The following is a 55825-nucleotide window of genomic DNA, read 5'->3' on the forward strand; positions in this document are numbered from 1 at the left end:
CTTCTGCACGCTGAAGCCGAGCACGCCGAGCCCCTTCTTCGCGGCCATGGCGTACGACGGCGGCGACCCGGCCGCGTACCACATCGCCGGGTGGGAGCCGCCGTACGGCTTCGGCAGGATCTTCCTCGGTGGCAGCGACCAGTGCTTGCCCTGGAAGCCGACGTACTCGTCCTGGAGCCACATCTTGGGGAACTCGGCGATGGTCTCTTCCCAGATCTCCTTGGTGTGGTTCATGTCGGTCACGCCCGGCATGAACCCCAGGATCTCGTGCGAGCCGGCACCCCGCCCGCTGCCGAACTCGAAGCGTCCCTCGCTGAGGTGGTCGAGCATGGCGACCTTCTCGGCGACCTTCACGGGGTGGTTGACCGGGGCGAGCGGGTTGAAGATGCCCGAGCCCAGGTGGATCCGTTCCGTGGCGTGTGCCAGGTACCCGAGGAAGACGTCGTTGGCGGACAGGTGCGAGTACTCCTCCAGGAAGTGGTGTTCGGAGGCCCAGGCGTACTTGAAGCCCGACTTGTCGGCCTGGATGACGTACTCGGTCTCCTCCATCAGCGCCTTGTGTTCGGCGAGCGGGTCGGTCTCGGCCCGTTTGCCCACGTATCCCTGTACGAAGACCCCGAATTCCAAGGAGATTCACCGCCCCACGCGTCGGTTCTGACGGACCGTCAGATGCATGGCTCCGACTGTTCCACCGCTCCCCGGGAGCGTCAATAGCTGACGGGCCGTCAGGCCACTGCCGACGGATCAGATGACACTCACTCCCGCCAGCCAGCCCCCGTCGATCACGAACGGCTGCCCGGTGATGTAGGAGGAGTCCTCGCACGACAGGAACAGGGCGAGCCGCGCCACCTCCTCCGGCCGCCCGACCCGCCCCAGCGGCACGAGCTTGCGGTACAGCCGGTCGAGCCCCCTGGCCGTCTCCTCCGCGTCGGCGGCCGGGTCCAGCCGGGCCGGGTTGGACATCGCGGTGTCGATCGCGCCCGGGCAGACGGCGTTGACGCGTATCCCCCGCCCGGCCAGCTCCAGCGCGGCGACCCGGGTCAGCCCGACCACGGCGTGCTTGCTCGCCGCGTACGCGCCCACCGCCGCCATGCCCGTCAGACCGGTGTACGAGGCGGTGTTGACGATCGTGCCCCCGTCGGCCATGCCGGGCGCGACGGCCCTGATGCCGAGGAAGCAGCCCACCTGGTTGACCTGGACGACCCGCATGAACTCGTCGAGGGGTGTGTCGAGGAGGGAGTTGAAGCGGAGGATGCCGGCGTTGTTGACCAGCCCGTCGACCCGGCCGTACGCCTCCTCGGCGGCGGTGACGGCCGCCCGCCAGTCGTCCTCCCGGCCGACGTCGAGATGGACGTACCGGGCGCCGATCTCCTTCGCGAGGGCCTCGCCCCGGTCGTCGAGGACGTCCGCGACGACCACCCGGGCACCCTCGGCGGCGAACAACCGGGCCTCCTGCTCGCCCTGGCCGCGCGCCGCTCCGGTGATGATGACGACCCGTCCGTCGAGCTTGCCCATGGCAGCCCCCTTCGCGCGGTGGACACGGTGGACTGGGCATCGTACCGACATACCTGACGAGGCGTCAGATGCAAGACCTGGCCGTTGCTGAGGCGAATCTCACGTAACCCGCAAGTAGGGATGTTTGACCCTGTCGGGGCCGGTCGGGACCTTCCAGGATCGGGCCCATGGCCAAGAGAAGACTGAAGAACAGGAAGATCAGGATCGTCGCGATCGGATCGGCTCTCGTGACCGGTGGCGCCGTGGCCACGGTGCTGCTGCCGTCGGCGAACGCCGCCGACGAGAAGACACCCGAGCAGATCATGACGATGTGCGAGCGGGCCGAGGTGCTCAACGGAAGGCAGCAGTCCATCTCCGATTTCGGCGGCCACCCCATCGCCGGACCGAGTTTCGCCTCCGACAACTGCGATTTCGTCGAGACGAAGTTCGAGACCTTCGACGGACCGGCCGAAAAGGCCTCCATCGACTTCCCGAACTGCGAACCCGGCGCCACCGAACCGGCGAAGGTGTCGGTCACCTGGCAGGCGACGACCGCGCAGGGCCAGGGCAAGTACACCTCCACCCAGCAGGGCGGCGCCGGAGGGCTCTTCGGGGCACTGAGCGGGTCCTGGGTCAAGCACAAGGGCACCCTCGACATGACCGTCAGGTCGGCGACCGCCGGTGACACGGAACAGCGGGAAGTCCCCGTCGGCAAGGTCCTCCACATGGAGTTCACGCCGAAGATGCAGCGCATGACGGGCGAATGGCGGGTGCGGATCGACGCGCGTGAGGCGACGACCGTCACCAATCCCACTCCGGAACAGAACTTCGTGGCACCGGAGGTCGTCGAGGGCCCGGTCGTGCTGCCGGGGGCGGCCGGTGCCCCGGGTGTCGTGGACGGCACCTCCAAGGCCGTACTGACCGACTGCTGAGCGACCGCCGACCGACCGCAGCCCTCCTTCCCCCACAACCGCAGCCTTCCTTCCCCCACAGGAGAACCCCATGACACGCACCGGCCGCTCGAGAAGCCACCGGAGCAAGAAGAAGCGCATCACCCTCGCCCTGGCCCCGGTCGCGGCCGTCGCGGTGGCGGTGCCGCTGATGAATCCCGCGGGTGCCGCCACCCCCTCCGAAGTGACCTCCGACTGCGCGGCGGACTCCGACAAGCTGGAGAACTGCGAGTTCGTCGACGTCCAGTTCAAGCGGAACAACCTCGGTCCCAACCAGCGCGTCTCCGCGGTGACCGACAACTGCGGATCGACGAGCACCGCCTCGAAGACCTTCAACGTGAGCACGTCCGTCACCAGGACCACTCAGCTGGAGGACGGATTCACCGCGGGCGCCGACACGAAACTCGGCAATTCCTTCTTCGAGATCGGCGCGAAGTTCAGCACGTCCGAGATCAACATCACGCGTGACGACAAGACGACCACCTTGCAGTTCAGCAGGACGGACACCGTGCAGCCCGACAGCGTCGGGTTCTTCATGTGGTCCGCGAAGCGCACCGACGTGAGCGGCTACCTCAAGGCCACGTACAAGGAGGCGCAGGACGGCGGCACGGTCTTCTTCTCCCCGAGCGAGGGCGCCACGAGCGTGCACGTCTTCTATCCGCAGGTCCTGAAGAACGGCACCCCCGACGGGCGGCTGTGGCTGCGCAACGTCAAGTGCGGAACGCCCGAGGCGTCGGGCCTGAAGAATTCCACACGCGCCCTGCGGTCCGAACCGGGATTCGGTGAGGCCGGCCAGAACGTCACCGACGTCGAGATCCCGCTGTCGGACATTCCGGCAGGGTAGAAGAACCGCTTCCCGAGGTTCTCAGATGCGAAGCACGGGCGCGGCTCCCAGCCACCTCAGGACCGCGTCCGTGCTGCCGCGTGCGTCCAGCTTGGCGTAGATGTTGCTGAGGTTGTTGCGGACGGTCTTCTCGCTCAGCCGTAACCGCAGCCCGATCTCCTGCGCGCCCAGCCCCGTCGACAGCAGCTCCATGATCTGCCGCTCGCGCGGGGAGAGCCGCCCGCGCAGCCGCTCCAGCGCCGTGTCCTGCGTGGACGCCCGCCGGGCCCCCTCGCGCAGGGCCGCGCAGGCCGCCGGGGAGAGGTAGGTGTGCCCGATGGTGGCCCCGACGACGGCCGAGGAGAGCATGCAGGTGCAGTAGTCGCCCTCGACCAGGTACCCGGCGCCGCCCCGGAACACCTCGACGATGGTCTCGGCGTCCCGGTCCGGCCCGATCACGATCACCGGCACGCCGTCGGCCCGCAACTGCCGCAGTCCGTCGACCGGTTCGGCGCAGCGCAGGACGACGACGTCGACGCCGCCCGGGACACGGAAGGGCGGGGGCGGGCGCAGGCTCACCGCGCGTTCGACGTACGGGTCGTCCGGGGCCGGCCAGTCGGGATGCGGCCAGGGGCCCTCCGGGCAGGCGAGGGCGACGGAGAGTTTCCGGGAAGTGCGCACGTCATTGTGTCCTTCCGCCGAAGCCGTACGAGTCCGTACGTGTCCGTACGTCCGTACATACGGAGATCGGCGTGGACATGTTCAAGCTTTCAAGGAACGCGCTTACGGCAGCAGCGGCGCGACCTCCTCCCCGAACTGCTCGATCTGCTCGACGAGTTCGGCCCGGCTCCGGCTGCGGAACCGCACCTGCACCTGGTCCACTCCCATCGCGCGGTAGGCCCGCAGCGACTCGGCGACCGCTTCGGCGGGCCCGCCGACCGTCCGCCGCCCGACGTCCCAGCCCGCCGCCCCGACGTACAGGGGCTCGGCGATGGCCCCGACCGTGAACGGCCCCTCGATCCCGGCCTCTTCCCTGAGCCGCCGTATCCGCGCGATCCGGTCCGGCAGCACGTCCCTCGGGTCGCCCTGCGGCAGCCAGCCGTCGCCCTTGAGCGCCGCCCGTCGCAGGGCGGCCGGCGAGGACCCGCCGACCCAGACCGGGACCCGGTCCTGCGCCGGGCGGGGCCGCTGCCCGAGCCCCTCGAAGTCGTAGAACTTGCCGTGGTGTCCGGGGAACTCCTCCGGCCCGAGGGCGGCACGCAGGGCGTCGATCGACTCGTCCAGCACGGCACCGCGCCGCTCGAAGTCGGCCCCCAGCGCCTCGAACTCCTCCCGCACGTGCCCCGCCCCGACCCCGAGGATCAGCCGCCCGCCGGACAGGTGGTCGAGGGTGGCGTACTGCTTGGCGCTGAGCAGCGGATGCCGCAGCCCCACCACGGCGACGTGACTGAGCAGCCGGGTCCGCTCGGTGGCCGCCGCGAGGAAGGCGAGGGTGGCGACCGGGTCGTACCAGACCGTGCTCATCGCGGACGCGAGCCGGCGCGGGATGGCGACGTGGTCGCAGCACGCCAGGTAGGCGAAGCCGGCCCGGTCGGCGGCGCGGGCCACGGCGAGCAGGTCCTCGGGCCCGGCGGCGGCTTCCCAGGGCTCGGCGTAGATCGTGCTCTGGGACTGGACCGGGAGCTGGATCCCGTAGGCCAGGCTCACCGCGCCCCGTCCCAGAGTCCGTCGTCGGTCAGTCCCAGCAGCTCGATCGCGTTCCGCCGCACGATCCGCTCCACCACCTCCGGCTCCAGGTGCCCCATCTGCGCCTCACCGACCTCGCGGGACTTGGGCCAGGTGGAGTCGGAGTGGGGATAGTCGGTCTCGTAGAGCACGTTGTTCAGGCCGATCGCGTCCAGGTTGCGCAGCCCGAAGGCGTCGTCGAAGAAACAGCCGTAGACGTGGTCGGCGAACAGCTCGGACGGCGGCCGGTGCACCTTGTCGGCGACGCCGCCCCAGCCGCGGTTCTCCTCCCACACGACGTCGGCCCGCTCCAGGATGTAGGGGATCCAGCCGATCTGCCCCTCGGCGTACATGACCTTGAGGTTCGGGAACTGCTCGAACTTGCCGCTCATCAGCCAGTCGACCATCGAGAAGCAGCAGTTGGCGAAGGTGATGGTGGAGCCGACGGCGGGCGGGGCGTCGGCGGAGGTGGAGGGCATCCGGCTGCTGCTGCCGATGTGCATGGCGACGACCGTGCCGGTCTCGTCGCACGCGGCGAGGAACGGGTCCCAGTCGTCGGTGTGGACGGAGGGCAGCCCGAGGTACGGCGGGATCTCGGAGAAGGCGACGGCACGGACCCCGCGTGCGGCGTTGCGCCGGACCTCCTCGGCGGCCAGCTCGGGGTCCCAGAGCGGGATCAGGGTGAGCGGGATGAGCCGCCCGTGCGCCTCGGGGCCGCACCACTCCTCCACCATCCAGTCGTTGTAGGCACGGACGCAGAGCAGCCCCAGCTCATGGTCCTTCGCCTCGGTGAAGGTCTGGCCGCAGAAACGCGGGAACGTCGGGAAGCACACGGCGGACTGCACGTGGTTGACGTCCATGTCGGCGAGCCGGGCCGGGACGTCGTAGGAGCCCGGCCGCATCTGCTCGTAGGTGATGACCTCCAGGCGTATCTCGTCCCTGTCGTACCCGACGGCGGTGTCCAGGCGGGTCAGGGGCCTGCGGAGGTCCTCGTAGACCCACCAGTCACCGACGGGACCGTCGTCCCCGGGCGCACCCATGACGGGCTTGAAGCGCCCGCCGAGGAACGTCATCTCCTTCACGGGCGCACGGACGATCCGGGGTCCGGTGCCCCGGTACTTCTCCGGGAGCCGGTCCTGCCAGACGGTCGCGGGCTCCACGGTGTGGTCGTCCACGGAGATGATCAGCGGAAACGTGCTCTCGTGGGTGTCCATGAGGCCACGGTAGCGCCGATCTGACGGTCCGTCAGCTACGGGTACCGGAGCGTTTGGCTGCCTCGAGGCGCCAAGGTCATCTCGGACACACCTCGGCCGCGACGGCTCCCCCTCCGCGCCGCCGCGGCCGAACCCCGTGTCGAGATGGCTTACTTCGTCGGCTTGAACGGCTCCGACGTGGCGTGCAGGTCCTTGGTCTCCAGCGGCTCGTCGGTGGCGTGCAGGTCCTGCTTCTTCACGGCCCCCTCTTCCGTGGCGTGCAGGTCCTCCGTCGAGGCCTCGCCGTCCGTGCCGCCCGTGGCGTGCAGGTCCTGCGGCTTGAGCTCGTCGCCCATATCGTCAACTCCCCTTGGCATGGATCAAGCAGTGAGGTCGGCGGGCCCGCCCGGTCACTCCCCCGAGGGTGGCCGTGCGGGCCCGCCCGGGCCGCTCACCCTGATTCCGTGGTGGCAGGCCCTGCGCAGTGACCCGTCTGCCCCCCGACGCGACGGATCGACTGCCTCAAGCATGGCGGGGAGCGATAAACGAATGATGAACGCGTGCCCCGGGCCTCAGGCCGCCCGCACCGGCGACAGCAGCGCGCGCACCTCGGCGGCCTCGGGCGAGCCCAGCTCCTCGTAGATCGCCGCCGCCTCCTGCCAGCACACCTGGGCCCGGCCGGTCTGCCCTATCCCGCTGAGCGCGCGGCCGAGGACGGTGAGGACGTTGCCCCGCCGCCACTCCCCGCCGATGCCGCGCAGCACGGTCAGTGCCATCTCGGCGTTGGCGGCGGCCTGCGCGGGGCGCCGGGCGGCGAGGTCCACCTCGGCCAGCCGGAACAGGCTCATGCCCTCCCAGAGGCGCTGCCTGCTGTCCCGGAACACCTCCAGCGCCTCCTGGAGCCGGCCGGCCGCGTCGCCCAGCTCACCGCTCTGGGTGAGGGCGAGGCCGAGGGCGTAGCGGGCGTTCGCCCCGCGCATGGAGTTGCCCATGGCGTCGTAGATGTCGATGCCCTCCTGGGCCAGCGCGACCGCGCTCTGGGTCCGCCCGGTCGCGAGGTGGATCCGGGAGAGGTTGCACAGCGCGGCGGCCTCGCCGGGGCGGTCGCCCAGGGCCCGGAAGTGCTCGATGGCCCGGGAGAGGTGTTCCTCGCCGTCCTCGTGCCGGTTCTGGTAGAGCGCGATGATGCCGCGTGCGTTGGTCGCCCAGCAGACGGGAAGCAGGTCACCGGCCTGCTGCGCGAGGACGATGGCCCGTTCCGCCTCCTGGTCCGCCCGCTCGAAGCGGCCGCCGACGTGGTGGACGTTGACGAGCGTCATGAGCGCCCGGGCCTCCGCCCGCGCGAGGCCGAACTGCCGCGCCGCGTCCAGGAGCGCCTCGGCCGTCGCCTCGTACTCCCGGGAGTTGGCGCCCGACTCGGACAGGTCGTGCGCGGCCCACAACAGGTCGATCGCCCGGGGGAGGGTGTCCGGCAGCCCCGCGGACTGCCGTACGCACGCGAGGAGGCAGATGGCCTCCGCGTACAGCCAGTCCTGCGCCGCGTGCCGGCTGTCGAACCGCAGCCCCGGATACGAGGCCGGCTCGAGACGGTCCACCAGCCCGTCGCCCGGCCGCTCGATCGCGTACACCCCGGCCGCGGACGCCAGATAGAAATCCAGCAGCCGCGACAGCGCCGCCCCCCGCTCGCTCGGCGGCTGCTCGTCCCTTTCCGCACAGGCACGCGCGTAGAGCCGCACCAGATCGTGGAAGCGGTAGCGGCCGGGAGCGGCCGACTCCAGCAGTGAGGTGTCCACCAGGGACTCCAGAAGGTCCTCCGTGTCCTCGAACGGAAGGTCGAGGACCGCCGCTGCCGCCGGGAGGGAGATGTCGGGGCCGTCGGCCAGGCCCAGCAGGCGGAAGGCGCGGGCCTGGGCGGGCTCCAGCTGGCCGTAGCCCAGCTCGAAGGTGGCCTTCACCGCCAGGTCGCCGGCCTGGAGTTCATCCAGGCGGCGGCGTTCGTCGGCGAGCTTCGCCGCGAGGACCGACACGGTCCAGGTCCGGCGGGCCGCCAGGCGGGAGGCCGCGATACGGATCGCCAGCGGCAGGAAGCCGCACGCCGCCACCACGTCCAGGGCGGCCTCCCGCTCGGACGCCACCCGCTCCTCGCCCACGATCTTCGTGAACAGGGCCAGGGCCTCGTCCGGCGACATCACGTCCAGGTCGATGAGGTGAGCGCCCGCCAGGTCCACCATCCGCACCCGGGAGGTGACCAGCGCGGCGCAGCCGTCCGTGCCGGGCAGCAGCGGTCGTACCTGGGCGGCGTCGCGGGCGTTGTCCAGCAGGACCAGGACGCGGCGGCCGGCCAGCACCGAGCGGTACAGCGCCGCCCGCTCCTCCAGGGAGTCGGGGATCGCCGTGTCGGCCGTGCCGAGGGCGCGCAGGAAGGAGCCCAGGACCGTCTCCGGATCCGCCGCCCGGGCGCCCGCGCCCTGGAGGTCGACGTACAACTGCCCGTCCGGGAACGCCCCGCGCGCCTGGTGGGCCACGTGCACGGCGAGGGTCGTCTTGCCCACGCCGCCGATGCCGGCCAGGGCCGAGACCGCCATGACCCGGTTCTCGGCCGAGGCCAGGATGTCGCCGAGCTCGCGCACGAAACCGGAGCGGCCGGTGAAGTCCGGCACCGTCGCGGGCAGCTGCGCCGGACGGACCGGGACGGCGGCCGGCTCGGGGGCCGGGGAGGAGGGCTCCGCGAGACCCGGGTCCGCCTGGAGGATCCGCTGTTGCAGTTCGCTCAGGCCGGGGCGCGGGTCCACGCCCAGTTCGTCGGCGAGCAGGCGGCGGGTGTCGGCGTACACCGCGAGGGCCTCGGCCTGGCGGCCGCTGCGGTACAGCGCCAGCATCAGCAGCTCGCGGAGCCGTTCGCGCAGCGGGTGGGCCGCGGTGAGGGCGGTGAGCTCCGAGACGGCCTCCGCGTGGCAGCCCTGCTCCAGGTCCATGTCCAGCCGGGACTCGACGAGCTGGAGCCGCCACTCCTCCAGGCGGACGCGCTGCGCCTGCGCGTAGGGGCCCGGTACTCCGGCCAGGGTCTCCCCGTCCCACAGGGCGAGCGCCTGCCGCAGCACCTCGCGGGCATGGCAGAGGTCGCCGGCCGACCGGGCCTTCTCCGCCTCGGTCGCCAGGTCCTGGGCGACGGTCAGGTCCAGGGCGCCGTCGCCGAGGTCCCGTACCGCGTACCCGCCGGATTCGCTGACCAGGACGTCGGGGTCCAGCACCTTGCGCAGCCGGGAGGCGTACGTGCGCAGCGCCGCCAGGGCCTGCGAGGGCGGTTCCTCGCCCCACAGGGCGTCGATCAGCTCGGCGGCCGTGGCCGTACGGCCCTCGCGCAGCAGCAGGGCGGCGAGCAGGGCGCGCTGCTGGGGGGAACCGGTGGCGAGCGGCTCGTCGCCCCGCCAGGCGCGCACCGGTCCGAGCACGCCGAAGCGCAGCGCCGCCCACCCCGTCGATCCCCCCGACTCCACCGACTCCGGCGACTTCGGCGGCTTTGCCGAGGAGTCGGAACGCCGCTGCTCCGGTACGCGCGGTACACCGTCCGGTACACCGTCCATGCAGTCCCCCTAGACATCCTGAGCAACCACGCCAGTTTGCCTTGTGCACGGCGGATACGTCAGCCGTGGGAGACACCGATCACAGGGCGACGCACGGGAGTCCACAAGGTCCGCACACTCTCTCCGCTTCCAGGGGACTTCACTCCGCACCGGCACCCGGAGGGGGTTGGAGCGATTGGGTCACAGGGCAGGTGGGTTTCCCAGGTGACGGGGGCCGCAAGGCGCCCATACGCTCCAGTTTCCCGTGTTGGCGGGGGTGAGTGGGGGTGGGGGGCGGCATAGTGGTCCGGCAGATCGGGAGTCGGACCGAGGGTGAGGTGGCGGGGTATGCCCGGGGAGCAGCCGCAGACGTACGAGACCCTTGACGAGCGGTTCCGGACCGGTCGTTGTCAGGCCGGGGACTCGCGGCTGGAGACGCTTTTCGAGGGGTGCCGGTGGGCCGAGGGGCCGGTGTACGTGCCGGCCGGGCGGTATCTGCTGTGGAGTGACATCCCGAACGACCGGCTGCTGCGCTGGGACGAGACCACCGGGTCCGTCGGGGTGTTCCGCTCGCCCGCCGGGTACCCCAACGGCAACACCCTGGACGGGCAGGGGCGGCTCATCACCTGCGAGCAGGGCAACCGGCGGGTGACCCGGACCGAGCACGACGGGTCGGTCACGGTGATCGCCGAGCGGTTCCGGGGGAAGCGGCTCAACAGCCCGAACGACGCCGTGGTGCGGTCCGACGGGTCGGTGTGGTTCTCCGACCCGGAGTTCGGGATCGCGACCGACTACGAGGGGCACCGCGGGGAGAGCGAGATCGGGGCCCGGAACGTCTACCGCGTGGACCCGGGCAGCGGCGAGGTGCGCGTGGCCGCCGAGGGCTTCCAGGGCCCGAACGGGCTGGTGTTCTCCCCCGACGAGCGCAAGCTGTACGTGTCGGACAGCCTGGCCAATCACATCCGCGTCTTCGACGTCCGGCCGGACGCCACCCTGACCGGCGGTGACGTCTTCGCCGAGTGCCGCGACGGCAACTTCGACAACATCCGGTTCGACGACGAGGGACGGCTCTGGGCCGCCGCCCTGCACGGCGGTGTGCACTGCTACGACCCCGACGGCACGCTCCTCGGCCGCGTCCTGGTGCCCGGCACGGTGGCCAACATCCGGTTCGGCGGCCCCCGGCGCAACCGGCTGTTCATCGCCGCCGACACCACCCTGTACTCCCTCGTCATGTCCGTCACCGGGACCCCGGCCCTGCCGTCGGCCGGCCGCTGAGCAGGCCGTCCCGCAGCGTGCCCTTCACGACCTTTCCGCTCGCGTTGCGGGGCAGCTCCGCCACGAACTCCACCGTTCTCGGGACCTTGTAGTTGGCCATCCCCCTGCGGGACCAGGCGATCAGGTCGTCGGCGGTCAGCAGTGCGCCCGGCCGCCGTACGACGTACGCCTTGCCGACCTCGCCCAGCCGGGCGTCGGGGACGCCGATCACCGCGACGTCCGCCACGTCCGGGTGGAGGCTCAGGAATTGCTCTATCTCGGCGGGGTAGGCGTTGAAGCCGCCGACGATGAACATGTCCTTGAGGCGGTCGGTGATGCGCAGGTTGCCCGCGGCGTCCAGGACGCCCACGTCCCCGGTGCGCAGCCAGCCGTCCTCCGAGAGCACCTCGGCGGTGGCCGCCGGGTCCTCGTAGTAGCCGGCCATGACGTTGAAGCCCCGGACCAGGACCTCGCCCGGCGCGCCGGGTTCCAGGGGCTCGCCCCGCCCGTCCACGACCCGTACCTCCGTGCCGGGGATCGCGCGGCCCGAGGTCGACGCGATCACCGTCGGGTCGTCGCCGCGCCGGCACATCGTGACGACGCCGCCGGCCTCGGAGAGCCCGTAGGCCGTCAGGACCGTGCCGACGCCGAGTTCCCCGCGCAGCCGCTCGACGAGCCTCAGCGGCACCACCGCCGCTCCCGTCACCACGAGGCGCAGTGCCGACAGGTCGTGCGCGTCCCGCGCCGGATGGTCGAGGAGGGACTGCAGGAGCGTGGGAGGGCCGGGGAGTACGGAGATCCGTTCGGCCGCGATGTTGGCGAGGACCGTGTCCACGTTGAACACCGGCTGGGGGATCATCGTCGCGCCCCGCATCAGACAGGCGATCACCCCGGCCTTGTAACCGAAGGTGTGGAAGAACGGGTTGACGATGAGGTAGCGGTCGCCCCGGGTCAGGCCCGCCAGGTCGCTCCAGATGTCGTACGCCCGCAGCGTCTGGGCGTGGGTGATGACCGCCCCCTTCGGGCGGCCCGTCGTGCCCGAGGTGAAGACGATGTCCGAGGGCCGGGAACCGTCGACCGCGTCCGCCCTCGCCCGCACCTGTGCCGTCCCGACGGCCTCGCCGCTCGCGAGGAAGTCCTTCCAGGTGAGGAAGTCGGCCGGGGCGTCCTCCGAGAGGACCACCACGTGCTGCAGGTCCGGCAGGCCGGGCAGTGGTCCGGTGCCCGGGCCCTGCCCCGCCGCCCGGCGCAGCGACGCCACGTACGAGGTGCCGAGGAACGTGCCCGTCACGAACAGCAGCCGGGCCCCGCTGCGGCGCAGTACGTCCGCCGCCTCCGTGCCCTTGAAGCGGGTGTTCAGCGGCACGAGCACCGCGCCCGCCGAGACCGCGCCCAGGGCGCCGGCGATCCAGTCGAGCGTGTTCGGGGCCCAGATGCCGACCCGGTCGCCCGGCCGGATGCCGTGCGCCAGGCAGGCCGCCGCCGCGCGCTCCACGCGGGCGCCCAGCTCCGCGTAAGTGATGCGGGTGCGGCCCTCGACGACCGCCTCGACGTCCGCGTACCGCTCGGCCGCCGTACGCACCAGGCCCGGGATGCTTCCCCACTCCGTCTCCGCTCGCACCGCAAGCCTCCCCAGCAGTAGCCGGCACAGGAGCTGACTGTCCGTCAGATTAGCTGTAATCTGACGGTCTGTCAGCGAACCGTCGAACCGTTCGGCCCGGAGGTGCGCGCAGCATGGCAGCAGGATCGGGCGGCTTCAAGGACGCCACCGCCATCGTCGGCATAGGCCAGACGCCCTTCGCCAAGCGGCTCCCCGAGGACGAGCGCACCCTCGCCTGCCGTGCCGTCCTGGCCGCCCTCGACGACGCCGGGATCGCGCCCGGCGAGGTCGACGCCCTCGCCTCCTACACCATGGAGGAGACGGACGAGGTGGAGCTGGCGAAGGCCTGCGGCTTCGGCGACCTCACCTTCTTCAGCAAGGTCGGCTTCGGGGGCGGGGGTTCGTGCGCCACCGTCGCCCATCTCGCCGCCGCCGTCGCCACCGGGCAGGCGAGCGTCGGGGTCGCCTGGCGGTCGCGCAAGCGGGGCAGCGGCCCCCGGCCGTGGACCAGCACGGCCGTCCAGCTGCCGACCCCGGCCCAGTGGACCCGCCCGTTCGGGCTGCTCAGGCCGGTCGACGAGATCGCCATGCTGGCCCGTCGCTACATGCACGAGTACGGCGCCACCCGGGACCACCTGTTCAACGTCGCCCTGGCCTGCCGCAACCGCGCCAACCAGAACCCCGCCGCGATCATGTACGACCGGCCCCTGACCCGCGAGATGTACATGACGTCCCGGTGGATCAGCGAGCCGCTCTGCCTCTTCGACAACTGTCTGGAGACGGACGGGGCGCTGGCCTGTGTCGTGGTCTCCGCCGAGCGCGCCCGGGACTGCCGCCGCAAGCCCGTCTACGTCCACTCCGCCGCCCAGTCGCTCCCCGCCCAGCACCACGGCATGGTCAACTACTGGAACGACGACCCCCTCACGGGCCCGGCCTGGGCCGCCGCCCGGCATCTGTGGAAACACTCCGACCTGACACCGCAGGACGTGGACGTCGCCCAGATCTACGACGCCTTCACGCCCCTGGTCCTGCTGTCCCTGGAGGGTTACGGCTTCTGCGGGCGGGGCGAGGGCGGGGCGTTCACCGAGGGCGGGGCGCTGGAGACCGGCGGGCTGCTGCCCGTGAACACCGGCGGGGGCGGGCTCTCCGAGGCCTACGTCCACGGCTTCAACCTGATCAACGAAGGGGTGAAGCAGTTGCGCGGGACCAGTACCGCGCAGGTGCCGGGCGCCTCGGTCTGTCTGGTCACCGCGGGCGAGGGCGTCCCGACCTCCGCCGTGCTGCTGAGGAGTTGACATGCTGCGTCCCGTCACCGACACCGACGGCGCCCCCTTCTGGGAGTACGCCGCCCGGGGCGAGCTGCGGGTCCAGGCCTGCGCCGGCTGCGGTGAGCTCCGCTTCCCGCCCCGGCCCTGCTGCCCGCACTGCCAGTCCTTCCAGACCGAGTGGCGCCGCATGTCCGGCCGGGGCCGCGTCTGGTCGTACGTCGTTCCGCATCCGCCGCTGCTGCCCGGCTACGCCGACCTGGCGCCGTACAACGTGGTCGTCGTCGAACTCGACGAGGCGCCGCGCATCCGGCTCGTCGGCAACCTCGTCGCCGGGCCAGGTGAGCCGATCAACTCCCCAGCCGCGGACCGGCTCCGGATCGGCGCCCGGGTGCGGGCCGTCTTCGACGACGGGCTTCCGCGGTGGGTGCCGGAGCGGTCATGAGCAGTGTGCTGGTGAGTGCCGACGAGGACAGCGGGGTCGCGGTCGTCACCCTGAACCGGCCGGACCGGCTCAACGCCGTCGATCTGGAGATGGCCGCTGATCTCGGGCGGGTCTGGCGGGAGTTGCGGTTCGACGACTCCGTGCGGGCCGTGGTCCTCACGGGGGCCGGTGAGCGGGCCTTCTGTACGGGCATCGACCGGGACGCCGTCGTGCCGCAGCCGAACTCGCCCTACTCCCAGGACGATCCGCTGCTCGGCATCGGGCCGAAGGCGAACGACCTGTGGAAGCCGGTCGTCGCCGCCGTGCGCGGGATGGCCTGCGGGGGCGCCTTCTACCTGCTCGGGGAGGCGGAGTTCCTGGTCGCCGACCCCACCGCCGCGTTCTTCGACCCGCACACCACCTACGGCATGGTCAGCGCCTACGAGTCCGTCCTGATGGCGCAGCGCATGCCGTACGGGGAGGTCGCGCGGATGGCGTTGATGGGGACGGCGGAGCGGATCTCCGCGCGGCGGGCGTACGAGGTCGGACTGGTGTCGGAACTCGTCGCCGAGGGCGAGGCGTTGGAGGCGGCGCGGGCGTGCGCCGCCGTCCTCGCCGGGTATCCGGCCGAGGCCGTGCAGGGGACCGTGCGGGCGCTGTGGGCCGCGAGCGAGGCGGGGCGCTCCCGGGGCGTCGCACAGGCGCCACACCTGATCGCGCTCGGGAACGCGACGGGTGAGGAGCAGGCCCGGCTGTTCGCGGGGCGGCGGCGGGAGCACCGGTTGCGGTAACTGCTCACCGATTGCGCCCAGGACCGGTTGCGCCAGGGAATCGTTTACCCCTACACGCGTATGCTCGACGGGTGGTTGAGCATCGGATGATCGACGTGAACGGCATACGGCTGCACATCGCGGAGCAGGGCGAGGGCCCGCTCGTGGTGCTGCTGCACGGGTTCCCGGAGTCCTGGCACTCCTGGCGGCACCAGTTCGCTCCGCTGGCCGAGGCCGGTTTCCGGGTGGCCGCGCCCGACCAGCGCGGATACGGGCGCAGCGATCACCCCGAGGACGTGGCGGCGTACAGCATCCTGCACCTGGTGGGCGACGTGGTCGGGCTGGTCCACGCGCTGGGCGAGGAGCGGGCGTTCGTCGTCGGGCACGACTGGGGAGCACCGGTGGCCTGGCACACCGCGCTGCTGCGGCCGGACGTGGTGCGCGGGGTGGCGGGGCTGAGCGTGCCGCCGCCGTTCCGTGGCGCACAGCCGCCTCTGAAGACCATGCGGGAGCGGTTCGGCGGGCACTTCTACTGGAACTACTTCGAGCAGCCGGGCGTCGCCGAAGCCGAGTTCGAGGCCGACACCCGCACCGCCCTGCGCAAGCTGCTGTACTCCGCCTCCGGTGACGCGCCCGATGCCGGGCGTCCCGAGCAGGCCCTGGTCGAAGACCTGGACCGCGGCTGGCTCGCGGACGCGCCCGACCCCGAGGTGCTGCCCGGGTGGCTGACCGAGGAGGACCTCGACTCCCTCACCGACAGCTACGCGCGGGGCTTCACCGGCGCCCTCAACTGGTACCGCAACCTGGACCGCAACTGGGAGCTGACCGCCCCCTGGCAGGGAGCGGTCGTGTCCCCGCCCGCGCTGTACGTGTACGGCGACCGGGACCTGGTCCCGGCCTTCCCGGGCACGCCCGAACTGATCGAGAAGCTGCCCGAGTTGATGCCGAACCTGCGCCGGAAGCCGCTCGTGCTGCCGGGCTGCGGCCACTGGACGCAGCAGGAGCGGCCCGCCGAGGTGAACGAGGCGCTGCTGGACTTCCTGACGGAACTGCGGGACTGACGCCCTAGGTGATCAGTCCCTAGCTCGTGCGTGCCGTGCCCGTGCCCTTCTCCGCGTCCAGCGCGTACACGCAGCGGTCCTTGCTGCACGCGTACACCACTCCGTCCCGGACGACCGGGGAGCCGGTGATCTCGCCGCCGGTGGCGAGCTTCCAGCGGAGCCGGCCGTCGTCGGCCTTCAGGGTGTAGAGCAGGTGGTCGGTGGAGCCGAAGTGGATACGGCCCTCGGCCACCGAGGGCGCGCCCACGATGTCGCCGCCCGCCTGGAAGCGCCACTTGGGTGTGCCGGTGACCGCGTCGAGGGTGTAGAGGCCCTTGCCGCTGCCCACGTGGACATGGCCGGCGGCGACCAGGACGGGGTCGACGGACGCCCGGGACTCGGTGGCGATGCGCCAGCGGTCCCGGCCGTCGGTGGCGTCGAGGGCGTAGACCGTGCCGAGGTAGTCGGCGAGGTAGATGCCACCGCCGGTGACGGCCGGGCCGGGGACGAACGTGGGCGGGGAGAGGAAGACGGCCGGGGCCTCGAAGTGCCACTTCACGTGCCCGGCGGCCACGTCGAGGGCGAGGACGCGGGTGCCGGCGCAGACGTAGACGTAGCCGTCGGTCGCCTGGGCGATCCGGACCGGGACGCCGCCGCAGGAGGCCGCGTCGCCGATGGGGTACGACCAGCGCTCGTCGCCGGTGCGGGCGTCCAGGGCACGCAGCCGGGCGTCCTGCCACACGTAGACCGTGCCGTCGTGCAGGGCGGGCCCGGCCTCGGGCGATTCGAAGTCGCTCTGGCAGCCGGTGACCTCCCAGAGCTTCTGCCCGTTCGAGGCCTCCCAGCCCTGGACGCCGCCGCCCCGGGTGCCGGTGACGACCGTGCCGCGTTCGGCCTTGAGCGAGTAGACCCAGGCGTCCGTCTGGAGGCGCCACAGGTCGGCGCCCTCGCGGGCGTCGAGGGCGAACAGCGTTGGCCCGTCGGAGGCGTGGATACGGCCGTCCGCGACCGCCATGGACCAGGCGACGTCCCGGGTCTTGAAGCGGCGGCGGCCGGTGGCCACGTCCAGCGCGTGCACCTCGAAGGAGGTGACGTAGACGAGGTCGCCGTCGACGGAGGGGGTGCCCCAGACGTCGTTCGACATGCGGAAGCGCCAGGGCCGCCAGCCGCTCGCCTGCTCGGGCGGCGCGGCCGGGGCCGGAGGCGCGGCGACGGCGGGGCCCACGGCGGGGTCGGTGCCGTTGACGCCGGGGCGGGGCTTGGACCAGGAGGCGGCGAGGGCGGCCTCGGGCGGGGGCGCCTTGACGGCGGCGGCACGGACGTCGGCGACGCGCGGGCCCGGGCCGATGGGGACCTGGGCGCCGGCCAGCCGGACCGGGCCGGTGTCGGGGCCGCCGACCGGGGCGGGCACGGGCGCGGGCGCCGGGACGACGGGGTCGTGCGAGGGCGGGGGCGGGATGGGGGCGGGCCCCGGGGCGGGGCGTCCGCCGCCGCTGCGTCCGGCGCCGGGCGCGGGCTTGCCGGCCGGGCGGCCGTTGCGGCGGGTCTCGATCAGGCTCACCGCCCGCTCGGGCAGCCACGCGGAGGCCGTGCCGCTGTCGTCGGAGCCGGAGCCGAAGAGGTGGGGGGCGAGCTGGGCCTGGAGGTCGGCCGGGTTGGGGCGGGCCGTCGGGTCCATCTGCATGCAGGACTCGATGAGCGGCCGCAGCTCGTCCGGGAGGCCCTCCAGGTCCGGGCCCTCGCGCAGCAGCATGAAGACGGTCTCGACCGGGTTGGCGCCGTGGAAGGGCGGGTGTCCGGTGGCGGCGAAGACCAGCATGGAGCCGAGGGAGAAGACGTCGCTCGCGCCCGTGACGCTGCGGGAGTCCTTGGCCTGTTCGGGGGACATGTAGGCGGGCGTGCCCACGGCGACGTTCGTCATCGTCAGACGTGTGTTCGAAACGCCCGACGCGATACCGAAGTCGATCACCCGGGGGCCGTCCTCGACGACGAGGACGTTCGACGGCTTGAGGTCCCGGTGCACCAGCCCCGCCCCGTGGATGGACTGGAGCGCCTCGGCCACGCCCGCCGCCAGCCAGCGCACCGCCTGGGCCGGGAGCGGCCCGCAGTCGTTCACTATCTCTTCGAGGGAGGGCGCGGGAACGTACGCGGTGGCCAGCCACGGCACGGCGGCGCGCGGGTCGGCGTCCACCACCGCGGCCGTGTAGAAGCCGGAGACGGCGCGGGCCGCCTCCACCTCACGCGTGAAGCGGACCCGGAACAGCTGGTCCTCGGCGAGCTCCGTGCGGACGGTCTTGATCGCCACGCGCCGGCCGGACGCCGAGCGCGCGAGATAGACCAGCCCCATGCCGCCGGCACCCAGCCGTCCCAGCACCTCGAACGGCCCGATCCGCCGCGGATCGTGCTGCGTCAGCTGATCCACCACTCTGCCTGCCACCTCCCCGTACGAGCCGCGCCAAGCCACATGTTCCACGCGACCCCGTGCAGCGTCTCACCACCGCACCGCCATGGCGGCACGCACCCCGATTCTTCCTGGCCGGAGCCCTGGTTGCGAACCCGGTGACAATTGGGATGTCTCGGTACACAGACGAGCAAACGATGACCAAACACTGCCCGATCCGCCCTGCTCAGCGGTGCAGCAGCGCGAAGGACGCCCCCTGATCGTCCGTGACGACGGCGACCGTGCCGTACGAGGTGTCGAAAGGCGGGGCCTGGATCCGGCCGCCGAGACGGGTGACGTCCTCCAGCGCGGCCGGTACGTCCTCGACGGCGAAGTGGACGAGGAAGTGGGGCGGCATCTCGGCCGGGAACACGTCGGTGACCGGGGCGCGGCCGACATCGGGCTCGGCGTCCGGCCCGAACAGGGCCTCCTGGAAGAGATCGCCGTAGAAGGCGTTGGCCGCCTCGGTGTCCCGGGCGTACAGCTCGGCCCAGGCGAAGGTGCCCGGCTCGTGCCGCCGGCCGAAGCCGGGGTGCCGGTCCGGCTGCCACAGGGCGAAGACGGCGCCCTCCGGGTCGGTGACCAGGGCGGTGACGCCGAGCTCTCCGGCCGGCACCGGCGAGGAGACGACCTGCCCGCCGGCCGCCCGGATACGCCGGGCCAGGGCCGCCGCGTGCGGGGTCGCGAAGTACACCGTCCACACGGTGGGCAGCCGGCCGTCCATCTTGCGGACCAGCGCGGCCACGGGTTCACCGTCCTTCAGCGCCTGCGCGAAGGGGCCGAACCAGTCCTCGAAGGTCCACCCGAAAAGTTCACCGTAGAACCGCTTGCCCGCCTCGACGTCGGGAAGCTGCGCGTCCACCCAGCAGGGAACGCCCTCTGCGTACACCGATGCCCTGTTTTCGGCCATGCCGACAACGTAACCGCGTCGACCGCACCCCGCAGACCAGGCACACCAGCCCCCGCACTCCCTTACACCCCATTTGCAGTCGGCCGAATCGCGCCCCGATCACGCCTCGGTAAGCTGACGGCATGACAGGACAAGTGCGTACCGTCGACGGCCGCGTGGCCGGTAGGCGTGGGCAAGCGACCCGGCAGAAGCTGCTCGACTGCCTCAGCGAGATGCTCAGCTCCTCCCCGTACCGGGACGTCAAAGTCATCGATGTCGCCCGGAAGGCGGGCACTTCGCCCGCGACCTTCTACCAGTACTTCCCGGACGTCGAGGGCGCCGTCCTGGAGATCGCCGAGCAAATGGCGACCGAGGGCGCCGCGTTGACGGAACTCCTCCAGGGGCGTTCCTGGGCCGGCAAGGCCGGCTGGCAGACGGCGCAGGAACTCGTCGACGGGTTCCTGGAGTTCTGGCGCAAGAACGACGCCATCCTCCGGGTCGTCGATCTCGGCGCCGCCGAGGGCGACAAGCGCTTCTACAAACTCCGGATGAAGATCCTCAACTCGGTGAACAACTCCCTCGCGGACTCCGTCGCCGAGCTCCAGGCCAAGGGCCGGGTCGACAAGGACGTGAACCCGGCGGCGATCGCCGGTTCGCTGGTCGCGATGCTCGCGGCCGTCGCCTCCCACCAGAAGGGCTTCTCCTCCTGGGGCGTGAAGCAGGCCGAACTGAAGCCGAACCTCGCCCTGTTGGTCCACCTGGGCGTCACGGGCAGGAAGCCGACGAAGTAACCCGGCCCGGCGCCACCGGCCCCTTTTTCCCGCACCCAAGTCCTGTCTGGCAGGCGGCGGTCCACCCGAGTGGACCGCCGCCTGTCGCGCTTTCTACCGTCGTACGACCCTGAACAGCCGGATCTCCCGCTCCACCCGCGCCTGATACGCCGCGTACGGCGGCCAGAACGCCAGCACGGCCTGCCAGGCCTCCGCCCGCTCCGCCCCCTCCAGCAGCCGGGCCGTGACGGGGATGTCCTGGCCCTTCCAGCTGATGCCGGCGTCGGGATGCGCGAGCAGGTTGTGGCTCCAGGCGGGGTGCCCCGGCCGCCCGAAGTTCGACCCGACCACAAGCCAGCTGCGTCCGCCGTCCTCCGGCACACATGCCAGGGGTGTACGACGGGGCAGGCCGCTCTTCGCGCCGGTCGAGGTCAGCACCACTCCCGGCAGAAGCTGCGCGCTGAGCAGCACCTTTCCGCGGGTGAGCCGGTGCACGGCCCGGTCCAGGGCCGGGACGACGTGCGGTGCCACGCGCGCGAACCCCCGGGTCGAGGACACCTTCTGCACGAACCGCACGCCTCTCATCGGCCGGCCTCCTCGAAGACATGCGCCGCGTCGGCGGCGTGCGCCCGCAGCCGGTGCACCGGCCCGAACAGCAGCTCGTCGCCCGCGGCACGCTTGAAGTACAGGTGAACCTCGTGCTCCCAGGTGAAACCGAGGCCGCCGTGCAGCTGGATCCCCTCGGCGGCGGACGAGCGCAGCGCCTGGAGCGCCTGGGCGAGCGCGAGGCCGCCGACGGTCTCCTGATGGGCGGCGGCCCAGGCCGCGTAGTACGCCGCCGAGCGGGCCGCCTGCACCTGGACGTACACATCGGCCAGCCGGTGCTTGACCGCCTGGAAGGAGCCGACCGGCCGCCCGAACTGCTCGCGCTGCCCGACGTACTCGACGGTCCGCTCCAGCACCCGGTCGGCGGCTCCGACGGCCTCGGCGGCGAGACAGGCGGCCACGGTGTCGCCGAGCCGGGCGAGGGCGGGGAGGGCGTCGGTGTCCGCGCTGCCCAGCAAGTCGGCGGTCACGTCGCGTAGTTGAATACGGCCCTGCGGACGGGTCGCGTCCAGTGCGGTCTGCCGTACGCGGGTGAGACCGGCCGCGTCACCGCGCACGAGGAAGAGCAGGACACGGGAGCGGGCGAAGCCGCCGGTGTGCGCGGCCACCACGAGCAGCCCGGCACTGTGCCCGTCGAGGACCTGGTCGACCTGCCCGTACAGCCGCCAGCCGCCGTCGGCCCCCCGGGCCTGCACACCCCCGGCCCGCCCGCCGCCGGCCCACGCTCCGCGCGGGTCGTGGCCGGTGAGTCCGAGGGCGGTGGCGAGAGCGGGGCCCGGTATCGCGAGGGCCGCGGTGAGGGCCCCGGAGGCGATCCGCGGGAGGAGGGCGGCCCGCTGGGCGTCGGTGCCGAGGGCGAGCAGCAGCGGGGCGGTGAGGACGGCCGTCGCGAGCAGCGGGGAGGGGGGGAGGGCCCGGCCCGTCTCCTCGCAGGCCAGGGCCAGCTCGGTGACCGAGCAGCCGACGCCGCCGTAGGGCTCGGGCAGGGCCAGTCCGGGCAGGCCGAGCTGTTCGGCGAGGGCGGTCCACAGGGCCGGGTCGTGTCCGGCCGGGGTGCCGGTGGCGGCCCGCAGCTCCTCGGGGCCGCACCGCTTGTGGAGCAGTTCGCGCAGGGTGCGGCGGATCTCGTCCTGTTCGGGGGTGAAGCGGGCGTCCATGGGGGTAGCACCTCCGCATCTGACAGTCCGTCATATTAGGGCGCCCGGGCGGGGATGCCCAGAGCCTGGCGGCCTTGCACCGCGGCTTACCTGATGTACCGTCAGATTCATGGTTGCCCGGAGGAAAGTGGCCGTCGTGGGCGTGGCCCTCTCGGACTGCGGCCGCGTGGACGACGCGACCCCGTACGCCCTGCACGCCCAGGCGGCCCGACGCGCCCTGGCCGACGCGGGCCTGGACCGTTCCCTGGTCGACGGCTTCGCCTCGGCGGGCCTGGGCACCCTGGCCCCGGTCGAGGTCGCCGAGTACCTGGGCCTGCGGCCGACCTGGGTCGACTCCACCTCCGTCGGCGGCTCCACCTGGGAGGTCATGGCGGCCCACGCGGCGGACGCGATCGCGGCCGGGCACGCGCGCGTGGTGCTGCTCGCCTACGGCTCGACGGCCCGCGCGGACGTACGGGCGGGCCGCCGCACCGGAACACTGTCCTTCGGCACCCGCGGCCCCCTGCAGTTCGAAGTCCCCTACGGCCACACCCTGATCGCCAAGTACGCCATGGCGGCCCGCCGCCACATGATCGAGTACGGCACGACGATCGAGCAGTTGGCTCAGGTGGCGGTCCAGGCCCGGGCCAACGCGGCCCTGAACCCGGAGGCGATGTTCCGCACTCCCGTCACGGTGGACGAAGTCCTGGCCGGCCCGATGATCGCCGACCCCTTCACCAAGCTGCACTGCTGCGTGCGTTCCGACGGCGGGGCGGCGGTACTGCTGGCGGCGGAGGAGTGCGTACGGGACTGCCGTACGCCGCCGGTGTGGGTGCTGGGCAGCGGGGAGTACGTCTCGCACGCGGCGATGTCCGAGTGGCCGGACTTCACGGTGTCCCCGGCGGCGGTGAGCGGACGGCTGGCCTTCGAGCGGGCGGGCGTACGGCCGGACGAGATGGACTTCGCGGAGATCTACGACGCGTTCACCTACATGACCCTGGTGACGCTGGAGGACCTCGGCTTCTGCGGGAAGGGCGAGGGCGGGGCGTTCGTGGAGAAGGGCCGGCTGCGGGTCGGGGGCGGGGGCCTCCCGGTGAACACCGACGGGGGCGGACTGTCGGCGCAGCATCCGGGGATGCGGGGGTTGTTCCTGCTGGTGGAGGCGGTACGGCAGTTGAGGGGGGAAGCCGGGGCGCGGCAGGTGCGGCAGGTGCGGCGGGGCGCCGACGGGGCGCTGCCGCGGCTGGGGGTGGCGTCGGGGACGGGTGGGTGGTTCTGCTCGTCGGGGACGGTGGTCCTGGGGGCGGGGTGACCGGCCTGTCGGGCCCCCCGGGGAACCCCACGCACCCCACACGGCGTCTTGACCTCCACCGCTTCCGGGCCGCATGGAGGTCACGCCAGGTCATGGCACACCAGGGAAACCAGCCGGTCGGCAGTCTCGGTGGGGCGCTCGACGTCGTCAGGCGCCACCCCCGCGCGCTGTACGGCTTCACCCTCCGCGTATCCGCCCTGACGGCCGTGCTCGGCTGCGCGATCGTGGCCGGCGGGTTCTGGGAGACGTGGGACACCTTCGAGGCCGTCCGGGACTACGCGGACGCCAACATCGCCAACGAGGACTCCTACGTGGCCTACGCCGACGGCGGCATGCCCCCGCTGGTACGGGCAGGTGCCGTGGTGTCGCTGCTGCTGCTCCTCCTGGCCCTCGTCGTCCTCTCCGTCCTGCACAGCGCCTACGCCGTCGGTGACGCGCACGCCAGGCGCGACGGCGGACCGCTGACCGTCCGGGAGTTGTGGCGGCGCACTCGCGGACGCCTCCCCGCGGCCCTGGTGGTCAACGCGCTGACCGCACTGGCGGTGGGCGTCATGGCGCTGGCGTCCCTGATGTGGTGGGACCTCGTCGAGCGCGGCAAGGTGCCCGGTGTCGAGCCCACGCCCCTGCACGGAACCGCGACCCCGCAGTACACGCTGGTGGGCTGGGTGCTGCCGATCGCCGTCGGGTGCCTCGGCCCGCTGCTGTACTTCCGCCTGTCCCTCGCCACGGCCGAGACGGTGCTGGAGGGCCGTTCCCCGTTCGCGGCGTTGTACCGCTCCTGGGTGCTGACCCGCCGCGCACGCCGGCGCGTCCTCGCTCTGGGCACGCTGGTCACCGCCGCCGCGGTGCTCGTCTTCGGGCTGGCCCGGTACGCGGCCGCTCCCCTGGCCCACTTCGCCGGCCTCGGCATGCTGTGGCTCAGCGACGACAACGTGTGGATCACCGGCGTCCTGGTGCTGATCCTGCCCACGGCCGTGGCGCTCCTCCTGCTGCCCCCGCTGGTCATGCCGCTGGTGTGCGCGCCGTTCGCCCGTCTCCACGGGGAGCTGCGTGCGGGTGAGGAGGCGGGGAGGCTCACCGGCTGATGGCGTGGTCGATCGCGGAGGCGACGTCGTCGGCGACATGAGTGGGCCGGTAGGAGTCCTCGGTCCAGACACGTCCGTCCGACACCCACACACTCCGAAGACCGAGCGCGTCGGCGCCCGCGATGTCGGCGTGCGGTGAGTCGCCGATGACCCACGCGCCCGGCAGGGGGAGGCCGACGAGGGCGACTGCCGCCTGGAAGATCTCCGGTGCCGGCTTCTTGTGGCCGACGCCTTCGGAGACGACCCAGCCCTGGACGAGCTGATCGAGTCCGGCGTTCCGGATCTTCATTTCCTGCTGGGCGGTGCGCCCGTTGGTGACGATGACGCAAGTCCAGCCGTCCGCCCGCGCCCTGCCCAGCGCATCGCGCGCGGTCTGCGCCAGGACGACGCGATCGGCGGCGCCGGTGTCGAGCAGAGCACGGACGGCGGCGGTGGGCACCGCGTCGCCGTACCGGTCGGTCAGGGCTGCGGCGACGTCGTGCCGTGCGGTGTAGCCGCTGGCGTCGGTGGCCATCACCCAGGAGAGGTCGGAGGCGGGCAGCCCGTGCTCGGCGAGGAAGTCGGCGACGGCGGCGCGGAAGGCCGCGTCACGGTCGACGAGGGTGTTGTCCAGGTCCAGCAGCAACAACATGGAGGCATCGTCGCATGAGGTGCCCGCACGTACAGGGGCTGATCACCTCCCTACGGGAAGGGTCTCCGGGCCTGTCGCCCACACCGGAACTGACGTACCGTCAGTTACCGGAACCGGGCGGCGGCGACGCGGGAGCATGGGCATGGACACGATCTGGCTCAGCGGAGCGGAATGGCTGGCCGTGCTGCGGATCGGGCTCGGGCTGTGGTGGCTGGAGAGCTGGCGGCACAAGGACCGCAAGGCCTGGCTCGCACGCGGCACCGGCATCACGTGGGCGGCCGGGATAGCGGCCGAGCACCGCTGGGGCACCGTACGGTCGGGCTTCGACAGAGTCGTCGCACCCCACCCGCGCGCGATGGCGTACGTCGTCGTCTACGCGGAACTCGCCCTCGGACTGGGCCTGATCACCGGCCTCCTCACCCCGATCGCCCTGGCCGGCGGGCTCCTCCTCAACGCCCTCTACTTCACCCTCATGATCCACGAAGTGGCCGAGCAGGGGCAGAACTCGATGATGGCGCTGATGTCGGTGGTCGGCCTGTTCGGGATGTCCTGGCAGACCTGGTCGCTCGACAGCGCGCTGGGGCTGTTCTGATGGCCGGGCGGTTCGACCTGCCCGAGCCGGACGCCTTCACCCGGACGTACTGGGACGCGGCCGCCGAGGGCCGGCTGCTGATCCGCCGCTGCCGGGCCTGCGGCCGGGCCCACCACTATCCGCGCGAGTTCTGCCCCCACTGCTGGAGCGAGGACGTCGCCTGGGAGCCCGCGAGCGGCCGCGCCACCCTCTACACCTGGTCCGTCGTCCACCGCAACGACCTGCCGCCCTTCGCGGAACGCACCCCGTACGTCGCCGCCGTGGTCGATCTCGCCGAGGGGCCGCGGATGATGACGGAGGTCGTGGGGGCGGGGGAACCGCTGACGGCAGAACAGCCGACGGCGGAACCACCGACGGGAGAACCGCCGGCCGGAGCGCTGTGCGCCGGGGCGGAACTGGAGGTCGCGTTCCGGGACGGGATCCCCGTGTTCCGGGTCGTGCCGGGCCCGGCCGACGGGTGAACGGCGACGCCTCACGCGCTTGAATGGCCCCATGGCCCCCATACGCGACCGGTCCCTGACCGGCCCCCTCCCGGAAATCCACGGCCGCGGCCTCCATCTCCGCCCCTGGGACCCCACGTCCGGCGCCGACGTCGAGACCTGGCTGCGCGGTATGCGGGACCCGGAGTTCCAGCGCTGGAACACCCCGCTGAGGCTGGTCACGGACCGGACGAGCGCCCGGGAGTCGCTGCTCGCGCGCGCCCAGAGCGCGACCGAGGGCACGTCCCTGTCGTTCCGGATCGCGGACGCCCGCAGCGGCACCGCCCTGGGTCACATCGGCGTCAACGAGATCAAGTACCACCTGAAGGTCGCCCGCGTCGGCTACTGGGTGCTCCCCGAGGCCCGCGGGCAGGGCGTCGCCACCCGGGCCCTGCTGCTCGCCGCCCACTGGGCCCTCACCGAACTCGGCCTGCACCGGCTGGAACTGGACCACGCCGTCGGCCACGACGCCTCCTGCCGGATCGCCGAGCGGTGCGGGTTCGCGTACGAGGGGACCCTGCGCGGGGCGATCTTCGAGGAGGGCCGGCAGGACGCGTTCCGGGACGCCCACCTGCACGCACGGCTGGCGACGGATCCCGAACCGGACGCGGAACCGGGTGCGCGCCGCGGGCCCGGCGAGTAATTCGCGGGCATGAGCCGGGGCGCGGGCGGCACCATGAGACATGCGCACCGACGACTGGCACCTCACCCAGGACCTCGACGCCTTCCTGACCCGGGCCGACGCCTTCCTGCGCTCCCGACCCGGTCTGCACACCCTCCCGTTGACCGTCACGGAGAACCTGCGCACGCGCGGCCCGCACGTCTACGGCGACGGAGTGCCGGAGTTCGGCATGCTGGAACGGGACGGCGCGGTCCGGGCGACGTTCTTCCGCACACCACCGCACCGGCTGAACCTCACCGTCCTGACGGCCGAGGAGGGCGATGCGCTGGCCGCACGGCTGGCCGCCCTCGGGCAACGCCTGCCCGGCGTGCACGCCGACCGCGACACCGCCACCGCCTTCGCCGAGGCCTGGCAGCGGCACACGGGCGCCACGGCCACCCTCCGGGAGCGCAACCGGCTCTACCGGCTCGGCACCCTGACCGTGCCCCGTCCCCTGCCGCCCGGCGGTCCCCGCATCGCCGGTCAGGCGGACCGGGAGCACCTCATCCGCTGGCACGAGGAGTTCGTCGCAGCCGTCGGCTCGGGCGTCTTCCGGGACGCCGGCGAGTGGGCGGACGCCCGCATCAGGGAGGGCGGCATCACGTTCTGGGAGACGCCCGACGGCACCCCGGCCGCCATGGCCGGAAGGACCCCACAGGTCGCCGGCCAGGTCCGCGTCGCCTCGGTCTACACCCCGGCCCACCTGCGCGGCCGCGGCTACGCGGGCGCCGCCACGGCCGAGGTCAGCCGCGCCGCCCTGGCCGCCGGAGCCCAGGAGGTGCTCCTCTTCACGGACCTGTCGAACCCGACCAGCAACGGCCTGTACCAGCGCATCGGGTACCGGCCGGTGGCGGACTTCGCGGTGTACGACTTCACGTAGCCCCCGGCCGGGGGGGGAGCGGATCCCTTGATCCACGAGGTCCGCGCCCGCTTGACCTTGCCACGGTGACAAGGCCTTCACTGTGGCGAGGAGGTGGTCCCGATGAGAGGTCTTCAGGACCTGCAGGACCTGCAGGACAGCAGCGCGTCCGTGCGGCTGCGGGCGGCGCTGGCGATCGGCACGGCCCCCGATCCGCGGTTCGTCGGCAAGCTCGTCGAACGATGCGCGGTCGAGCCGGAGTTCTCCGTCCGCGACATGCTCACCTGGGCCCTCACCCGCCACCCGGCGTCGACGACGGTCCCCGAGCTGCTCGAGGAACTCCGCTCGGAGCGTGCGCAGGCGCGGAGCCAGGCGTTGCACACGCTGTCGAAGATCGGGGACCGGCAGGCGTGGCCGGCGATCACGCGGGCCCTGCTGACCGATGCCGACGACGAGGTGGCGCGGAGTGCCTGGCGAGCAGCGGTCGTTCTCGTGCCCGAGGGGGAAGAGGACGCGCTGGCCGGAGTACTGGTGACCCAGCTGGGGCGCGGCGGGCGTGAGACGCGGTTGAGTCTCAGCCGGGCGCTGGTCGTGCTCGGTGAGAGGACCATGCCGAGCCTGCGCGCGGCGACGGCGGATCCCGACCCCGGCGTGCGTGCCCACGCGCTCGCCACGGAACGGCTGTTGCGCGACCCGGATGCCGGGTTCGAGTTCGCGGTCGAGGAGGCGAAGCGCGTCGTGGCTCTCGGCCCGACCCGCCAGGAGGGATGACAGGCAGTGCTGATCGGTGACGTGGCACGGCGGTCGGGGGTCAGCGCCCGCATGCTCAGGCACTACGAATCGCTCGGCCTGGTGCGGCCCACGGGTCGTACGGACGCCGGCTATCGCGAGTACTCCGGCGAGGACGTCCGGCGGATCTTCCACATCGAGAGCCTGCGGTCGCTCGGGCTGTCGCTGCGGGAAGTCGGGCGCGCGCTCGACGATCCCGGCTTCACGCCCTCGGAACTCGTCGACGACCTCGTCCGCCGGACGCGGGAACGCATCGCGGCCGAGACGGAGCTGCTCACGCGACTGAGCCGGATCGGCGCCGCGGAACCCGCCGCCTGGGAGGACGTCCTCCAGGTCGTCGCGCTTCTGCAGGGGCTGGGGTCGAAGAGCGCCGGGGCGCGCCAACGCGCGGCCCTGTCCTGTGTCGACGATGTTCCGGTGCCGGTCGAAGCACTGGTCGAGGCGGTGCTGAGCGAGACCGACCCGAACGTCGCCGGGGCCCTTCGATGGGCTCTGGCGCGATCGGGCGAGGGCGCACCGGCGCTGCTGGCGGAGGGCCTCGGTTCACCGGCGGCCGAGGTACGCAAACGTGCCGTCCAGTCCCTCGCGGAGATTCCGGACGGTCAGGCGACCGCACTGCTGCGGGACGCCCTCGCCCATCCCGACCTCGTGGTCCGCAGGTACGCGGCGGTGGCGCTCGGGGCACGTGGCGTGGCCGACGCGGTGCCCACGCTCATCGGCATGATCGTCGAGGCGGCGAACGACGTCGACGCGGCCGACGCGCTGAGCGCGCTGGCGAGTCGTCCCGCGTCGGCGGACCGGATCGCCGCCGGGCTCGTCGACTGCCTCGCCGACGGCACCGTCGGATCGTCCGCACGCCGACGGCTGACCCAGGCGCTCGCGGACATCCCGGGGAGCACGGCGTCCCGTGCCCTCGCGGAGCTGTCGCATGACGAAGACCGTGCCGTCGCGCTCACCGCTGCCTACATTCTCGGGATGCGCAACACCCGGTGACCGCCGGTCCGTTCACGGCCACAGCAGTTCCCGTGCCCACCCTTCCTCCGTGCTCCGGTAGCGGAGCCGTACGTGCCGCCGCGCCTCGTCTCCCTGGAAGAACTCCACCTCGTCCGGCCGCAGCCGGTACAGGGTCCAGGACGGTACGGGTGCCTCGGGCTCGCTCCTGGCCCGTTCCCACGCCGCCTGCGAGGCCCGTGCCATCTCCTCCACCGAGCCCAGGAGCTCGCTCTGGCGGCCGGTCAGCGCCGCGGCCAGCGCGCCCGTCGAGCGGGCGTGCAGGTCACCCTGGGCCTCCTCGGACGGAGCCGACGACACCGGGCCGCGCACGCGTACCTGCCGGCCCAGGACCGGCCAGTAGAAGCAGAGCGCGGCGTACGGGCGGGCGCCGAGGTGGCGGCCCTTGCGGCTGCCGGCGTGGGACGCGAAGGACCAGCCGTTCTCGTCGGCGCCGTGCAGCATGACGATCCGTACGTCGGGCAGGCCGGACTCGTCGGAGGTCGCCAGCGACACGGTGTGCGGTTCGGTCTGCCCGGCCGCCACCGCCGCCGCGAACCACTCGGCGAAGAGCGGCAGCGGGGTGTCGGGGGCGGTCGTCGGGTCGAAGGAGGGCAGTCGAGTGACCTGCGGGTCCCAGACCCGCAGCGACCTCAGCAGCTCGTGAGGATCCGTTGCCATGCCCCGATTGTCACCCCGGCGCGCTCCTCACACCTGCCCGAGGTCCGACGACACCCACCGCTCCGGCCGCATCCGCAGCACCAGCTGTTCCCCGTGGTTCTTCCAGGCGAAGTCGACGTAGCCGTCGACCTTGTCGGCCGGCAGGTAGCGCGCCGAGAGCTCGCGGAGCTGGTCGAGGGTGGCGGGGGCCGTGTCGACGACCGGGCCCTCGACCGACACGTACCGGATCGTCGGCTCCAGCCGGTCCACCATCAGCGAGAACCGGCCCGCCGCGCTGATCAGCTCGTTCTTGCGGGAGTCGAGGCCCGTCATGATCCAGATGTCGCCACCGGGCTCGTACTGGTACCAGATCGGCACGGTCAGCGGCGCGCGGCCGGGCCCCGCGTCGACCGCCAGCGCGGCGATGTGCGGCTCGGCCAGGAACTGTTCGCGCTCTTCACGGGTCAGGGCCATTCCGGTCTCCTTCGCGGGGCGTTCCGGTCTCCATCGACGTCCTCTCAACACCGCCTCCGCAGACGGGTGTTCCCGTGCGGGCAGGCCATGGGTCAAGAATGATCACCGGCTCGCCACAACCAGGCCCTCCACACCACCGGCTCCACCCCGCCCCCCTACAGCCGTGATCAATCCGAAACCAATTCCGGTCTTGACCGAGACCCATCAAGCTGATCCGTGGCTACGCTCCCGCTCATGGCCGACTCCACGCCCCCCACACACTCCCCCGCACCCCCCACACCCGACCGCCCCGTCTACGTCATCGGCGGCGGCCCGGGCGGGCTCTCCGCCGCGTACGCGCTGCGGGCCCGGGGCATACGGGCCGTCGTCCTGGAGAAGTCCGACCGCGTCGGGGCGTCCTGGCGCGGCCACTACGACCGGCTGCACCTGCACACCACCCGCCGGCTGTCGTCCCTGCCCGGGCTGCCGATGCCACGGCGGTTCGGGCGGTGGGTGTCCCGGGACAACGTGGTGCGGTACCTGGAGAAGTACGCCGAACACCACCGGCTCGAAGTCGTCACCGGCGTCGAGGTGTCCCGAGTCGAGCGCGCCCCCGACGGCACGGGCTGGCTGCTGCACGCCACCGGCGGCCGGGAACTGACGGGCGCGGCGGTCGTCGTCGCCACCGGCTACAACCACACGCCCCGCGTGCCCGACTGGCCCGGCCGCGACACCTACACCGGCGAGTTCCTGCACGCGTCCGCCTACCGCAACGCCGAGCCCTTCGCGGGCAGCGAGGTCCTCGTCGTGGGCGCCGGCAACACGGGCGCCGAGATCGCCGTGGACCTGGCGGACGGCGGCGCCCGGGTACGGCTGTCCATCCGCACCGTCCCGCACATCGTGCGCCGCTCGACGGCGGGCTGGGCCGCGCAGTACTCGGGCGTCATGGCACGGCACCTGCCGGTCGGCCTGGTCGACCGGATGGCCCGGCAGCTGGGCAGACTGAGCGTGCCCGACCTGTCCGCCCACGGCCTGCCGCGCCCCGACACCGGCCTCTACACGCGGGCCACCGAGGGCGCCGTACCCGTCCAGGACGTCGGTCTGATCGACGCCGTGCGCACGGGCAGGGTGGAGGTCGTGGCGGCCGTGGAGGGCTTCGAGGACGGCAAGGTCGTCCTCGCCGACGGCAGCCGCCTCTCCCCGGACGCCGTCGTCGCCGCCACCGGCTACACCCGGGCCCTGGAGGGCCTCGTCGGCCACCTCGACGTACTCGACGCCCGCGGGAAGCCCGTCGTCCAGGGCCCCCGCAGCCCGCGGACCGCCCCCGGCCTGTACTTCACCGGCTTCACCAACCCGATCAGCGGCATGTTCCGCGAGATGGCGATCGACGCGACGAAGATCGCGAAGGCCATCGCCCGGGACGGCTCGGGGGCGGTGTCTCGACTCCCGGGCCAGGGGGACACCGCCTAGGCCCACCGGCCCGGCGGGTGATCGGGCAGGGTCAGGTCCGTGACCAGGCCGTAGTGGTCGCTCGCGTACACGCCGTCCACCGGTCGCACCAGGACCCGCCGGCACGAGGAGACGCGCAGGGTGGGGCCGTGCGGGCCGCACCGGAGCAGGATGTAGTCGATACGGCGATCCGAGGCCTCGGGCATGTCCCCCTGCCGCACGAGCGGGTTGGCCGGGCTGAACGTGGGGCCCGGTTCCTTGGGATGCACAGCCGACCAGGTGTCCTGGAAGCAGACACTCGTGCCGTCGAGCGACTGGAGCCCCTGGAAGAAGCGCAGGCTGGCGGCCTCGGGGGTGGCGTCGAAGTCGCCGAGCAGGACGGTGTGGCGCACGGGGCGTTCGGCGGTGAGGCCGTCCACGAGCCGGGCGGTGGCGAGCGCCTGCAACTCCCTTTCGTACTCGTAGCCGTAGGGCCAGCTCGGTTTGTGGTGCACGACGAGGATCGTGCCGAAGGGTTCGGGCAGCCGGAGCTCGGCGGCGACGACTCCGCACCAGCTGGTGTGCGCCGTGCGCTCGGTCACCTGGAGGGGGTCCGTCACGGTGTGCCCGAAGGGGTGACGGGCGGCCAGGACGGCCCCCACACCGTCGGGGGACCGGCGAGGGTGCGCCGCGACGTGCCAGCCGGCGTCGACGAGCGCCGCCACGTCCTCGGGGGTGACTTCCTGGAGTGCGAGCACGTCCGGGTCCTGGCGCTCGATCTCGCGGGCCAGGACCGCCCGCCGGCGCGCGCCGTCGGCGTACTGCGGTGCCAGCACGTTCATGGTCATCAGCCGGATACCGGAGGCGGCCTCACTCATGGGTTCAGCGTGGCACACGGCGTACGGACACACAGCCGGCGGGAACTTCACCCGCACTCAACCGTTCCTGACATCACGTCAGTTCGGATAATCTGACAGAGCGTCAGTTAGCGGCTGTCTCACAGGAGCGGGCGGAAACGATGCTTGGATCGACCCACGGCACCCTCACCACCGACTCCCGCCGGACCCGGGCCCTCGCCTGTGGCGAGCGGTCCGGGCCCGTCGTGCACGGCAGGCCGGCCCAGACGGGAGACCTCGATGTCAGCGGGCGTCCGCTGCACGCGGACGTACCCGACCTGGACCGCTTCTTCCGCCCCCGGTCCGTCGCCGTGATCGGCGCGTCCGATGCCGAGGGGCGACCGAACACCGGCATCACGAGGCGACTGGCCGACTGGGCGGAACGGGTCGGGGCCCGGCTGTATCCGGTGCATCCGAGCCGCCCGTCCGTCTTCGGCATGCCCTGCTGCCCTTCCGTCGCCGGTCTGCCCGAGCAGGTCGACCTGGCCGTGGTGCTGGTCGGCGACCCCCTCCCGGTGGTCGAGGAACTGGCCGAGACCAAGGCCCGGTTCGCGGTCGTCTTCGCCTCCGGGTTCGCGGAGACCGGACCGGAGGGCGAGGCCGCCCAGCGGCGACTGGCCGCCGCCGTCGAGCGGTCCGGGATGCGGCTGCTGGGCCCCAACACCAACCTCAACGCCTTCGAGCGGTTCCGCGACGACCTTCAGGGCCCGGCGATCGCGCTGATCACCCAGTCCGGCCACCAGGGCCGCCCCCTCTTCGCGCTCCAGGAACTCGGCATCCGGCTCTCCCACTGGGCGCCCACCGGCAACGAGGCCGACCTGGAGAGCGCCGACTTCCTCTCCTACTTCGCCGAGCAGCCCGAGGTCGGCGCCGTCGCCTGCTACCTGGAGGGGCTGAAGGACGGCCGCTCCTTCCTGCTCGCCGCCGACCGGGCCGCCCGGCGCGGCGTGCCGGTCGTCGCGGTCAAGGTGGGCCGCACCGAGACCGGCGCCCGCACGGCCGCCTCCCACACGGGCAAACTGACCGGCGCCGACGCCGTGGTGGACGCGGCGCTGCGGCAGTACGGCGTGATCAGGGTCGACGGACTCGACGAACTCCAGGACACGGCGACCCTGCTGGCCCGGGCCCGCCCGCCGCGCGCCGACGGGGTCGTCGTCTACTCGATCTCCGGCGGCACGGGCGCGCACGTCGCCGACCTGGCGACGGAGGCGGGCCTGCGGCTGCCGGTGCTGTCGGAGGCGAAACAGGCCGAGCTGCACCAGTGGATACCCGAGTACCTGAGCGTCGCCAACCCCGTCGACAACGGCGGTCACCCGGTCGGCGACTCGCGCGGCCGGAAGATCATCGACGCGATCCTCGACGACCCCGAGGTGGGCGTGCTCATCTGCCCGATCACCGGGCCGTTCCCCCCGCTCAGCGACCGGCTCGTACGGGACCTGGTCGACGCGGCGGAACAGACCGACAAGCTGGTGTGCGTGGTGTGGGGCTCGCCGGTCGGCACCGAGCCGGCCTACCGCGAGGTCCTCCTCGGCTCCTCCCGCGTGGCCACCTTCCGCACGGTCGGCAACTGCCTCACCGCCGTCCGCGCCCACCTCGCCCACCACCGCTTCACGACCGGCTACCGCTCCCCCTTCGACGACGCCCCGCGCACCCCCTCCCCCTCCTACCGCAAGGCCCAGACGCTGATGCGGCCCGGCGAGCAGCTCAGCGAGCACGCGGCGAAGCAGCTGCTGCGGGCGTACGGCATCCGCGTGCCCCGCGAGCAGCTGGTGACCAGCGCGGCAGCGGCCGTACGGGCGGCGGGGCTGGTGGGCTACCCGGTGGTGATGAAGGCCTCGGGCGCCCGGATCGCCCACAAGACCGAACTGGGCCTGGTGAAGATAGGGCTCACCTCCGCGAGCCAGGTCCGCGACGCCTACCGGGAGCTGACCGACATCGCCCGCTACGAGGAAGTCCCCCTGGACGGCGTACTGGTCTGCCAGATGGTCGAGCACGGCGTCGAGATGGTCGTCGGAGTCACGCACGACGACCTGTTCGGGCCGACGGTGACGGTCGGGCTCGGCGGGGTCCTCGTCGAGGTCCTGCGCGACACCGCCGTAGGGGTGCCGCCGTTCGGCGAGGAGCAGGCGCGCGACATGCTCGCCGGGCTGCGCGGGCGGGCCCTGCTCGACGGGGTCCGGGGCCGGCCGCCGGCGGATCTGGACGCCCTCGTCGAGGTCGTCCTGCGCGTGCAGCGCATGGCGCTGGAACTCGGTGACCAGCTGGCCGAGTTGGACATCAACCCGCTCATGGTCCTGCCCCAGGGGCAGGGCGCGGTGGCGCTGGACGCCCTGGCGGTGTGCAGCCGATGACGGAACCCGCCGTCCTGCACACCACCTCCGGCCACGTCCTCTCCCTCACCCTCAACCGGCCCGAGACCCTCAACGCCCTCACCCCCGCCCAGCGGGACGAGATCGTCCGGCTCCTGGCGGAGGCGTCCGCGTCGGCGGAGGTACGAGCGGTCGTTCTCACGGGAACGGGCCGCGGCTTCTGCGCCGGCGCCGACCTCCGGGCCTCGGCCGCCGCACCCGCCGCCCGCGCCACCGGCGATGTCGCCCGCACCCTCCGCACCGGCGCCCAGCGCCTGATCGCCGCCGTCCTGGACTGCGAGAAGCCGGTGATCGCGGCGGTCAACGGCACGGCGGCGGGCCTCGGCGCGCATCTGGCGTTCGCCTGCGACCTGGTCCTGGCGGCCGAATCCGCCCGCTTCATCGAGGTGTTCGTACGCCGCGGCCTGGTCCCCGACGCCGGCGGCGCCTACCTCCTGCCCCGCCTCATCGGCCCGCAGCGCGCCAAGGAGCTGATGTTCTTCGGTGACGCGCTCACGGCGGCGGACGCGCAGCGGATGGGGCTGGTCAACCGGGTCGTCCCGGACGCCGACCTGGACAAGACGTCCCGCGCCTGGGCGGAACGCCTCGCCACCGGCCCGACCCGCGCCCTCGCCCTGACCAAGCAACTCGTCAACGCCTCCCTCGACACCGACCGCGCCACCGCCTTCGCCGCGGAGGCGGCCGCGCAGGAGATCAACATGACGACGGCGGACGCGCAGGAGGGCGTACGGAGCTTCGTGGAGCGGCGGAGCCCCGCGTACAGGGGCTGCTGAGGGGGCTGCCGGCCCTTCCCATCTGATGGTCCGTCAGCTTCAATGGCGCGTGTGATGGGACAAACAGGAATGGCAGAAGCCGCCGTCCGCTACCTCAGGGCGGTCCGCACCGCCGCGCCGGAGCCCGTCGAAGTGCTGCCGCGCCCCGAGCTGCGGTGCGTCGGCGATGACGAACGCGCTCCCGTCGACCCGGCGGAATTCCGCCGCGTCCTCGGACACTTCCCGACGGGCGTGGCGGTCATCACGGCACCCCCCGCCACAAGCACGGGCACCTCCCCCGCCGGCTTCGCCTGTCAGTCCTTCACCTCCCTCTCCCTCGACCCGCCGCTGGTCGCCTTCATGGTCGGCCGCACATCGACGACCTGGCCGCGTATCGCCCGGGCCGGGGTGTTCTGCGTGAACGTCCTCGCAGCCCACCAGAGCGAGCTGTGCCGCGCCTTCGCGGTGAGCGGCGCGGACAAGTTCGCGGGGGTGGCGTACGACGCGGCGCCGGTGTCCGGCTCGCCGCGCCTGTCGGGTGCCGTCGCCTGGATCGACTGCGCGATCCACGCCGTCCACACCGGCGGCGACCACCTCATCGTGGTGGGCCGGGTGGACGCCCTCGGCACGGCAGCCGACGACCCGGACGGACCGCTGCTCTTCCACCGAGGGCGCTTCACGCGGCTGTCGGACTGACCGGCAGGTACCGATCAGGCGACGGCCAGGCGCCACAGCGAGGTGACTTCGGCGGCCCGTACGGCATGCAACGGATCACTCGTGTCCCGCACGCGCGCGTGACGCGGGCGGGTGTCCAGACGGTCGATGACCCGCAGCCCCGCCGTGTCGATGGCGTTCAGCAACGCGCCCCGGTCGCGCAGCCCGAGCCGTTCCGCCAGATCGGACAGCACGAGCCAGCCCTCCCCGCCCGGCTCCAGCCGGCCGGCGAGCCCGTCGAGGAACCCGCGGAGCATGCCGCCGCCCGCGTCGTAGACGCCGAGGTCGAGGCCGGAGGCGGGACGGGCGGGAATCCAGGGCGGGTTGCACACCACCAGGCCGGCGCGCCCGTCGGGATACAGCTCGGGCCCGGTGACACGGACCGCCGACGCGACCCCCAACCGCTCGACGTTGTCCCGGGCACACGCCCGCGCCCGGGTGCTGACATCCGTGGCGACGACCTGCCGGACACCCCGCCGGGCGAGCACGGCGGCGAGCACACCGGTGCCGGTACCGAGGTCGAACGCGGTACGCATGCCGGGGCCTGGCAAGGGCGTCCGTGCCACAAGATCGACGTACTCACTCCTCGTCGGCGCGAACACCCCGTAGTGCGGGTGGATCCGGGCGTCCAGCGCCGGTACGTGCACGCCGTTCTCCCGCCATTCCCGGGCACTGATCACGCCCAGCAGCTCGGTCAGGGCGACGGCCACAGGACCATCGGACGGCCCGTACGCCTCGACACACGCCCGACTCACATCGGGCGCCCGGCGCAGAGCCAGCCTGTGGTGCTCCTCCAGCAGGACGAGCACCTTGCCGAGCACACGCGCACGGTGAGCACGAAACCGCCGGTACAGATGAAAGGTCTCGGCGGGCGTCCCGGCCGCACCGGGCGCGGCACCACGGACACGACGGTCCATGGCACGCAACAACTGCCGCGCGTTCTGAAAATCCCCGCGCCACAACAACGCGGTGCCCTCGCAGGCCAGCCGGTAGGCGACGGCGGCCCTCATCCGGTCGTCGGCGACGACGACCCGACGGGGCAGGGGCAGCCCGGACTCAGAATGCCAGCGGGCGGAACGGGGTTGAGCCTCGACCCAGTGGATCGTGGACACGGCAAACTCCTCGGAAGGCCGAACATGAACGAACCTGCGACGTCACGACGACCACGTCACCGAGAACCATGCCGAGTGTCATCAACGGACCTTCCAAGAGGCGAATGGGCCGGCCTCAGGATAGGCCCAGCCCGGAACCCACCCACCCTCGGCCGCAGGCCGATCGCCGAAGGCGAGCGTTGCTCGCCCTGGTCTGGAGGAGCCCGCACAGCCCCGCCCTGCGCGAGCTGCTCCTGCACAGCCGGCAAGCGTTCACCGGGCCCGACCACGCCTGAACGCGCGAGAGCCCGCTCTCAGGCCACGGCCTCCACCCCCGACCCCGCCCCCCGCCGCCGGATCACCAACGCCATCAGCGCCGCCACCGCGCACAACGCCCCCGACGCGTACCAGACCACGTCGTACGAGCCGAACGTGTCGCGGGCGACGCCGCCGAGGAAGGCGACCAGGGCCGCGCCGACCTGGTGGGAGGCGAGGACCCAGCCGAAGACGATCGCGCTGTCCTCGCCGTAGTGCTCGCGGCACAGGGCGAGGGTGGGCGGGACGGTGGCGACCCAGTCGAGGCCGTAGAAGACGATGAAGAAGATCATCGGGGGCTGGACGCTGGGTGTGACCAGGAGCAGGGGGAGGAAGAGGAGGGAGACGCCCCGCAGGGCGTAGTAGACGGCGAGCAGGCGCCGGGCTTCGAAGCGGTCGGTGAACCAGCCGGAGGCGATCGTGCCGACGACGTCGAAGACGCCGATGACCGCGAGCAGCGAGGCGGCGGTGGTGAGGGGCATGCCGTGGTCGTGGGCGGCGGGCACGAAGTGGGTCTGGAGCAGGCCGTTGGTCGAGGCGCCGCAGATCGCGAAGGTGCCGGCGAGCAGCCAGAACGGGCCGGTGCGCGCGGCCGAGAGCAGGACGGTCACGGCCCGGCGGGCGGCGCCCGGGACCGGTGCGGGCTTCGGTACGAACTCGGTGGCGCCGTACGGCTTCAGGCCCACGTCCGCGGGGTGGTCGCGCAGCAGGAGCCAGACGAACGGGACGACCGCGAGGGCGGCGAGCGCGACCGTCACGGCCGCCGGGCGCCAGTCGTGCCGTTCGACGATCCAGGACAGCAGGGGCAGGAAGATCAGCTGGCCGGAGGCGGACGCGGCGGTGAGGATCCCGGTGACCAGGCCGCGCCGCTCGGTGAACCAGCGGTTGGTGACGGTCGCCGCGAACGCCAGCGCCATGGAGCCGGAGCCGAGACCGACCAGCAGGCCCCAGCACAGCATCAGTTGCCAGGCCGCCGTCATCCACACCGTGAGGCCCGAGCCGAGCGCGATGACCGTCAGGGCGACCGCGACGACCCGGCGGATGCCGAAGCGGTCCATCAGGGCCGCCGCGAACGGTGCCGTCAGGCCGTACAGCGCGAGATTGACTGAGACGGCGGCGCTGATCGTGCCGCGCGACCAGTCGAACTCGTCGTGCAAGGGGTCGATGAGCAGGCCGGGTACGGAACGGAAGGCGGCCGCGCCGATGATCGTCACGAAGGTGACGGCGGCGACGAACCAGGCCCGGTGCACGCGTCGACGGCCGCCGCGGCCCGGCTTCGGCGGCTGCGGCACGACTGCTGCGGCTTCGCTTGTCTGGGTCACGACATAGAGCTTCCGGCCCGCGACCGGCTCCATCGAGTGGCCCGGAGGACAGCATTCGCTAGGATCGGGCCATGACATCGGCCAGCCACTCCCGTCCGGCCGCGGACCCGGCCGCCGGCTTCCGTCCCCACCGCGTGGTCGTCCTCGCCCTCGACGGGCTGCTCCCCTTCGAACTGGGCATCCCGCACCGTATCTTCGGCCGCCCCAAGGACGCCCTGGGACGGCGCCTGTACGAGGTCGTGACCTGCTCGGTCCGCCCACCGGGCCCGGTCGAGACGGACGCCGACTTCGCCATCCACGTCGCGCACGGCCCCGAGGCCCTGGCCGACGCCGACACCGTGATCGTCCCGGCGTCGTACGAACTCGGCCCGGTCCACGACGAAGGCGTGCTGACCGACGAACTGGCCGCCGCCCTCGCCCTCCTCCGGCCCGGCACCCGGCTGGCCTCCATCTGCACCGGCGTCTACGTCCTCGCCGCCGCCGGCCTCCTCGACGGCCGCCCCGCCACCACCCACTGGGCCGACGCCGCGCGCCTCCAGCGGCTCTTCCCCAAGGTCCGGGTCGACCCCGACGTGCTGTTCATCGACGACGGCGACGTGCTGACCTCCGCGGGCGTCGCCGCGGGCATCGACCTGTGCCTGCACATGGTCCGCCGGGACCACGGCGCCGCCGTCGCCAACGACGTGGCCCGCCGTACGGTCGTACCGCCGCACCGCGACGGCGGTCAGGCGCAGTACATCGAGCGTCCGGTGCCCGATCCGCAGCAGGCCTCCACCACCACCGCCCGCGCCTGGGCCCTGGGCCGTCTCCACGAGCCGATCCAGCTGCGCGACATGGCCGCCCAGGAGTCCATGTCGGTCCGCACGTTCACCCGCCGCTTCCGCGAGGAGACCGGCGTCAGCCCCGGCCAGTGGCTCACCCAGCAGCGCGTGGAACGGGCCCGGCACCTGCTGGAGACCACCGACCGCTCCGTCGACCAGGTGGCCCGGGACGCGGGCTTCGGCACGGCCCAGTCGATGCGCCAGCACCTCCAGGCGGCGCTCGGCGTCACGCCCACCGCCTACCGGCGGACCTTCCGGACCGCCAGGGACGAGGCGGGCCGTCAGAACGTGAGCACCCCGCGTGCCACCCGCCCCGCCTCCGCGTCCGCCGCCGCCTTCTCGAAGTCCTCGACCGGATAGGTCCGGGTGACGAGTTCGTCGAGCAGCAGCCTGCCCTGGCGGTACAGCTCGGCGTAGAGGGCGATGTCCCGCTGGGGGCGGGAGGAGCCGTAGCGGCAGCCCAGGATGGACTTGTCGAGGTACATCGACGAGACGCGGAAGGACGCCTCGGCCGTGGCCGGCGGCACCCCGAGGAGGACCGCCTGGCCGTGCCGGTCCAGTGCGTCGATCGCCTGGCGGATCAGCTCCACCCGGCCGACGCACTCGAAGGCGTGGTCCGCGCCCGTGGGCAGGATGTCCCGCACACCCTCCGTCGAGGTGAGGAAGTCCGTCGCGCCGAAGCGGCGTGCCATGTCCTCCTTCGCCGGGTTGGCGTCGACGGCCACGATCCGCAGGGCACCCGCGAGCCGCGCCCCCTGCAGCACGTTCAGGCCGATACCGCCCGTCCCGATCACCAGGACACTGTCGCCGCGGTCCACCCGCGCCCGGTTCAGCACGGCGCCCACCCCCGTCAGCACCCCGCACCCGATGAGCGCCGCCGACGCCATGGGGATGTCCCCGGGGATCCGGACCGCCTGGACGGCCTTCACGACCGTGCGCTCCGCGAACGCCGAGTTCGCGGCGAACTGGTGGACCGGCAGGCCGGCGTGACGGAACGGCCGGCCCGGACGCCCGATCGCCTGCCGGCACATGGTCGGGCGGCCCCGGTCGCACTCCGCGCACGTACCGCAGTTCGCGAGCGTGGACAGGGCCACGTGGTCCCCGGGCGCGACATGGGTGACGCCCTCCCCCACCGCCTCCACCACACCCGCCCCCTCATGGCCCAGCACCACGGGAACCGGGAAGGGTATGGTCCCGTCCACCACCGACAGATCGCTGTGACACAGCCCCGCCGCCGAGATCGCGACCCGCACCTCACCCGGCCCCGGCTCCCGCACCTGAAGGTCCGTGACGACCCGGACCTGTTTCCCGTCGAAGATCACGCCTCGCATCACACGGCCCCCTTGGGCTCCCTGGGCAGACCGAGCACCCGCTCGGCGATGATCGTGCGCTGGATCTGGTCCGAGCCGCCGTAGATGGTGTCGGCCCGGGAGAAGAGGAAGAGGTGCTGCGCCGCGTCCAGTTCGTACGGCGACGCCACCGACCAGTCCGCCGGGCCCACGCTCGCCGCGGCGCCCCGCACCAGGACCGCCAGCTCCCCGAGCCGCTGGTGCCAGCCGGCCCACAGCAGCTTCGCCACGCTCGGTGCCCCCGCGTCACCCGAACCGCCCAGGGTGCGCAGGGCGTTCCAGCGCATGGTGCGCAGCTCGGCCCACTGCCGCACGAGCCGTTCCCGCACGACGGGATCCCCGACCGCGCCCGACTCCACCGCCGCCCGCACCACGCTGCCCAGTTCCTCGGCGAACCCGATCTGCTGCGCCAGCGTGGACACGCCCCGCTCGAAGCCGAGGAGGCTCATGGCGACGCGCCAGCCGTTGCCCTCGCCGCCGACGACGTGCTCCGCGCGCGCGCCGTCGAAGAAGACCTCGTTGAAGTCGCTGGTGCCCGTCAGCTGCCGGATGGGGCGCACCTCGATCCGGCCCGGCTGGTCCATGCGGACGAGGAGGAAGGTCAGTCCGTGGTGCCGCCGCGAGCCGGGCTCGGTGCGGGCGAGCACGAAGCACCAGTCGGCCTCGTGCGCGAGTGACGTCCAGATCTTCTGCCCGGTGACGCGGTAGGTACGGCCGTCCGCCTCGCGCACGGCCGCGGTACGGACACCGGCCAGGTCCGAGCCGGCGCCGGGTTCGCTGTAGCCCTGGCACCAGAGTTCCTCACCGGCGGCGATCGGGGGCAGGAAGCGGGACTTCTGCTCCTCGGTGCCGTGCGCGAGGAGCGTGGGAGCCAGGAGGTTCTCGCCGATGTGCCCGGAGCGCGGGGGCGCGCCCGACCGGGCGTACTCCTCGGCCCAGACCACCTGTTGGGTGAGCGTGGCGGTGCGATTGCCGTACCCACCCGCACCCCACCCGATCCCGATCCACCCGGCCGCTCCGAGCGTGCGCTCCCAGGAGCGGCGGCCTCCCGCCCCCTCGGCGTGCGCAGCGAGCCAGTCCCTGACCTCGCCCCGAAAGTCCTCGTCTTCACGTGCGAACCCGAAATCCACGGTTGCCGCCCCTCGTCCAAAGTGACTGCTGGGATGAGGCTGATGCCGGGTGGGTGGCACGACCTGGCGCTACGGGGTACCGCCCGCGCCCACCCGTGCCGCCTGGGGGCACCTCCCAGGCCCTTAAGGCACTGGGGGAGGCACGACTGCCCGCGGGTTGCGAAGCAACCTAAGGGGCGCGGGGAACTGCGCGACAAGCCACAACCCACCCGCAGCCGCCCACCACACGCACCCCCGAGCTACTGGGCGTTCGGCCGCTCCCCCTCCCGAGCCGCCCGCTCCATCTCCCGCACCCGCTCCAGCATCGGCATCGGATCCACCCCCACCGACCCGGGCAGAAACTCCGCGATCCTCTCCACGGTCCAACCGCCGGAGGCATAGGCCGCCCGCAACTCCCTCGGCTGCGCCCACACCGCGATCTTCGCCCCGGCGACCGTGTACACCTGCCCCGTGATCCCCTGCCGGGAGGCCTCGTCGGACAGCAGATACACCACCAGCGCGGCGACATCCTCCGGCTCCCCGATCTCCGCCAGTTCCACCGGAACCCCCGCCGACATCCGCGTCCGCGCAACCGGCGCCACCGCGTTCGCGGTCACCCCGTACTTGTGCAAGCCCAGCGCCGCGCTCCGCACGAGCGAGATGATCCCGCCCTTGGCCGCGCTGTAGTTGGCCTGTGACACCGACCCCTGGTGGTTGCCGCTGGTGAAGCCGATCAGCGTGCCGGCGCGCTGCCCCCGCATCACCGCCGAGGCGGCCCGGAACACCGTGAAGGTGCCCTTCAGGTGCGTCGCGACGACCGGGTCCCACTCCTCCTCGGTCATGTTGAACAGCATCCGTTCCCGGAGGATCCCGGCCACGCAGACCACCCCGTCGAGCCGCCCGTACGACGACAGCGCCACGTCGACGACCCGCTGCCCGCCCGCCATGGTGGAGATGTCGTCGGCGACGGCGACCGCGTCCCCGCCCGCCGCCTCGATCTCCTTGACCACGGCCTCGGCGACCTCACTGGTCGGGGAGGCGCCGTCGACCGCCACGCCGTAGTCGTTGACGACGACCTTCGCCCCCTCCTCCGCCGCCGCGAGCGCGACCGCCCGGCCGATGCCCCGCCCGGCGCCCGTGACGGCGACGACCTTGCCTGCCAAGAAGTTCCCCACGCCCGGCCCCTTCCCGTCCCACGGTTTCTGACGGACCGTTAGATTTCGCGGACTCCAGATTCTACGACCCGTCAGATACGGGAACACAAGCCCCGGGGAGGACTCATGTCGCTGCCGGACGCGTTCCACGACATCGCCAAGCGCGTGAACAACTGGGGGCGTTGGGGAGAAACCGACGAGCTCGGCACACTGAACCTGATCACCGACGAGGTCGTCCGTCAGGCCGCGGCGACGGTCCGCACCGGTCGCCGGATCCCGCTCGCGCTGCCCCTGAGGCGCGACGGCGTCCAGACGGGGATGATCCCGGGGCGGATCGACCCGCTGCACGTCATGGTGCAGATCAACCAGGAGCTCTTCGGCCCGGGCACCGTCGCGTGCAGCGACGACGCCGTGACCATGGGGCTCCAGGCGGCCACCCACTGGGACGCGCTGCCGCACGTCTCGCACTCGGGCCGGCTCTACAACGGCCGCCCCGCGCACTCCATCACCCCGCACGACGGCGCCGCGTTCAGCGGCATCGACAAGGTCCGGCACCTCGTCTCGCGTGGAGTACTGCTCGATGTCGCCCGGGCCCGGGGCACGGACCGGCTCGACGGCGCGCACGCCGTCACGCCCGAGGACCTGGACGCGGCCGAGGAGCTGGCCGGTACGCGCGTGCGGGCCGGTGACATCGTGCTCGTACGGACGGGGCAGGTGCAGCTCTGCCTGGCCGGGGACCGGCACACGTACGCGTATCCGTCGCCGGGGCTGTCGATCCGGACACCGGAGTGGTTCCACGCGCGCGACGTCGCGGCGGTCGCCAACGACACCCTCACCTTCGAGGTGTTCCCGCCCGAGGTGGAGGACCTGTGGCTGCCGGTGCACGCCCTGCATCTCGTGGAGATGGGGATGCCGCAGGGCCAGAACTGGGATCTCGAAAAGTTGTCCACAGCCTGTGGAGAAACGGGCCGCTACGCGTTCCTGCTGGCGGCGACACCCGAGCCGTTCACGGGAGCGACCGGCTCACCGGTGGCCCCGGTCGCCGTCCTGTAGCCGGTACGCCAGGCCACCACCCCACCCCAGGAGGCTGGATGGCGGCGCCGCGCTGCTCGCCCCGAGCACGGCAGCGCGCGCCGCCACCCGACTCCGGCGCTCCCGCCCCGGCTCCCGTGGCCCTGACAGGGAGCCGACGCCGAATCACGACTCACACTCGCCGAGGGCCGCCGTCGCCGGCCCTCGCCGTCCCCTCACGGCGAATCGCTGCCCACAAGCGTGAGCAAACGGTCACGAGGCGTCAACACCCGTTCGGGGATTTATGGCTTATGCGGCTTTCTCCATGGGCGCGCACGGAAGCACATCCCGGCGCATCGCCGCATGCCATGACGAAAACGGCGGTCCTGCCGTGCGACCGTGCCCCGGCTTCGCCGCAACACCGCGCGGCATGTGCCGCCGTACACCGCACCTCGTGCGCCACCCGCCCTCGGCAGGTCACGGACGGGACACGCAAACAGCCCCGGCCTCACACCGCCTCGTACGCCAGCCCCTCGAGGGACGCCCCGCCGCCGTACGCCACCGCGCCGCCTCCGCACGCCGCCGTGACGCCGGGGGACTTCGAACACCGGTCCAGTTCGCACCAGATGCGCTTGCCGGTGCTCTCGACACTCCAGCCCCAGCGGTCGGCGAGGCCGTCGACGAGGGCGAGGCCCCGGCCACCGGTCGCGTCGTCGCCCGCGCACCGGGGCACGGGGGCCCGGCCGCTGCGGTCGGCGACCTCCAGGCGGACGGTGACCTCCTCCGTCACCGCGTGCGGAAGGGACAGCCGCAGCACGGCGGGCCGGCCGGTGTGCACCACGGCGTTGGTGACCAGCTCCGAGACGAGCAGGATCAGGGTCTCGGCGAGCGGCTCGTCGGCCTGTATGCCCGACCCGGCCAGGCGGGAGCGGGCCCACCGCCGGGCCCGCCCCACTTCTGCGGGGTCGGGCCGGATCTCCAGCTGCACTTGAAGCACCTGCACCGCTCACACCATCCGAACCGGCGGACACTTAGGCTCGCGCCTCACGAGGGCCACGATCGTAGCCATTTTCTGCATGGCCAGAACAACGGCCGGGACAAGGATCACGGAACGTGAATCCCTTGTGGGACAGCATGGTTGACGTACAGTCACCCCAACAAGCGCTTCGGGCATATTCCAGCGCGAAGGAGTACCCGTGCGGCATACTGTGCGACGCTCGCTGCGGAGAGTCGAACAGGCGGCCCGACTGGGTCGTACCACGCTCAGAACCACTCGCATCTCACACAAGGTACCGGAGCCCGCAGGCGACTCCGGGCCGTGACGAGTCGCCCCGAGGGCACAAGCCGGTATCAACGCTCCGTGATCACGGAATGCCACGATCCGCGACATCTCCGCGGGCATATTCGGCGACGCCGCAGCCAGAGGGCCTGTCAGGCCGCTCCGGCCACCAGAGCGGCCGCAAGAATCTCCTCACTCTCCGTGACACCGCCCGCACGGTGGGTTCGAACCCATGCGCGTTTCAGATGGAGATGGACCTCGGACTCCCAGGTGAAGCCCATGCCGCCGTGCACCTGGAGACAGTCGCGGGCGCCGCGCACGGCGGCGTCGTCGGCGAGCAGACGGGCGGCGGCGATGTCGACCGGGTCGGCGGTGACGGCCGCCGCGTACACCGCCGCGCGGGCCGTCTCCGACCGGACCAGCATCCCGGCGCACAGGTGTGCCACCGCCTGGAAGCTCCCGACGGGCCGTCCGAACTGTTCGCGCGCCCGGGCGTGTTGCACCGCCAGTTCGCAGACGCGGGCGGCCGTGCCGAGCTGCTCGGCGGCGGTGAGGAGGACGGCGACGGGGTCCGGTTCCGCCGCCGCGGCGCCGGGCACGCGGTGCAGCGGCGTCAGCGGGTCGAGGGAGCGCACCGGCACGGCCCCGGCGGCGTCACCGCGGACGACGTCGGCCTGGGCCGGCCACTCCACGAGCCCGCCGTCCACGGCCGCGACGACCGTCTCCCCGGTGGCGGCTCCCGGCACCACACCGGCCGCGAGATGGGTGGCGGTCAACGGCCCGGGCAGCAGCACCCGCCCGGCCTCCTCGAACACCAACACCGCCTCCGGCAGACCGAGTCCCACCCCGCCCTGCGCCTGAGGCAACCGCAGCGCGAAGAACCCGGCGTCGCCGAGGGCCCGCCACAGCTCCCGGTCGAGCCGGGCGGGGCCCTGCGCGGCGGCCCGCAGCGCCTCCCCGTCGAAGTGCCGCTCCAGCAGTTGGCGCATCGCGTCCCGCAAGGCCCGCTGGTCGTCCGTCAGCCGGAAGCGCACGGTCACCGTCCCTTCGGCAGGCCGAGGAGCCGCTCGGCGATGATGCTGTGCTGGATCTGCGAGGTGCCGGCCGCGATGGTGTACGACAGGGAGGAGAGGCGGGCCGGCGTCCAGGGGCGGTCCAGGTCGAGGCAGTCTGCGCCCAGGACTTCGGCGGCGGCGTCGTACAGCTCCTGGCGGCTGTGCGAGTACCGCAGCTTGAAGACCGAGCCTCCGCCGCCCGGCACGCCGCCCGACGCCTGCGCCGCGCTCACGTTCCACTGCGTCAGCCGCCACAGCGCCCGGAACTCGGCGTGCAGCCTGCCCAGCCGGCGCCGCAGCGCGGGGTCGTCCCAGCGGCCGTTCTCGCGGGCCGCGAGGGCCAGTTCGCCGAGGACGCGGCGGCAGGCGACGACCTCGCCGGCGAAGGCCGTGCCGCGTTCGAAGGACAGCGTCACCATGGTCACGCGCCAGCCGTCGTTCTCGTCCCCGACCCGGTTCCCGACCGGCACCCGCACCTCGTCGAGGAAGACCTCGGCGAACTCGGCCGACCCGGCGAGCGTGCGCAGCGGCCGTACGGTGACGCCGGGCGCGTCCATGGGCAGGGCCAGCCAGGTGATGCCCCGGTGTTTGGGCGCCTCGGGGTCGGTGCGGACCAACAGCTCGCACCAGTCGGCGACTTCCGCGTGGGAGGTCCAGATCTTGGAGCCGGTCACCACGTAGGTGTCGCCGTCGCGCCACGCGCGCGTGCGCAGGGCCGCGAGGTCGGAGCCGGCGTCCGGTTCGCTGAAGCCCTGGCACCAGACCTCCTCGCCGCGCAGGATCGGCGGCAGCCAGCGCGCCCGCTGCTCGTCCGTGCCCTCGGCGGCGATCGTCGGACCGGCGTGCAGCAGCCCCACGAAGTTGGCGCCCACGTAGGGCGCGCCCGCCTTCTCGGTCTCCTCCAGGAAGATCAGCCGGATGGCCGGGGAGGCGTCCCAGTGGACGTCGGCGTATCCGGCGTCGTGGAGTCTGCGCTGCCAGCCCAGGTCGTAGGCCCGCCGCCCGGGCCAGTCGTCGGGGGACGGCTCGGCCGGGAGGCCGGGGAGCGTCTTCGCGAGCCACTCCCGCAGCCGGGCCCGGAACTCCTCCTCCTCGGGCGTGTCCGACAGGTCCATCAGCGGTCGAGGTCCAGGTCCAGCATCCGGATGGCGTTGCCCCGCATCAGCTTGTAGACGGTCTCGTCGTCGAGGCCCTTCACATGGTCGAGGGCGACCTCCTTGGTGTGCGGGAAGGTCGAGTCGACGTGCGGGTAATCGGTCTCGAAGGTGGCGTTGTCGCGGCCGACGACGTCGATCGAGGCCACTCCGTGCTTGTCGCGGAAGAAACAGCAGAAGATCTGCCTGTAGTAGTACGTCGACGGCGGCTCGGGGATCGCGTCGCGGACGCCGCCCCAGGCGCGGTGCTCCTCCCAGACGTCGTCGGCGCGCTCCAGGGCGTACGGGATCCAGCCCATCTGCCCTTCGGAGTAGGCGAGTTTGAGGCGCGGGAAGCGCACCAGGACTCCGCTGAAGAGGAAGTCCATCATGGAGGCCATCGCGTTGTTGAAGCTGAGCGAGGCCTGGACGGCGGGCGGGGCGTCCGGGGAGGCGGCCGGCATCTGGGACGAGGACCCGATGTGCATGTTGACGACCGTCCCGGTCTCCTGGCAGACCGCGAAGAACGGGTCCCAGTAGCCGGAGTGGATGGACGGCAGCCCGAGGTGGGTGGGGATCTCGGAGAAGGTCACCGCCTTCACCCCGCGCGCGGCGTTGCGCCGGATCTCGGCGACCGCCAGGTCGACGTCCCACAGCGGGATCAGGCACAGCGGGATGAGCCGCCCGCCGCTGTCCCCGCACCACTCCTCCACCATCCAGTCGTTGTAGGCGCGCACGCAGGCCAGGGCGACCTCCTTGTCGTGCGCTTCGGCGAAGGTCTGGCCGCAGAAACGGGGGAAGGAGGGGAAGCAGAGGCTGGCCTCGACGTGGTTGAGGTCCATGTCCTCCAGCCGTGCCTTGGGGTCCCAGCAGCCGCGCCGCATCTCGTCCCGGGTGATGCCCTCCAGGGTCATCTGGTCCCGGTCGAAGCCGACGGCGGCGATGTTGCGCTTGTACGGGAACTTCAGGTCCTCGTAGATCCACCAGTCGGTGGGCTGTCCGTCCGGGTCCATCGTGATGCGGTACTTGCCGCCGACGTAGGCGAGTTCACCGATGCCGGCGGTCAGCGCCTTCGGCCCCCGGTCGCGGTACTTGGCCGGCAGCCAGGCGTCGAAGAGGTGCGCGGGCTCGATCACGTGGTCGTCGACGCTGATGATGCGGGGCAGTTCGCTCGCCATGGGTCCCCTCCGCCGGACGGTACTTATCTGATGCCGCGTCAGATAGCATCCCACCTGACGACCCGTCAGCCAAGCAGCAGGGGGCAGCCGTGACCGAGACCCCGCACGCCCTGAGCTCCTCCCGCACCCTGTGGGAGCTGGTCGCCCGCCGCGCCGACCTCACCCCCGGCCGTCCGCTCTTCCTCCAGGACGACCGCGTGCTCACCTTCGGCGCCCTGCGCACGCGCGCCGAGCGGGTCGCGGCCGGTCTGTACGGCATGGGCGTACGCCCCGGCACGGTGGTCGCCTGGCAGCTGCCCACCCGCATCGAGACGGCCCTGCTCTCCTTCGCGCTGGCCCGCCTGGGCGCCGTGCAGACCCCGGTGATCCCCTTCTACCGGGACCGCGAGGTCGGCTTCGCGCTGCGCGAGTCGAAGGCGGAGTTCTTCGCGGTGCCGGGCGTGTGGCGCGGCTTCGACCACACGGAGATGGCCCGGAGGTTCGGCGCGCGGGGCGTCTTCGAGGCGTACGACGACCTGCCCGACGGAGATCCGTCCGTGCTGCCTCCCCCGCCCTCCGACGGCACCGCCGTCCGCTGGATCTACTGGACGTCCGGCACGACCTCCGCCCCCAAGGGCGTGCTGCACACGGACCGTTCCCTGCTCGCGGGCGGCTCCTGCCTCGCCCACGCGCTGCGCCCCTCCGCGGAGGACGTGGGGTCGATCGCCTTCCCGTACGCCCACATAGGCGGGCCCGACTACACGGTGATGCTGCTGCTGTACGGCTTCCCGGCCGTGCTGTTCGAGCAGTTCGCGCTGCCGGAGGCGCTGGAGGGCTACCGGCGGCACGGGGTGACGGTGGCGGGCGGCTCGACGGCGTTCTACTCGATGTTCCTGGCGGAGCAGCGGAAGCGGCCGGGCGTTCCGGTCGTCCCCTCGCTGCGGCTGCTGGCGGGGGGCGGGGCGCCCAAGCCGCCGGAGCTGTACCACGCCGTCGTCCGCGAGATGGGCGTGCAGCTCACCCACGGCTACGGCATGACCGAGGTGCCGATGATCACCATGGGGTCGCCGGACGACAGCCCCGAGCTGCTGGCGACGACGGAGGGGCGGCCGCCGGAGGGGATGGAGATACGGATCGTGGACGGGGAGGTGCGGTTGCGCGGGGAGGCGGTGTGCCGGGGGTATCTGGACCCGGGGCAGACGGCCGAGGCCTTCGACGAGGAGGGGTTCCTGCGCACCGGCGACCTCGGGCGGCTGACGGAGACCGGGCACCTGGTCCTCACCGGCCGGCTGAAGGACGTGATCATCCGCAAGGGCGAGAACATCTCGGCCCAGGAGATCGAGGACCTGCTGCACCGGCATCCGGCGGTCGGGGACGTGGCGGTGATCGGGCTGCCGGACGCGGCGCGCGGGGAGCTGGTGTGCGCGGTGGTGGAACAACCCCCGGGAGCCGAGGTGCTGACGCTCGCGTCCGTGACCGCCTTCCTGCGCGCGGAGGGACTGTCCGTGCACAAGCTGCCCGAGCGGCTGGAGGTGGTGGACGCCCTTCCGCGGGGCGAGACCCTGCGGAAGGTGCTGAAGTACAAGCTGCGCGAGCGCTATACGGGCACGTGACGCCCGGCGCCCGGGGCGGCTACTCGGGCACGGTGAAGTAGCGGGCGAAGGCGGACACGACCTCGGCCTCGCCGACCTTGCCGTCCCCGTCCGTGTCGAGCGTGGCGGCGGCCGGGCCGGCGACGTCCTCGGGGACGCCGAGGCACTTCAGGACGCGGGCGGCCTCCTCGACCGTCGCGGCGCCGTCACCGTCGGTGTCGGCGACGTCCAGGGCCGCGTGCAGGAAGGGACGGGCGATCTCGGCGAAACGGTCGGGGTTGTCGCGCAGCCGCTTGACCGCGCCGTTGACGAACTCCTCGCGCGTGATGCGCTGGTCGCCGTCGCGGTCCGCTATCCCGGCCATGCCCTGCCAGAAGCCCTCGGCGCCGCCGTACAGCGCCTGGCCCTTGTCGGACCGGGCCGCCACGGCGAACTCCGCGAGCAGCGCCTTGGCCGCGCCGTAGAAGTCCTCGCGGTCGATGTAGCCGTTGCCGTCCTGGTCGAAGGTGGCGAACCGGGCGGCGATCCTGCGCTCGTACTCGCTGCTGACCATGTCTCTTTCGGGCCGCCTTACGTCGGGTGGGGTGCTTCTCGCTCGGAGCGTACGACGGAGGGGGCCGTTCGGGCGCGGGAAAACGTCACTTGTGCCAAGACCGGGGGAATTCCGGGACAACGGCGTGTCGGAACGGCAACACTCGCCCTACCGTGCGTCACCGGCTCCTCACGCGGACAGCGGTTCGCCCTCGTCGCCCAGGGCCGCGTCCACATCGCCGTACACGTCGAACAGCCTGCGGACGCCCAGCGCGCCGAGGACCCGGTTGACATGCGACCCGTCGGCCGCGCCCCGGGCGGGCAGTACCAGCCGCAGCCGGCCCTGGCAGGAGCGGATCAGCCGGCGGGCGGCGATGAGCACACCGACGCCGCTGGAATCGCAGAAGAACACCTCGGACAAGTCGAGGACAAGACAGTGGTGCCCCTCGGCCACCGCGTCGTGCACACGCTGACGCAGCACCGGCGACGTCACCAGATCCAGCTCGCCCGACACCTGGAGCACGGCCCATTCGCCCTGCTCGCCGCCGGTCACTTTGAAGGTCACCACCACGCCCTTCGATCGCCAAAACGGAAGCAGTCCCTACGCTTCCTTGAGCGCGGCTGCCCAGCGGCCGTTCCCTGAAACACAACCCGAAAAACGGATCCCTCGCAGAACAGGCTTGTTTTAGTCGACTTCGTTCCTGTTCGATCCTCTTCAGTCAGGTCTGATCAGAGGAGGGCTGGGTAGGCGCGCCCCGAGGGCACCCGGCGCGAGCCCCGGCGTCCCCTACCACCTGCGGCCGGTCAGGGGGCGCGCATTGCCACAAAGGGGCGTGCGCTACCGGACGTGCCGACTACATTCGGGGAGACGTCGGACACAGGCTGGACAGGGCACGGGCGCGGGACACGAGCAGGGGGTGAGGGGGCCGCATGGCGAAAAAAGACGTACCGCCTCGCTGGGACCGCAAGATGCAGCAGCGGCTCGCCCGCGGGGAGGCCGCCGCCCTCGGTGAGCTCTACGACCGGTTCGCCTCCCTCGTGCACGGCCTCGCCCACCGCGTCCTCGGCGACGAGCGCGCCGCCGACGGCATCACCCGCGAGGTCTTCATCCACGTCTGGGAGCATCCGGACACCTACGACCCGAAACAGGGCCCTTTGCGCACCTGGGTCGCCACGCTGACCCACCGCCTGGCCGTCCAGCGCCTGCGCGCCACCGAGACCGCCGCGCTCGCCCGCGAGGGCTCCGGCTCCGCGGAGGAACTGGAGCACACCGTGCGCCGGGCCTCGGTCGCCGCCCGCGCCGACTACATCGTCCAGTCCATGCCGGTCCCGCTACGCTCGGCCCTGGAGCGGGCCTACTTCCAGCGCCGCGACTACCGCCAGACCGCCACCGACCTCGGCATCACCGAGGACGAGGCCCGCCGCCGCCTCCGCCTGGGCCTGCAACTCCTGGCCACCGCCCACGACTCCGAGGCACCCGGCGCACCGCCCGGACACGGGGGTGCGGGGTGAACGGGCCGGACCGGTTCGAGGCGTACGACGGCGATGACGAGGAACCGGGGCGCCCGCCGCGGATCCCCACGCCCCGGGCCTCCGTCGAGGACACCGGACTGCCGCTGCCCGCGCTGGAGGATCCCGGTGACGCCGCACAGCCGCCGCCCGCACGGCCCGTGTTCGAGCACCCCGTGCTGAAGGCCCTGCTCGGCGCCTGGGCACTGGCCGCGTGCTCGGCGGAGGAGGCCACGGCCGTCGAGGAGCACCTCGGCGAGTGCGGCGCGTGCGCCGACGAGGCGCGGCGGCTGCGCGAGGCGGTCGGGCTGCTGCAACGCCCCGACAGCCTCGACCTGGACCCGGGCCTGCGCACCCGGGTCCTGGAGTCCTGCCTGGAGCGCCGCCCGCCGCGCATCCCGGTGCCGGACTGGGCCGCCGCGTACGACACCGAGACCGCGCGCCTGGACGCCCTGCTCCAGGACTTCGGCGACGCCGAGTGGCACGCGCCGGTACGGCTGCGCTGGTTCAAGGGCGACGAGGCCACGAGCCGCCGCACCACCGTCGCCGGCGTCATCGCGCACCTGCTCAGCGTGGACGGGCTGGTCGCGGTCGCGCTGGGCCTCGACGACCCGCTGGGCGACGTCACGTCCCGGCGGCCCACCCCGGCGGCCCGCACCGAGGCGTACTGGAGCGCCTCCCACTTCCCGCCCACCCGTGCCGTGCGGGCGCCCTGGCGGGAGCAGAGCCACAACCTCGTCCGCACGGTGTCCTTCACGGGCGGCGGCGTCGGCGGGCTGCCGGTGCCGTACGGCGACTTCGAGCTGCCCCTGCACGACGCGATGCTCGACCGGGCCTTCGAGTGCTGGGTGCACGCGGAGGACATCGCGGACGCGGTCGACTACCCGTACGACCCGCCCTCGCCGCGCCATCTGCACCGCATGATCGACCTGGCCGCCCGCATGCTGCCGAACGCCCTGGCCGACCGCCGCCGGGGCGGCCTGGCCGCACCCTCCCACCACCGCCATCTCGTGGCAGCGGGCGAACCGGGCCGCAGCCTCCGCCTGGAGATCGAGGGCTCGGGCGGCGGCGAGTGGCTGATCCCCCTCGACTCCCCCGCCGCGAAGGGCTCCGCCGAACACGAGGTCGCCCACGTGGCCCTGGACGGCGTCGAGTTCTGCCGCCTGGCAGCGGGCCACGTACCCCCGCAGGAGGCGGCAGCGGGCCAGGTGGGAGACAGAGAGGCGATCAGGGATGTCCTCTACGCTGCCGCTTCACTGAGCAGGATGTGAGTGGCTCAGGGGCGCGGGGAACTGCGCGACAAGCCACACTCCACCCGCACCCGCCACACAACCGGAACGCCCCGGACTCCTAGGCGAAAATCACAGTCCGCCGCCCATTGAGCAGAATCCTCCGCTCGGCATGCCACTTCACGGCCCGGGCCAACGCCCGGCACTCCACGTCCCGCCCGATCGCGACCAGCCCCTCCGGCGTCACGTCATGCCGAACCCGCTCGACCTCCTGCTCGATGATCGGCCCCTCATCAAGATCAGCCGTCACATAATGAGCAGTCGCCCCGATCAGCTTCACACCCCGGGCGTGAGCCTGGTGATACGGCTTCGCACCCTTGAAGCTCGGCAGGAACGAGTGGTGGATGTTGATGATCCCCCCGGCGAGCGCCTTGCACAGGTCGTCCGACAGCACCTGCATGTACCGCGCGAGCACGACCAGCTCGACACCCTCCTCCCGCACGATGTCGAGCAGCCGGGCCTCTGCCTCCGGCTTCGTGTCCTTCGTCACCGGGATGTGGTGGAAGGGGATGTTGTACGAGCCCACCAGCTCCGCAAAGTCCGTGTGGTTGGACACCACACCCGCGATCTCCACCGGCAACGCCCCGGTCCGCGCCCGGAACAGCAGATCGTTCAGACAGTGCCCGAACTTGCTGACCATCAGCAGGATGCGCATCTTCTGGTCGGCCCGGTTGAGCTGCCAGTCCATCTGGAAGGAGTCACCGATCGCCGCGAAGCTGGCCCGCAGCTTGTCCAGGCTCACCGGCGCCTCGGCCGAGAAGTGGACCCGCATGAAGAACAGTCCCGTGTCGTGGTCGCCGAACTGCTGGCTGTCCTCGATGTTGCATCCGGTCATGAACAGATAGCTCGACACGGCGTGCACGATGCCCTTCCTGTCCGGACAGGAGAGGGTGAGGACGTACTGATCGGCCGGGGCCGCGGCGCTGGTGGACTGCTCGTTCATGCAGGACAGGTTCCCACAAGGTACGAGACCACCGGCAATCGTCCCGCTACGCGGACCTCGTCATGATCCGCAGCACCTCCAGGCTGCGCGGCGGCACGTCCGGCTCGTCGCCGTCGCTCACGGCCAGCCGGACATGCGCGTCCCGGGCCGCCTGGACCGCGTCGGGCCACGCCTGGTGCTCGAGGTACGTGGCGACCGGCGCGTCCGGCCCGACCTGGTGCATGATCCGCAGCACCCGCAGCACGGCGGTGTCGACGAGGGCCGCCTCCTGCGAGTCGCGGAAGATCGTGCCGACGTACTTCTCGGCGGACCAGTGGTCCAGCCAGGTGTCCTCGACCAGCCGGTACACCGCGTCGGTCACGTCACCGTAGCCGTCCACGCCGGCCAGCCAGACATCCCGCTGGAACACGGGGTCGGAGAGCATGTGCAGCGCCGAGCGCACGTTGCTGCGCCAGCGCCACCACGGCATGTCGTTGACAGGCATGCCGCCCATGGTGGATGAGCGACGGCCACGACGGGAAGAGTTCTCCGAAGCTTGCACGGTCATCGATCG

General features: G+C 72.4%; 54 protein-coding genes (1 of these 54 running past the window's edge). 25 read left to right on the forward strand and 29 right to left on the reverse strand.

Features of this window, described 5'->3' with window-relative positions; all coding sequences use genetic code 11:
* A protein-coding gene (locus ABZ192_RS21215) for an LLM class flavin-dependent oxidoreductase (protein WP_356925987.1) crosses the window boundary here: on the reverse strand, positions 1–627 show its 5' portion. 492 nt of this gene lie to the left of the window's left edge; only the first 627 of its 1119 coding nucleotides appear in the window; the start codon lies at positions 625–627; its stop codon lies off the left edge, out of view.
* A gap of 117 nt (positions 628–744) precedes the next feature.
* Positions 745–1515 carry a glucose 1-dehydrogenase gene (locus tag ABZ192_RS21220; protein WP_356925988.1) on the reverse strand — a complete coding sequence of 257 codons (771 nt, stop codon included), beginning with the start codon at positions 1513–1515 and terminating at the stop codon, positions 745–747.
* A gap of 167 nt (positions 1516–1682) precedes the next feature.
* Here ABZ192_RS21220 and ABZ192_RS21225 point away from each other — a divergent pair, with 167 nt between their 5' ends.
* Positions 1683–2426 (forward strand): hypothetical protein, encoded by a 744-nt coding sequence (locus tag ABZ192_RS21225; RefSeq protein WP_356925989.1) that lies wholly within the window; start codon positions 1683–1685, stop codon positions 2424–2426.
* A 70-nt stretch (positions 2427–2496) separates the two neighbouring features.
* Positions 2497–3288, forward strand: coding sequence for a hypothetical protein (locus tag ABZ192_RS21230; RefSeq protein WP_356925990.1), 792 nt, complete (start codon positions 2497–2499; stop codon positions 3286–3288).
* 21 nt (positions 3289–3309) lie between these two features.
* Here the strand turns inward: ABZ192_RS21230 and ABZ192_RS21235 are convergent, their stop codons facing one another.
* The 5 genes from ABZ192_RS21235 to ABZ192_RS21255 all read right to left on the reverse strand — a co-directional run bounded on the left by ABZ192_RS21235 (position 3310) and on the right by ABZ192_RS21255 (position 9769).
* Entirely contained in the window at positions 3310–3948 is a 639-nt protein-coding gene (locus tag ABZ192_RS21235) for a response regulator transcription factor (protein WP_356925991.1), read from the reverse strand.
* Positions 3949–4050: 102 nt separating this feature from the next.
* On the reverse strand, positions 4051–4968 hold the full coding sequence (locus tag ABZ192_RS21240; protein ID WP_356926050.1) for a TIGR03619 family F420-dependent LLM class oxidoreductase: 918 nt from the start codon (positions 4966–4968) through the stop codon (positions 4051–4053).
* 2 nt (positions 4969–4970) lie between these two features.
* Complete coding sequence (locus ABZ192_RS21245) at positions 4971–6206, reverse strand: amidohydrolase family protein (RefSeq protein ID WP_356925992.1); 1236 nt, start codon at positions 6204–6206, stop codon at positions 4971–4973.
* 149 nt (positions 6207–6355) lie between these two features.
* A complete protein-coding gene (locus ABZ192_RS21250; protein ID WP_356925993.1) occupies positions 6356–6541 on the reverse strand; it encodes a hypothetical protein in 186 nt (61 codons plus the stop codon).
* Between the two features lie 216 nt (positions 6542–6757).
* Entirely contained in the window at positions 6758–9769 is a 3012-nt protein-coding gene (locus ABZ192_RS21255; protein WP_356925994.1) for a BTAD domain-containing putative transcriptional regulator, read from the reverse strand.
* A gap of 327 nt (positions 9770–10096) precedes the next feature.
* Between ABZ192_RS21255 and ABZ192_RS21260 the strand changes: the two genes are divergently transcribed.
* The gene (locus ABZ192_RS21260) at positions 10097–11023 is read left to right on the forward strand and encodes an SMP-30/gluconolactonase/LRE family protein (protein WP_356925995.1); all 927 of its coding nucleotides are present in this window, start codon (positions 10097–10099) and stop codon (positions 11021–11023) included.
* Here the strand turns inward: ABZ192_RS21260 and ABZ192_RS21265 are convergent.
* Positions 10986–12623: a FadD3 family acyl-CoA ligase gene (locus ABZ192_RS21265; RefSeq protein WP_356925996.1), complete on the reverse strand. Its 1638-nt coding sequence runs from the start codon at positions 12621–12623 to the stop codon at positions 10986–10988. The two genes, ABZ192_RS21260 and ABZ192_RS21265, sit on opposite strands and share 38 nt — an antisense overlap.
* 113 nt (positions 12624–12736) lie before the next feature.
* Between ABZ192_RS21265 and ABZ192_RS21270 the strand changes: the two genes are divergently transcribed.
* From ABZ192_RS21270 to ABZ192_RS21285, 4 genes are all read left to right on the forward strand, one after another.
* A complete protein-coding gene (locus ABZ192_RS21270) occupies positions 12737–13897 on the forward strand; it encodes a lipid-transfer protein (RefSeq protein ID WP_356925997.1) in 1161 nt (386 codons plus the stop codon).
* Between the two features lies 1 nt (position 13898).
* Complete coding sequence (locus ABZ192_RS21275) at positions 13899–14312, forward strand: OB-fold domain-containing protein (RefSeq protein WP_356925998.1); 414 nt, start codon at positions 13899–13901, stop codon at positions 14310–14312.
* Complete coding sequence (locus tag ABZ192_RS21280) at positions 14309–15082, forward strand: enoyl-CoA hydratase/isomerase family protein (protein WP_356925999.1); 774 nt, start codon at positions 14309–14311, stop codon at positions 15080–15082. Before ABZ192_RS21275 ends, ABZ192_RS21280 begins: the two co-directional genes overlap by 4 nt.
* A gap of 86 nt (positions 15083–15168) precedes the next feature.
* The gene (locus tag ABZ192_RS21285) at positions 15169–16122 is read left to right on the forward strand and encodes an alpha/beta hydrolase (protein ID WP_356926051.1); all 954 of its coding nucleotides are present in this window, start codon (positions 15169–15171) and stop codon (positions 16120–16122) included.
* A 19-nt stretch (positions 16123–16141) separates the two neighbouring features.
* Here ABZ192_RS21285 and ABZ192_RS21290 read toward each other — a convergent pair whose 3' ends face one another.
* Entirely contained in the window at positions 16142–18526 is a 2385-nt protein-coding gene (locus ABZ192_RS21290; RefSeq protein WP_356926000.1) for a serine/threonine-protein kinase, read from the reverse strand.
* Between the two features lie 202 nt (positions 18527–18728).
* Positions 18729–19451 carry a VOC family protein gene (locus tag ABZ192_RS21295; RefSeq protein WP_356926001.1) on the reverse strand — a complete coding sequence of 241 codons (723 nt, stop codon included), beginning with the start codon at positions 19449–19451 and terminating at the stop codon, positions 18729–18731.
* 134 nt (positions 19452–19585) lie between these two features.
* On the opposite strand from ABZ192_RS21295, the gene ABZ192_RS21300 reads away from it, so the two are divergent.
* Positions 19586–20221: a TetR family transcriptional regulator gene (locus tag ABZ192_RS21300; protein WP_356926052.1), complete on the forward strand. Its 636-nt coding sequence runs from the start codon at positions 19586–19588 to the stop codon at positions 20219–20221.
* A gap of 93 nt (positions 20222–20314) precedes the next feature.
* On the opposite strand, the gene ABZ192_RS21305 is transcribed toward ABZ192_RS21300, so the two are convergent.
* Both ABZ192_RS21305 and ABZ192_RS21310 read right to left on the reverse strand, forming a co-directional pair.
* Complete coding sequence (locus ABZ192_RS21305; RefSeq protein WP_356926002.1) at positions 20315–20785, reverse strand: nitroreductase family deazaflavin-dependent oxidoreductase; 471 nt, start codon at positions 20783–20785, stop codon at positions 20315–20317.
* Positions 20782–21963 (reverse strand): acyl-CoA dehydrogenase family protein, encoded by a 1182-nt coding sequence (locus ABZ192_RS21310; protein WP_356926003.1) that lies wholly within the window; start codon positions 21961–21963, stop codon positions 20782–20784. The genes ABZ192_RS21305 and ABZ192_RS21310 overlap by 4 nt, the downstream gene beginning before the upstream one ends.
* Positions 21964–22072: 109 nt before the next feature.
* Between ABZ192_RS21310 and ABZ192_RS21315 the strand changes: the two genes are divergently transcribed.
* Together ABZ192_RS21315 and ABZ192_RS21320 are read left to right on the forward strand one after the other, a co-directional pair.
* Positions 22073–23254, forward strand: coding sequence for an acetyl-CoA acetyltransferase (locus ABZ192_RS21315; protein ID WP_356926004.1), 1182 nt, complete (start codon positions 22073–22075; stop codon positions 23252–23254).
* Positions 23255–23346: 92 nt separating this feature from the next.
* A complete protein-coding gene (locus ABZ192_RS21320; RefSeq protein WP_356926005.1) occupies positions 23347–24339 on the forward strand; it encodes a hypothetical protein in 993 nt (330 codons plus the stop codon).
* Here the strand turns inward: ABZ192_RS21320 and ABZ192_RS21325 are convergent.
* Complete coding sequence (locus tag ABZ192_RS21325; RefSeq protein ID WP_356926006.1) at positions 24329–24970, reverse strand: HAD family hydrolase; 642 nt, start codon at positions 24968–24970, stop codon at positions 24329–24331. The two genes, ABZ192_RS21320 and ABZ192_RS21325, sit on opposite strands and share 11 nt — an antisense overlap.
* 142 nt (positions 24971–25112) lie before the next feature.
* On the opposite strand from ABZ192_RS21325, the gene ABZ192_RS21330 reads away from it, so the two are divergent.
* From ABZ192_RS21330 to ABZ192_RS21355, 6 genes are all read left to right on the forward strand, one after another.
* Entirely contained in the window at positions 25113–25562 is a 450-nt protein-coding gene (locus ABZ192_RS21330) for a DoxX family protein (protein ID WP_356926007.1), read from the forward strand.
* A complete protein-coding gene (locus tag ABZ192_RS21335; RefSeq protein WP_356926008.1) occupies positions 25562–26023 on the forward strand; it encodes an OB-fold domain-containing protein in 462 nt (153 codons plus the stop codon). The genes ABZ192_RS21330 and ABZ192_RS21335 overlap by 1 nt, the downstream gene beginning before the upstream one ends.
* A gap of 31 nt (positions 26024–26054) precedes the next feature.
* A complete protein-coding gene (locus tag ABZ192_RS21340; RefSeq protein WP_356926009.1) occupies positions 26055–26684 on the forward strand; it encodes a GNAT family protein in 630 nt (209 codons plus the stop codon).
* A gap of 40 nt (positions 26685–26724) precedes the next feature.
* On the forward strand, positions 26725–27582 hold the full coding sequence (locus tag ABZ192_RS21345) for a GNAT family N-acetyltransferase (RefSeq protein ID WP_356926010.1): 858 nt from the start codon (positions 26725–26727) through the stop codon (positions 27580–27582).
* A gap of 102 nt (positions 27583–27684) precedes the next feature.
* Complete coding sequence (locus tag ABZ192_RS21350) at positions 27685–28332, forward strand: HEAT repeat domain-containing protein (protein ID WP_356926011.1); 648 nt, start codon at positions 27685–27687, stop codon at positions 28330–28332.
* A 6-nt stretch (positions 28333–28338) separates the two neighbouring features.
* Entirely contained in the window at positions 28339–29343 is a 1005-nt protein-coding gene (locus tag ABZ192_RS21355; protein WP_356926012.1) for a HEAT repeat domain-containing protein, read from the forward strand.
* Positions 29344–29355: 12 nt separating this feature from the next.
* On the opposite strand, the gene ABZ192_RS21360 is transcribed toward ABZ192_RS21355, so the two are convergent.
* Together ABZ192_RS21360 and ABZ192_RS21365 are read right to left on the reverse strand one after the other, a co-directional pair.
* On the reverse strand, positions 29356–30021 hold the full coding sequence (locus ABZ192_RS21360; protein WP_356926013.1) for a pyridoxal 5'-phosphate synthase: 666 nt from the start codon (positions 30019–30021) through the stop codon (positions 29356–29358).
* Between the two features lie 27 nt (positions 30022–30048).
* Positions 30049–30474 carry a pyridoxamine 5'-phosphate oxidase family protein gene (locus ABZ192_RS21365; protein ID WP_150481519.1) on the reverse strand — a complete coding sequence of 142 codons (426 nt, stop codon included), beginning with the start codon at positions 30472–30474 and terminating at the stop codon, positions 30049–30051.
* Between the two features lie 234 nt (positions 30475–30708).
* On the opposite strand from ABZ192_RS21365, the gene ABZ192_RS21370 reads away from it, so the two are divergent.
* The gene (locus tag ABZ192_RS21370; RefSeq protein WP_356926014.1) at positions 30709–31923 is read left to right on the forward strand and encodes an NAD(P)/FAD-dependent oxidoreductase; all 1215 of its coding nucleotides are present in this window, start codon (positions 30709–30711) and stop codon (positions 31921–31923) included.
* Here the strand turns inward: ABZ192_RS21370 and ABZ192_RS21375 are convergent.
* Entirely contained in the window at positions 31920–32759 is an 840-nt protein-coding gene (locus ABZ192_RS21375) for an endonuclease/exonuclease/phosphatase family protein (RefSeq protein WP_356926015.1), read from the reverse strand. The two genes, ABZ192_RS21370 and ABZ192_RS21375, sit on opposite strands and share 4 nt — an antisense overlap.
* 140 nt (positions 32760–32899) lie before the next feature.
* Between ABZ192_RS21375 and ABZ192_RS21380 the strand changes: the two genes are divergently transcribed.
* The 3 genes from ABZ192_RS21380 (at position 32900) to ABZ192_RS21390 (ending at position 36594) form a co-directional block, all read left to right on the forward strand.
* On the forward strand, positions 32900–35128 hold the full coding sequence (locus ABZ192_RS21380; protein ID WP_356926016.1) for an acetate--CoA ligase family protein: 2229 nt from the start codon (positions 32900–32902) through the stop codon (positions 35126–35128).
* Positions 35125–35919, forward strand: coding sequence for an enoyl-CoA hydratase-related protein (locus tag ABZ192_RS21385; RefSeq protein ID WP_356926017.1), 795 nt, complete (start codon positions 35125–35127; stop codon positions 35917–35919). Before ABZ192_RS21380 ends, ABZ192_RS21385 begins: the two co-directional genes overlap by 4 nt.
* A 69-nt stretch (positions 35920–35988) precedes the next feature.
* Positions 35989–36594, forward strand: a complete 606-nt coding sequence (locus tag ABZ192_RS21390) for a flavin reductase family protein (RefSeq protein ID WP_356926018.1) — start codon at positions 35989–35991, stop codon at positions 36592–36594.
* 14 nt (positions 36595–36608) lie between these two features.
* Here the strand turns inward: ABZ192_RS21390 and ABZ192_RS21395 are convergent, their stop codons facing one another.
* Positions 36609–37724 carry a class I SAM-dependent methyltransferase gene (locus ABZ192_RS21395; protein WP_356926019.1) on the reverse strand — a complete coding sequence of 372 codons (1116 nt, stop codon included), beginning with the start codon at positions 37722–37724 and terminating at the stop codon, positions 36609–36611.
* A gap of 293 nt (positions 37725–38017) precedes the next feature.
* Positions 38018–39340 carry an MFS transporter gene (locus ABZ192_RS21400; protein WP_356926020.1) on the reverse strand — a complete coding sequence of 441 codons (1323 nt, stop codon included), beginning with the start codon at positions 39338–39340 and terminating at the stop codon, positions 38018–38020.
* A 71-nt stretch (positions 39341–39411) separates the two neighbouring features.
* Here ABZ192_RS21400 and ABZ192_RS21405 point away from each other — a divergent pair, with 71 nt between their 5' ends.
* On the forward strand, positions 39412–40521 hold the full coding sequence (locus ABZ192_RS21405; protein WP_356926021.1) for a helix-turn-helix domain-containing protein: 1110 nt from the start codon (positions 39412–39414) through the stop codon (positions 40519–40521).
* On the opposite strand, the gene ABZ192_RS21410 is transcribed toward ABZ192_RS21405, so the two are convergent.
* From ABZ192_RS21410 to ABZ192_RS21420, 3 genes are all read right to left on the reverse strand, one after another.
* The gene (locus tag ABZ192_RS21410) at positions 40443–41492 is read right to left on the reverse strand and encodes a Zn-dependent alcohol dehydrogenase (RefSeq protein WP_356926022.1); all 1050 of its coding nucleotides are present in this window, start codon (positions 41490–41492) and stop codon (positions 40443–40445) included. The two genes, ABZ192_RS21405 and ABZ192_RS21410, sit on opposite strands and share 79 nt — an antisense overlap.
* A complete protein-coding gene (locus tag ABZ192_RS21415; RefSeq protein WP_356926023.1) occupies positions 41492–42640 on the reverse strand; it encodes an acyl-CoA dehydrogenase family protein in 1149 nt (382 codons plus the stop codon). Before ABZ192_RS21415 ends, ABZ192_RS21410 begins: the two co-directional genes overlap by 1 nt.
* A 239-nt stretch (positions 42641–42879) precedes the next feature.
* On the reverse strand, positions 42880–43794 hold the full coding sequence (locus ABZ192_RS21420) for an SDR family oxidoreductase (RefSeq protein WP_356926024.1): 915 nt from the start codon (positions 43792–43794) through the stop codon (positions 42880–42882).
* 105 nt (positions 43795–43899) lie between these two features.
* On the opposite strand from ABZ192_RS21420, the gene ABZ192_RS21425 reads away from it, so the two are divergent.
* On the forward strand, positions 43900–44826 hold the full coding sequence (locus ABZ192_RS21425; protein WP_356926025.1) for a cyclase family protein: 927 nt from the start codon (positions 43900–43902) through the stop codon (positions 44824–44826).
* 466 nt (positions 44827–45292) lie between these two features.
* Here the strand turns inward: ABZ192_RS21425 and ABZ192_RS21430 are convergent, their stop codons facing one another.
* From ABZ192_RS21430 to ABZ192_RS21445, 4 genes are all read right to left on the reverse strand, one after another.
* Complete coding sequence (locus ABZ192_RS21430; RefSeq protein ID WP_356926053.1) at positions 45293–45772, reverse strand: ATP-binding protein; 480 nt, start codon at positions 45770–45772, stop codon at positions 45293–45295.
* A 443-nt stretch (positions 45773–46215) separates the two neighbouring features.
* Complete coding sequence (locus tag ABZ192_RS21435; protein WP_356926054.1) at positions 46216–47097, reverse strand: acyl-CoA dehydrogenase family protein; 882 nt, start codon at positions 47095–47097, stop codon at positions 46216–46218.
* A 2-nt stretch (positions 47098–47099) separates the two neighbouring features.
* Positions 47100–48233, reverse strand: a complete 1134-nt coding sequence (locus tag ABZ192_RS21440; RefSeq protein ID WP_356926026.1) for an acyl-CoA dehydrogenase family protein — start codon at positions 48231–48233, stop codon at positions 47100–47102.
* Positions 48233–49429, reverse strand: a complete 1197-nt coding sequence (locus ABZ192_RS21445) for an amidohydrolase family protein (protein WP_356926027.1) — start codon at positions 49427–49429, stop codon at positions 48233–48235. Before ABZ192_RS21445 ends, ABZ192_RS21440 begins: the two co-directional genes overlap by 1 nt.
* Positions 49430–49518: 89 nt before the next feature.
* Here ABZ192_RS21445 and ABZ192_RS21450 point away from each other — a divergent pair, with 89 nt between their 5' ends.
* The gene (locus ABZ192_RS21450; RefSeq protein WP_356926028.1) at positions 49519–51021 is read left to right on the forward strand and encodes an AMP-binding protein; all 1503 of its coding nucleotides are present in this window, start codon (positions 49519–49521) and stop codon (positions 51019–51021) included.
* Positions 51022–51040: 19 nt separating this feature from the next.
* Here the strand turns inward: ABZ192_RS21450 and ABZ192_RS21455 are convergent, their stop codons facing one another.
* Positions 51041–51553, reverse strand: coding sequence for an EF-hand domain-containing protein (locus tag ABZ192_RS21455; RefSeq protein ID WP_356926029.1), 513 nt, complete (start codon positions 51551–51553; stop codon positions 51041–51043).
* 168 nt (positions 51554–51721) lie between these two features.
* Entirely contained in the window at positions 51722–52102 is a 381-nt protein-coding gene (locus ABZ192_RS21460) for an STAS domain-containing protein (protein WP_020272191.1), read from the reverse strand.
* 359 nt (positions 52103–52461) lie between these two features.
* On the opposite strand from ABZ192_RS21460, the gene ABZ192_RS21465 reads away from it, so the two are divergent.
* Complete coding sequence (locus ABZ192_RS21465; protein ID WP_356926030.1) at positions 52462–53043, forward strand: sigma-70 family RNA polymerase sigma factor; 582 nt, start codon at positions 52462–52464, stop codon at positions 53041–53043.
* Complete coding sequence (locus ABZ192_RS21470) at positions 53040–54311, forward strand: zf-HC2 domain-containing protein (RefSeq protein WP_356926031.1); 1272 nt, start codon at positions 53040–53042, stop codon at positions 54309–54311. Before ABZ192_RS21465 ends, ABZ192_RS21470 begins: the two co-directional genes overlap by 4 nt.
* A gap of 79 nt (positions 54312–54390) precedes the next feature.
* Here the strand turns inward: ABZ192_RS21470 and purU are convergent, their stop codons facing one another.
* Both purU and ABZ192_RS21480 read right to left on the reverse strand, forming a co-directional pair.
* The gene (purU, locus tag ABZ192_RS21475; protein ID WP_356926032.1) at positions 54391–55272 is read right to left on the reverse strand and encodes a formyltetrahydrofolate deformylase; all 882 of its coding nucleotides are present in this window, start codon (positions 55270–55272) and stop codon (positions 54391–54393) included.
* A gap of 46 nt (positions 55273–55318) precedes the next feature.
* Positions 55319–55819: a hypothetical protein gene (locus tag ABZ192_RS21480; protein WP_356926033.1), complete on the reverse strand. Its 501-nt coding sequence runs from the start codon at positions 55817–55819 to the stop codon at positions 55319–55321.
* Positions 55820–55825: the final 6 nt, after the last annotated feature.

This window comes from Streptomyces sp. NPDC006235 (genome assembly GCF_040613735.1).
GTDB lineage: Bacteria > Actinomycetota > Actinomycetes > Streptomycetales > Streptomycetaceae > Streptomyces.

Coding starts and splice junctions, on each gene's coding strand:
- ABZ192_RS21220 (WP_356925988.1), bottom strand. CDS start 1,515: ATGGGCAAGCTCGACGGACGGGTCGTCATCATCACCGGAGCGGCGCGC.
- ABZ192_RS21225 (WP_356925989.1), top strand. CDS start 1,683: ATGGCCAAGAGAAGACTGAAGAACAGGAAGATCAGGATCGTCGCGATC.
- ABZ192_RS21230 (WP_356925990.1), top strand. CDS start 2,497: ATGACACGCACCGGCCGCTCGAGAAGCCACCGGAGCAAGAAGAAGCGC.
- ABZ192_RS21245 (WP_356925992.1), bottom strand. CDS start 6,206: ATGGACACCCACGAGAGCACGTTTCCGCTGATCATCTCCGTGGACGAC.
- ABZ192_RS21250 (WP_356925993.1), bottom strand. CDS start 6,541: ATGGGCGACGAGCTCAAGCCGCAGGACCTGCACGCCACGGGCGGCACG.
- ABZ192_RS21255 (WP_356925994.1), bottom strand. CDS start 9,769: ATGGACGGTGTACCGGACGGTGTACCGCGCGTACCGGAGCAGCGGCGT.
- ABZ192_RS21260 (WP_356925995.1), top strand. CDS start 10,097: ATGCCCGGGGAGCAGCCGCAGACGTACGAGACCCTTGACGAGCGGTTC.
- ABZ192_RS21270 (WP_356925997.1), top strand. CDS start 12,737: ATGGCAGCAGGATCGGGCGGCTTCAAGGACGCCACCGCCATCGTCGGC.
- ABZ192_RS21275 (WP_356925998.1), top strand. CDS start 13,899: ATGCTGCGTCCCGTCACCGACACCGACGGCGCCCCCTTCTGGGAGTAC.
- ABZ192_RS21280 (WP_356925999.1), top strand. CDS start 14,309: ATGAGCAGTGTGCTGGTGAGTGCCGACGAGGACAGCGGGGTCGCGGTC.
- ABZ192_RS21285 (WP_356926051.1), top strand. CDS start 15,169: ATGATCGACGTGAACGGCATACGGCTGCACATCGCGGAGCAGGGCGAG.
- ABZ192_RS21295 (WP_356926001.1), bottom strand. CDS start 19,451: ATGGCCGAAAACAGGGCATCGGTGTACGCAGAGGGCGTTCCCTGCTGG.
- ABZ192_RS21305 (WP_356926002.1), bottom strand. CDS start 20,785: ATGAGAGGCGTGCGGTTCGTGCAGAAGGTGTCCTCGACCCGGGGGTTC.
- ABZ192_RS21310 (WP_356926003.1), bottom strand. CDS start 21,963: ATGGACGCCCGCTTCACCCCCGAACAGGACGAGATCCGCCGCACCCTG.
- ABZ192_RS21315 (WP_356926004.1), top strand. CDS start 22,073: ATGGTTGCCCGGAGGAAAGTGGCCGTCGTGGGCGTGGCCCTCTCGGAC.
- ABZ192_RS21320 (WP_356926005.1), top strand. CDS start 23,347: ATGGCACACCAGGGAAACCAGCCGGTCGGCAGTCTCGGTGGGGCGCTC.
- ABZ192_RS21325 (WP_356926006.1), bottom strand. CDS start 24,970: ATGTTGTTGCTGCTGGACCTGGACAACACCCTCGTCGACCGTGACGCG.
- ABZ192_RS21330 (WP_356926007.1), top strand. CDS start 25,113: ATGGACACGATCTGGCTCAGCGGAGCGGAATGGCTGGCCGTGCTGCGG.
- ABZ192_RS21335 (WP_356926008.1), top strand. CDS start 25,562: ATGGCCGGGCGGTTCGACCTGCCCGAGCCGGACGCCTTCACCCGGACG.
- ABZ192_RS21340 (WP_356926009.1), top strand. CDS start 26,055: ATGGCCCCCATACGCGACCGGTCCCTGACCGGCCCCCTCCCGGAAATC.
- ABZ192_RS21345 (WP_356926010.1), top strand. CDS start 26,725: ATGCGCACCGACGACTGGCACCTCACCCAGGACCTCGACGCCTTCCTG.
- ABZ192_RS21350 (WP_356926011.1), top strand. CDS start 27,685: ATGAGAGGTCTTCAGGACCTGCAGGACCTGCAGGACAGCAGCGCGTCC.
- ABZ192_RS21360 (WP_356926013.1), bottom strand. CDS start 30,021: ATGGCAACGGATCCTCACGAGCTGCTGAGGTCGCTGCGGGTCTGGGAC.
- ABZ192_RS21365 (WP_150481519.1), bottom strand. CDS start 30,474: ATGGCCCTGACCCGTGAAGAGCGCGAACAGTTCCTGGCCGAGCCGCAC.
- ABZ192_RS21370 (WP_356926014.1), top strand. CDS start 30,709: ATGGCCGACTCCACGCCCCCCACACACTCCCCCGCACCCCCCACACCC.
- ABZ192_RS21375 (WP_356926015.1), bottom strand. CDS start 32,759: ATGAGTGAGGCCGCCTCCGGTATCCGGCTGATGACCATGAACGTGCTG.
- ABZ192_RS21380 (WP_356926016.1), top strand. CDS start 32,900: ATGCTTGGATCGACCCACGGCACCCTCACCACCGACTCCCGCCGGACC.
- ABZ192_RS21385 (WP_356926017.1), top strand. CDS start 35,125: ATGACGGAACCCGCCGTCCTGCACACCACCTCCGGCCACGTCCTCTCC.
- ABZ192_RS21390 (WP_356926018.1), top strand. CDS start 35,989: ATGGCAGAAGCCGCCGTCCGCTACCTCAGGGCGGTCCGCACCGCCGCG.
- ABZ192_RS21405 (WP_356926021.1), top strand. CDS start 39,412: ATGACATCGGCCAGCCACTCCCGTCCGGCCGCGGACCCGGCCGCCGGC.
- ABZ192_RS21410 (WP_356926022.1), bottom strand. CDS start 41,492: ATGCGAGGCGTGATCTTCGACGGGAAACAGGTCCGGGTCGTCACGGAC.
- ABZ192_RS21425 (WP_356926025.1), top strand. CDS start 43,900: ATGTCGCTGCCGGACGCGTTCCACGACATCGCCAAGCGCGTGAACAAC.
- ABZ192_RS21440 (WP_356926026.1), bottom strand. CDS start 48,233: ATGGACCTGTCGGACACGCCCGAGGAGGAGGAGTTCCGGGCCCGGCTG.
- ABZ192_RS21445 (WP_356926027.1), bottom strand. CDS start 49,429: ATGGCGAGCGAACTGCCCCGCATCATCAGCGTCGACGACCACGTGATC.
- ABZ192_RS21455 (WP_356926029.1), bottom strand. CDS start 51,553: ATGGTCAGCAGCGAGTACGAGCGCAGGATCGCCGCCCGGTTCGCCACC.
- ABZ192_RS21465 (WP_356926030.1), top strand. CDS start 52,462: ATGGCGAAAAAAGACGTACCGCCTCGCTGGGACCGCAAGATGCAGCAG.
- purU (WP_356926032.1), bottom strand. CDS start 55,272: ATGAACGAGCAGTCCACCAGCGCCGCGGCCCCGGCCGATCAGTACGTC.
- ABZ192_RS21480 (WP_356926033.1), bottom strand. CDS start 55,819: ATGACCGTGCAAGCTTCGGAGAACTCTTCCCGTCGTGGCCGTCGCTCA.